Source organism: Pedobacter jamesrossensis, assembly GCF_042650905.1.
GTDB classification, from domain to species: Bacteria; Bacteroidota; Bacteroidia; order Sphingobacteriales; family Sphingobacteriaceae; genus Pedobacter; species Pedobacter jamesrossensis.
In genome coordinates, this window is record NZ_JBHSBY010000016.1 from 57,672 (window position 1) to 103,725 (window position 46,054).

Here is a 46,054-nt window from a genome sequence, read left to right on the forward strand (position 1 = left end):
CACTGACCACAGCTATCTTTTCCCACTTACTAAAATTCTGAAAACCTGCTTTTGCATCCTGAACCCAAGCTCCAGCGGTAAAATTTTTAACATCGGTATCCAAAACAAGTAAGTATCTAATTTCTCCAAATCTATCAGCGGTTCTTTTTAAACCAGGCAATAAAACGTTTTTCAAATCTTCGCTATGTACTTCTCCTGTAGCTCTAACGCCAAATATGTTTTCGGGTAAACCCACTATTTCTGTTAACATAAATTTTAATTTTTTAGTAGAACAATAGAATTGTTCAAGATGTTTGACAGTTGAACAAATTCTATAAAGATGTAAAAGAGATAAAACACTTATCTACCTGATAATGTTGTACTTTTAATAAAAAACAAAAACACGCTATGAAAAATAATTTACGAGTTTTTTTAATCCCCTTATTTGCTTTAGCCATTATTGTTTCTGCTTGCAACAGCAATACCGAGTCTTCTACAATTAAAGACTCTTCATTTGTAGATTCTACTTCAACATTTTCATTAAAACCTGCCGGCCCACCACCAGAATGGGGCAAAACAATAAGGCCAGAAATGCAAGCGGTAATTGAAAAATTAATGAGTTATGAAGATAAGCCTATAGAATCGCTTAATGCTATAGATGCTCGTAGAAATCATACGCCTTATGATGCAGTAACAGACTTAGTTAAACTTAATAACATTAAAATCCCAGTTGTAAAGGTTGATACAGCTGGTAAAGATATAGATGCTAATGGAGCTAAAATTCACTTAAGAATTTATACGCCAAAATCTGGCAGTGGTCCTTTTCCTCTCATAGTTTATTATCATGGAGGAGGTTTTGTTATTGCAGCAAATTTAGATGCTTATAATGCTTCTGCACAAGCCCTTTCAGAACAAGTGGGTGCAATTGTTGTTTCTGTCGCATATCGCTTAGCGCCAGAAAATAAATTTCCTACGGCACATAATGATGCTTTTGTAGCATATGAGTGGGCTATTAAAAATGCGGTAAGTTTAAAAGCCGACCCTGCAAAAATTGCGGTAGTTGGTGAAAGTGCTGGCGGAAATTTAGCTGCAAATGTTTCCATTATGGCCAGAGATAAACATATAATGATTCCTGTACATCAGGTTTTAATTTATCCAATTACACAAGCTAATATGGAGACCCAATCTTATAAATTATATGCAGATGCTAAACCACTAAACAAGGCTATGATGAATTGGTTTATGGAGAAATACCTAACCACCATGATTGAAGGACAGAATTCTAAAATATCATTAGTTAACGCAAATTTGAAGGATTTACCACCAACAACAATTATTACCGCAGAAATTGATCCATTGCATGATGATGGGATAATCTTTGCCAACAAACTATCTGACGCTGGAGTTAAAGTAAATAGCAGAAACTACGAAGGTGTTACACACGAATTTTTCGGAATGGCAATTATAGTTCCTGAAGCTCAGGCTGCTCAAGTTTATGTGGCAAATCAGTTAAAGGCAGCTTTTAAATAGAATAATTCTATTAAATACTTGATAAAAAACAATTTATTATAATGTTTAAATCTTCAAACCATTAATAAATCAAACTATTTAACTCGCCGAATGTTGTTTAAGTACTAATTTATTCAAAAAAAATATGAAAATTGCATATATATCAACTTATCCTCCTCGAGAATGTGGATTAGCTACATTTAATCAAAATTTAGTTAGTGCATTAAGTTTAAACTCAGCATACGAGGAAGGTAAAAGTTACATTGTTGCAATGAATGAATCCGACAATTTAGACGAACATAACTATCCACACGAAGTTAAGTTTGTAGTTCGTCAGCAAAATCAGCAAGATTATTTAGAGGCAGCAGATTTTATAAATAACAGCGATGTAGATACTTGTGTTATAGAACATGAATTTGGCATATACGGAGGTAACAGCGGTGTCTTTCTACTTTCTCTAATAAATAGATTAAAAAAACCTTTTATTACCATACTTCACACGGTGTTAAAAGAACCAAACTTTATGCAGCAAACGATAATTAAAGAAATTGCGGCAAAGTCTTCTAAAGTTGTGGTAATGAGCAAGAAAGCTGTTCTGTTTTTAACAAGTATATATCAAATTCGTTCAAACCAGATTCAGTTAATAGAACATGGTGTACCAGATTTAGAACCAGTAGAGCATAATACGATATCCGCTAGTGCTTTATTTAAAGAAAAAAAGGTTTTATTCACCTTTGGCCTTATTAGCAGAAACAAAGGTTTGGAAACGGTTATAAATGCATTACCAGCTATTGTGAGTAAACATCCTGATGTTTTATATGTCGTTTTGGGGAATACACATCCTGGAGTAGTTAAGCATAATGGAGAAGAATACCGCGATAGTTTAAAAGCATTAGCTAAAAAACTTGGTGTAGAAAACAACCTTGTATTTGTAAATAAGTTTGTTTCAGAAGAAGAACTTCATCAATATTTAACCGCATGTTACTTATATATAACTCCGTATTTAAATGAAGCTCAAATTACCAGCGGAACTTTATCATATGCCGTTGGTGCTGGTGCAGCTGTGGTTTCTACACCTTACTGGCATGCTCAAGAATTACTTGCAGATAACAGGGGTAAATTATTTGATTTTAAGAATGATATAAAACTTGCTGAGATTGTAAATGAACTGTTAAGTGATGATGAAAAATATTTTGAACTAAAAAATAATGCTTACAATTATGGATTAAATATAAGGTGGCCAAAAATTGGAAATGCTTATATGAGCCTATTAGAGGCCGCTATTTCTAAAGGGCAAAAACCTACACGGGTTGTTCCCCCTATTATTGACATAGATAAAATGCCCGCTTTAAATTTGAGCCATATTGAATTACTTACTGATGATACGGGTATCATTCAACATGCAAAATTTGGAATTCCTAATTTAAAAGAAGGTTACTGCATTGATGATAACGCTAGGGCTTTAATTCTTTCAATTCTTGCTTACGATCAGGATAAAAATCAGAAAGCTTTAAAACTAATGCCTATTTATTTAAGCTTTATCCAATACATGCAGCGTGAGGATGGCAATTTTAGAAATTTTTTAAGCTTTAACAGAAATTATTTAGACGAAGTTGGCTCAGAAGATTCATTTGGTAGAACGATTTGGTCACTGGGATATCTGATATGTAAAGGTCCAAATAACTCTTATCGAGAATTTGGTAAGGAACTTTTCTCTAACTCTATACCTCACTTTAAAGATTTAAAATATTTGCGTGCAATAGCAAATACGGTAATCGGGATTTCTTATTACTTGGGTGCGCACAGTGGAGATGAGGTTTTAGTAAAAGAAATCAATCAACTAGCAACAGTTTTAACAAATGCCTACAATAAAAATAAAGACGAGAATTGGCATTGGTACGAAGATATTTTAACTTATGATAATGCAATTCTACCGTTAGCATTATTAACTCACTATGAGGTTACAGGTAATATAGAATCTTATAAAATTGCAATAGAAAGCATTGATTTTTTGAATAGTTTTTCTTTCAAAAATGGTTATTTAAATCCTGTAGGAAATGATGGCTGGATGAAAAAGAACGAAGAAAATCCAATTTACGACCAGCAAGCTTTAGAAACTATGGCGATGGTTTTATTATATTCTAAAGCATTTTCGATAACTAAAGATGATAAATATCTTGATATGATGCACATTAGTTACGAATGGTTTCTAGGTAAAAATAGTTTACACATTCCCTTATATGATTATGAAACACATGGTTGTGCAGATGGACTTCAGTACAATAGTGTAAATAGAAACCAAGGAGCAGAAAGCACCTTAGCTTACTTTATTTCGCATTTAACAGTTTTAAAAGCCGCTGAGTTGGAGTTTGAAACCTTATCATCGCCCTTACTCGAAACAAATAAAGTACGCTAATTAAACATTTATAAACAAAAAAAGCACGATTTTATTTAGAAATCGTGCTTTTTTTATGCTCCTTAATTCTCTTATTCAGCATTATTTTCAAGTAATTTATTAAGTAGTAATTCTAAATTAACGGTAGCAAACGATGAGCTGTAATCTGATAAGCCGTAAGGAATAATTAATTCGCCATTACTAATTATAGAACCACAAGAGTAAACAACATTTGGTACGTACCCTTCACGTTCATCATTATTCGGAATAATCAAAGGCTCTTGTAAATGCCCAATTTCTTTGCAGGGATCATTCAAATCAAGTAAACTAACACCAATACAATATCTTCTCATCGGACCAACACCGTGAGTTATCACAATCCAACCTTTATCTGTTTCAATTGGAGAGCCACAATTCCCAATTTGAACCAATTCCCAATCGTAGCGAGGCTGTTTAAGTAAAATAGGGTTCTCCCAAACATTAATCTTATCCGAAAACATAAGGTAATTGTTCCATCCGTCTATTCGGCTCATCATTACATATTTACCATTTATTTTTCTTGGGAATAATGCGAGATTTTTATTTTGAGCTCCATCACCATACAATGGGATAACTTTAAATTCATAAAAATCATCCGTTTGAACCAATTTTGGAATAATTAAAGAGCCATCAAATGCAGTATAAGTTGCATAATAAACAATTTTACCATCTTCTTTGATAAACTTCACAAAGCGGGCATCTTCAATACCTTTCCGTTCAAATTCAGAAATAGGAAAAATAACTCTATCTGAAATATCAGTATCTTTTGAAAAACTGATGGTATGATAAGTATCAGAAAGCCAAAGAACTTTATCATATTCAATTAGGCGCTGAGGATTTTCTTTATTTAAACTTTTAGAATCTTTAATGATGTTGCTTAAGCTGGTATATTCAAATTTATCATCAAGTTTCGATTCTATTTCTTCTAAAACAGAAGGGTCAATTTGCGCATAAGCTGCTTTTTTTAAAAACATTTTCTTTACATAAATCGCATTACGAATTACTTCAGCTTCATCAACATAATTACCTACAGGTAAAACCTGTATGTTATTTTTAGCATCAATTAAAGCCCGACGAAATACGATAGATGAAATATGCCCTTCGCCCACTGCCCTGAAACTAATAATCACCCTTTTATCACCCTCCACTAAATCAGTTTGGTCAGGATCTTCAATAATACTTGGATTAAAGAAAGCAGCCGATTCAATAGAATATTCATGCGTAAAATAAGCCCCAATTAATAATTTAGTATATGAATCTATATCATCAAAATCTACATTAAGCTCGCTAAATTGTTTTTTCAGTTTCTTGGCATGTCTGTTCAAAATCTTGGTAATGTTCCTGTGCCGTTTGGAATATTCTTGAAGGATAGGAGAAATTAACGAGAAAACCTTCTCATCAGAAAATTTTAAAACTTTGCTTATTACTTCAAGTGCTCGCTCATCTCCATTAAAAAAAAATCGGGCAATAACTCTTTTGGTGTCAGGATTTACTTTGACAGGCTTTCGTTCTATATATAATCTCATTGTTTAATGTTTTTGAGTTCTTTTATTATTTTACGCCAATTTAATTACAATACTATTAACTAAATTGTATTAACAATTGTTTCATTATATATCTTTTATGATAATTAGAAATCAAGTAATAATATTATTAAAAAGAACGTTAAATTCTTCAAAATTATTTATCAATTAAATCTTCAAGTTTCATTTCTTCTAAAACATATCTTTCAGGTTCAGTGGTGGTTTGATATGACCACTTAACTAATCTTATTAAACCGTTTTCGATTTCAACTCCAGTAATATCACCATCGTTAAAGCAACAACAGCCAGAATTAAAATATGCTGATTTGTACTTATTTAACTTGGGCTGCTCATCTCCTTTTGCAACACGCTTATTTAACTCTCTTGTTATTAAATCTATTTCATCCTGGTTATGCTCTACATTGGCTTTAGCTAATTTTGCATATAATCTTTCGAGATGCGTAAGCGAAGCGAAAACCGGCTGATGAGTATGACCAGTTATTAATGCAATATTCTTTTGCTCAGCAACCCAGCTATACATCAATAAATTATGAGCTGTTTTCAATTGATTATCATAGGCCGGTGTATTAGGATTAATCTTTAGATAAGATTGCAGTGGCGCCCAAATAGTGCTTACAAACCACTTGCTAAACCAATTACCATCGCTCTGCAAATCGCCCTGGTGGCCGTGAGTTAAAAATATATCTAATAGCTTCTCGTTCGATCTAAATCTTAAAATTGCTCCTTCGTAAATCCTAATTACTTTTCCATAAATCCGATTCAAATTAAATTGAGAAAGCGGGTCGTTATCCCAATACAAATCATGATTACCGAAAATTTTAGTAAAAGCGTTACGTTCAATAAATTGCTTTTCAGCTTCAAAAGTCTTTTTATTATGTTTAATAACCGATTCGAGCAGGTTTTCCCAAAGCTCTTCACTATCACCTAAATTAATATAACTAAAATTCAACTTGTTGTAATAATCTAAAGCTTGCAAATAGTTTTTTTCTGCTAGTGAAAAATCGTCAGCAAAATCTCTGGCACCTTTATGCTGATCAGAAAAAATTATAAACTTACTATTTGAGTTGATCTCAAATATCTCTCCTCTTTTACCCGGAGAAGTAATTAAATTTTCATAGAGTTTACTTAAGGCTTCATGTATATGTTCGTTATCTGGTCTTGATCCGAATCTATTAGACATACGAATAATCCAGGCACTAAGTAATTTCTGTAAAAATTTTCTCATTCTTGAATTGCCTGATTTATATCAAACTTAACAAAAAAGTAAGATTTAAGAAAAGTTTAAAAATGATTTAAAGATTTTATAAAGGTGCGTGGGGACACGCACCATGGAACGTGTCTCCACGTTCTATGAAGTAATTGGAGTCGAAATTTAAACAATTTCTAAGTTTAATTGATTTTTTCGAAAATAAACGTTCAGCTTTTCATTGCTTCTCTACTCCCGTTTTCCGTTTAAGTCCCGATTTTAATTAAAATCGAGCGCTATCACTTCAAACGAGTTCAGACACAAAGACATCTACACAAACTGCTACAGTTCAGTGAAAAACAAAAACCAATAACAAAAAATGGTTGCAACTTTAAGCTGCAACCATCTTCTGAATTATTTAATTTTAAATTTTATTTATGCATATGCAACTGCGTCTCTCGATGCTAATTTAGTTGTTCCCATTAAATATTCGTCTACTTTACGAGCTGCTTCTCTCCCTTCAGAGATTGCCCAAACCACTAAAGATTGACCACGGCGAACATCACCGGCAGCAAAAATCTTTGCAATATTGGTTTGATAAGTATGTTCAGAAGCTTTTACATTACCTCTATTATCCAATTCTACGCCTAATTTTTCAATTAAACCTTCTTTTTGAGGATGTAAGAAACCCATTGCCAAAAACACCAATTCGCATGGTATATCTCTTTCAGAACCTGCAATTTCTTTAAAAGTAACTGGTCTGCCAACAGCATCAATTTCCCATTCTACGTCAACAATTTTTAAAGCTTTCAAATTGCCATTTTCATCAGCAATAAAGTTTTTAGTATTTACCGACCAAGCTCTTTCTGCACCCTCTTCGTGCGAAGAAGTATTTTTCAAAAGCATTGGATAAGTAGGCCAAGGCATATTTTCGGTTCGTAACTGAGGCGGCATTGGCATAATCTCAAATTGAGTTATTGATTTAGCACCATGACGATTTGAAGTTCCTATACAATCTGATCCGGTATCTCCACCACCAATAACGATTACATTTTTACCTGTTGCTAAAATCTCTTCTACAGCAATTTCTCTACTGGCAACACGTTTATTTTGTTGTTTTAAGAAATCCATTGCAAAATGAACACCTTTTGCAGAACGTCCTTCAATTGGCAAATCTCTAGGAATGGTAGAACCACCCGCTAAAACAATTGCATTAAAATCTCGCAATAGAGTACTAATTTCTACATTCTCGCCAACGTTAGCATTACATTTAAAAATAATACCTTCTTCTTTCATTAAATCAATGCGTCGGTCGATAACATTTTTTTGAAGTTTGAAATCAGGAATACCATATCTCAATAAACCACCAGGAGCATCATCACGTTCGAAAACAGTAACTTCATGCCCAACTTTATTTAATTGAGCGGCAGCCGCTAAACCAGCAGGACCTGAACCAATAACAGCAACTTTTTTACCAGTTCTTAATAATGGCGCTTTAGCTTTGATAAAGCCTTTCTCAAAAGCAATTTCGATAATATGTTTTTCAATCTCCTCGATAGAAACTGGCGGACGATTAATACCTAACACACAAGCAGATTCGCATGGTGCGGGGCAAATTCTTCCTGTAAATTCGGGGAAATTATTTGTACTTAATAAAATGTTAGCAGCAAGCTCCCATTTACCTTGATAAACAGCATCGTTAAATTCTGGTATCACATTACCTAACGGGCATCCTGACTGGCAAAATGGAACGCCGCAATCCATACAACGGGCAGCTTGGTTATTTAATTCTTGAGCGGGTAATTCATTTAAAAATTCTCCGTAATGTTTTACTCGAGTTTTAGCCTCTTCTCTTGTGGGCGCAACTCTGTCGTATTCTTGAAATCCTGTTACTTTTCCCATGACTAGTGTGTTTTTACTTGTTGATTACGTTTAGCTAAAACTGCTTTGTATTCTTTAGGGAATACTTTTACAAAATGATTAGATTGACTTTTCCAATCGCTTAAGATAAACTCTGCTACTTTACTGTCAGTTAATCGAATATGACTTTTTAATAAAGCTAAAATTCTTTCTTCATCTTCGGCTTGTAAAGGATCTAAATCTACCATTTCTTTATTGCACTTGCGGGCAAAAGTTCCTTTTGCATCGTAAATCCAAGCTACACCTCCACTCATACCAGCAGCAAAATTGCTACCTGTATCACCAAGGATTAAAACTTCACCACCAGTCATATATTCACAGCCATGGTCTCCCACGCCCTCTACAACCGCAGTGGCTCCAGAGTTACGAACAGCAAAACGTTCTCCAGCTTTTCCACGAGCAAATAACTCACCAGATGTTGCACCATAAAGTGCTACATTACCAATAATTATATTTTGTTCAGGAATGAAAGTTGAATTAGCAAATGGATAAATAACTAAACGTGCTCCAGATAAACCCTTACCTACATAATCATTTGCTTCGCCTTCTAAAGATAAAGTTACGCCTCTTGCATTAAATGCACCAAAACTTTGTCCGGCAGAACCTACAAATTTAAAATTAATAGTATCTGGTGGTAAACCTGCACCCAAATGAACTTTTGAAATTTCATTAGATAACATGGTACCCAACGAACGATCTGTATTTTTTATGTTAAAACTTGCAAAAACAGGTTCATTATTGGTTATTGCAGGTTGTGCAGCAGCAATTAATTGATGGTCTAATACATTTTCCAAACCGTGGTTTTGCTTTTCTGTATTAAATAATGGCAAGCCATTATCTTCAGCTTTAAAAAGGATGGCAGATAAATCTAGATGTTTTAATTTCCAATCTTCTGAAGGCAATTCACGCACTTTTAAAATATCAGCCTGCCCAATCATTTCATGAATAGTTCTGAAACCAAGTTCTGCCATAATTTCACGTAATTCTTCGGCAAGGAAATAGAATAAATTCACAACGTGGTCTGCATCTCCGCTAAACAATTTTCTCAATTCAGGGTCTTGCGTAGCTACACCAACAGGGCACGTATTTAAGTGGCATTTACGCATCATAATACAACCTGCAGTTACTAATGCCGCAGTTGCAACACCCCATTCTTCAGCACCTAATAAAGCTGCAATTGCAATATCTCGACCAGTTTTTAGCTGGCCATCGGTTTGTAAAACAATGCGATTACGTAATTTATTTTTAACTAATGTTTGGTGTGCTTCTGCTAAACCAAGTTCCCAAGGTAAGCCAGCATGTTGAATTGATGTTAATGGCGATGCACCCGTTCCACCATCAAAACCTGAAACCAAAATCACATCGGCATGTGCTTTAGCAACACCCGCTGCAATTGTACCAACACCAGCCTTAGAAACTAACTTAACGTTAATTCTTGCCGCACGGTTGGCATTTTTTAAATCGTAAATCAACTGAGCTAAATCCTCAATCGAATAAATATCGTGATGTGGTGGTGGAGAAATTAAACCTACACCAGGCGTAGAGTGACGAACTTTTGCAATCCAGTCATCCACTTTGTGGCCAGGTAGTTGTCCGCCCTCTCCAGGTTTTGCACCTTGAGCCATTTTAATCTGTAACTCATCAGCATTGGTTAAATAATAACTGGTAACACCGAAACGAGCAGAAGCTACTTGCTTAATTGCAGAACGCATACTGTCGCCATTCGCCATTTTGGTATAACGCATTTCATCTTCGCCACCCTCACCAGTATTACTTTTGCCACCAATGCGGTTCATCGCAATAGCTAAAGTTGAGTGTGCCTCATGAGAAATTGAACCAAATGACATGGCACCTGTTGCAAATCTTTTCAGAATTGCTTCCGTAGATTCTACTTCATTTAACGGAACCGACGGGCGGCTATAATTAAATTCAAACAATCCGCGAATGGTGTAAGCTTGTTGTGTTTGCTCATTTACCAGCTTAGAGTATTGTTTAAAGATATTGTAATCATTTTTACGAGTTGCGTTCTGTAGCAGGTGAATGGTTTGCGGATTAAATAAATGCGCTTCTCCCCTGCGACGGAATTTATAAGTTCCACCTGCTGGTAATAAGTTTTCTGTTTGTGTTGTCGGACCGAAACTACGATGATGTTTAATCAAAGTTTCTTTAGCAATTTCATCTAAACCTAATCCGCCAATACGAGAAACCGCACCAGTGAAATAAGTATTTACAACTTGTTTATTTAAACCTAAAATTTCGAAAATCTGCGCACCCTGATAAGATTGCAAGGTAGAGATGCCCATTTTAGAGAAGATTTTTAATAACCCACTGTTAACTGCGTAGATATAGTTTTTGGTTAACTGCTCTGCTGATAAGCCCGATTCCTCTTGAAAACCGTTGATGGTTTCTAAAGCTAAATAAGGATTAATTGCCGTAACACCAAAGCCTAATAAAGTAGCGAAATGATGTACTTCCCAAATATCTCCGGCTTCGACAACAATACCAACTGCACCACGATACCCCTTGCGGATTAAATGGTGATGAACAGCAGAAACCGCCAGCAAAGATGGCATAGCGGCATGCTCAGAATCAATTGCTCTATCTGTTAAAACAATTACTTGAAAACCATCTTCAACAGCATCTACAGCATAACGGCATAAACGATCTAGAGCTTTCGCCATAGCACCAGGCTTGCCATCAGCACGGAAATAAGTTTGTAAAGTTTTCGCTTGGAAAACTCCTGTATCTATACTTCTTAATTTTTCTAACTCTTGATTGGTTAAAATTGGATGTTTAATTGCAACACAATGTGCCTGTTTCGGATTTTCATCCAGCAAGTTGCCATTACTCCCCATAAAACTAGCCAAGCTCATCACCACTTTTTCACGAATCGGGTCGATTGGTGGATTGGTAACCTGAGCAAACAGCTGTTTAAAATAATTTGATAAATGTTGTGGACGTTTTGATAAAATGGCAAGTGGCGTATCGGTACCCATCGAACCGATTGGTTCTTTAGCTTCAATAGCCATTGGTTTAAGCAACAAATCAATATCCTCTCTGCTATAACCAAAAACTTGTTGATATTTAAAAATAGATTCTTCAGAAAGGCCGGTAAACATTACACGCGGATCTGGCAATTCCTCCAAACGGATTTGGTATTGATTAATCCAATCTGCATATGGACTCTTTCCACAAACCTGAGTTTTAATTTCTTCATCACTAATGATTCTACCCTGTTCCATGTCTACAACGAACATTTTACCAGGTGTTAAGCGACCTTTTTCGATAATTGTACTTTGGTCGATTGCTAAAGCACCTGCTTCCGAACCCATAATTACGCGATCATCAGAAGTTAAGGCGTAACGCGACGGACGAAGACCGTTACGATCTAACGCTGCACCAATTAACTTTCCATCGGTAAAGGCAATTGCAGCTGGTCCATCCCAAGGTTCCATCAAAGTAGCATGAAATTCATAGAAAGCTCGTTTTACCGGATCCATATCTTCATTACCATCCCACGCTTCCGGAACCAACATCATTAAAACATGAGGTAATGTTCTGCCAGCATGAAGCAATAATTCAATAACATTATCTAAGCAACCTGAATCAGAATTAGTTTCATCGATAACTGGCAACAACATATCCAGTTCTTCAGAAGTAAAATAAGCAGATGCAAATGATTTAACACCAGCTCTAAACCAATTTAAATTCCCCTGTAAAGTATTAATTTCACCATTATGAGCTATAAAACGGAAAGGCTGCGCCAATCTCCACGATGGGAAGGTATTAGTAGCAAAACGCGAATGAACCAAACCTAAACCAGAAACAACTCTTTTATCGCTTAAATCTTTAAAATAAGTACGAACCTGTAGTGAGGTTAACTGTCCTTTATATATTATGGTCTGTGCCGAAAGTGAAACGATATAAAAATCTTTACCCCCATTAACGGTATTTATGATTAACTTAATCAGGTAGTTTTTGAAAAGATAAAGTTTACGTTCGAAATCTGCACCAGTATTTACTGCAAAAGGACGAGCAATAAAAACCTGCTCAATTTCCGGTTCAACGGAAAGAGCCATGTTACCGATATCTGTGGTATCAACTTCAACTTTTCTAAAACCTAAAATTTCAAGCCCCAGCTTCTCAGCTGCACGGTAAATAAGTTCTCTACATTCTTCTCTCGAACGGATATCTTTTGGCATAAAAAGCATACCAACACCATAATTATTGGTTTCAGGTAGACTAAAGCCGGCTTTTAAACATTCGTCGTAAAAAAATTCGTGAGGAATCTGAATCATTATACCTGCGCCATCGCCTGTATTTGGTTCTGCTCCACTTGCCCCTCTATGATCTAGATTCTCTAAAATAGTAAGTGCATCGGAGATGATTTGATGCGATTTTCGCCCTTTCACATGTGCAACGAACCCAATACCGCAGGCATCGTGTTCAAATTGCGCATCGTACAATCCACTGTTTGGTTTCATTCTTTGCTCGTTAGTTGTTAGTGTATAGGAAACACTAAGATACAAAAAACGATTGTTAAATTACAGAGTTACTATGATTTTTAGAATAATTTTAGTTATTAAGTAAATTTTAAATCTTAAATTAAAAATTCAACAACAATAAGCTTAAATATTTGCAATATTAACAATGACAAGATTATACAATAATATGCTTTTTTAACGCATTTTAGAAGATAAATCGATTTATTAAAACATTCATAAATAAATTATATATTCATTAATAAATAAATAGTTTGCTTTTATTTTAGTCCTAAAAAAATAGAAAAAGTGTTTTATTAAATTTTATTAAATTACTAATCAGCCATATAGCTTTAATGACTAAAAAATAAGAAAAATCCATTTTGCAAAACAACTTCTTTTTCTACCTTTGTGCCGGGCAAGTCTTTTACGACCAGCTCCCTTTGAACTCCCCCAGGGCGGGAACGAAGCAAGGGTAGAAGGTTGTAGCGGTGCGATAGAAGGTGCTTGCCCTTTTTTTCTTTTCCCTTAATCCCCTGAAGGGGGAATTAAATTCTTCAGGGTTCAATCATTGAAACTCAAATATTAGAATTTATAACCATGAAATTTTTTATCGACACAGCAAATCTTGATCAAATCAAAGAAGCGCATGATCTTGGCATTTTAGATGGAGTAACAACCAACCCTAGCTTAATGGCTAAAGAAGGTATTACTGGCAACGAAAATGTAATTAAACATTATAAAGCAATCTGCGATATCGTTGAAGATAACGTAAGTGCAGAAGTTATTGCAACAACCTATGATGAAATCATCAAAGAAGGTGAAGCTTTGGCTGCTTTAAATCCTAAAATAGTTGTTAAAGTTCCGATGATTAAAGATGGTGTTAAAGCCATTAAATATTTTTCATCAAAAGGAATTAAGACGAACTGTACTTTGATTTTCTCTGCCGGACAAGCATTGCTTGCCGCTAAAGCTGGTGCAACTTATGTTTCTCCATTTTTAGGCCGTTTAGATGATATTTCTAGCGATGGCTTAGTTTTAATTGAAGATATTAGAACTATTTTTGATAACTACGGTTATGAAACTCAAATTCTAGCTGCTTCTATTCGTGGCCCATTGCATATTGTAAACTGCGCAAAATTAGGTGCTGATGTTATTACAGCTCCATTAGCAGCAATTGTTGGTTTATTAAAACACCCTTTAACAGATAGTGGCTTAGCAACATTCTTAGCTGATCACGCTAAAGCGGCAGGTAAATAAGCTTTAAGTTACAGCGTAAATATAAAAAGTCCTAAGTTTTGAATAGATTTTATTCAAAACTTAGGACTTTCTTTTTAACCAGCTTTTTATTTTAGAACAATCAATTGCTTATCATCTATTAGAAGAGCAAACTCAGTGCTTTTCGGTTAAAGCAGTCCTGCTTTCCATTTTAGCCCGATAGAAAAATCGGGGCTACCATTTCAATCAGGTCTAATTAAAACAATGCTGAAACTCTTTTTAACAAGCAAAATGGCAAGAAATTATAATTAATTTCCAAAAAAGCTGTCAATTTATACTAAAGACTCGCGACTCAAAACTTCCTTTATTTTCTCATAACTAATTTGCTCATCAGGCTCTATCAAAATCCCCTTCACCCCCGCACCGTTAGCAGCTTCAACATCACGCGGTTTATCACCAATCATAACAGATAAAGAAGGGTCTATTTCAAACATATCAATTGCATCTAATAACATACCAGATTTTGGCTTACGGCATTTACATTCTCCTCCTACCGTTGGATGGTGTGGACAATAATAAAAACCTGCAATATCTGCACCTTTTGCTACAAATGCATTTCTCAACATTTGATGCATAATGGCTAATTCCTGTTCTGTATATCTTTTAAGCGCAATACCGCCCTGATTAGTGATAACAATTAACAAGTACCCTTCATCGTAAAGTTTCTTCAAAACGGGTATCTGATAATCCAAAATTTTAAAATCTTCAACACGGGTAATGTAATCGTATATTTCGTGATTAAGAACACCATCACGGTCAAGAAAAATAGCTTTCTTCATTATAAAATTGGAAATGTAAAATGTATTGACTTAAAAACATCAATAATTAATTATGCCAAAATAAGCAAAAATAACTCGCATAAGAAAGCCTAATCTGATTAGGATTAAGCCTAAACATAATCTATTTGGTTTTCTATTTTAAATTTAACCCTACCTTATGGCCTTTAATCGCAAAGTATAGTATGAAAATATAACAAGGCATAACAGTAACAAAATATGCCAGTTGGAAATCTAGATGCAAATGATCCTTTATGAAAGCATATAGCAAAGGCCATATTGCACCACCAGCTATACCCATAATCATTATCGCTGAACCTGTTTTAGTAAATTTACCTAAATGGCTTATGCCCAAAGGAAATATTGCAGGCCACATTAAAGAATTAGCCAAACCCAATAAGGCGATAAAAATTACAGATGTGTAGCCAGAAGTTAAGTAAGCTGCAATGGTAAAAACTAAACCCAGTATAGCACAAATTCGTAATGCAAATTGTTGTGTAATATATTTTGGAATTGTAATTATACCAATAATATATCCTACAAGCATACTTCCTAAAGTTAATGAGGTAAAATATTTACTAATATCAGCACTAATTCCTAAAGCTTTCCCATAAACACCAATAATATCACCAGCCATTACTTCTGCAGCTACATATACGAAAATACATAATGCACCCAGAAAGAGATGCGGAAATTGAAAAATACTTTTATGTTTAACAACCTCCCCTTTCTCCTCTTCTACAACATCCTCTTCTACGTTAACTTCAGGCAAATCGGTAAATTTTATAACAAGAGCAAAAAGACTAAAAACAATAGCTAAAACAACATAAGGCATATTAACACGTCCTAAAACATCATTCAACAATTGCTCTTTAGCTATTCCTGTGGCAACTTCTATTTTTTTCTCTATTTCTGAAGCATTTTTTAGAAAAATAGTACCCATTATAAAAGGAACAATAATACCTGCAAATTTATTGCAAATACCAGCAATGCTAATTCTTTTTGCAGCACTTTCTATCGGGCCAATAATTGTTAAATATGGATTAGAGGCTGTTTGAAGTAATGATAATGCTGCTCCCTGTACAAAAATCCCTGTTAAAAATAAACCGAATGTTCTGGTTTGTGCTGCAGGAATAAATAATAGAGAACCAACGCCAAGAACAACTAAACCTAAAATAATACCGTTTTTAAACCCTATTTTCTTTAATATCCAAGATGATGGTAAAGAAAGAAAAAAGTAAGCCATATATGATGCAAAAGTTACTAGAAAAGCCTGAATATCGGACAAACCGAAAGACAATTTAAAAAAAGGAATTAAGGTTCCGTTCGCCCAAGTAACAAATCCGAAGATAAAAAATAGAGCGCAGATAATAACGAGCGGCTTCGGGCCTTTTGGTGAGTCCAAATTATTGACTTTCGACATAAAAACTGGTTTAGTTTAAGTTTACAAAGCCAAACTAAACAAATATTTCATGTTTTATATCATCAAACGTTTGCGCAATTTAACTTTATAAGTTTTTTATTCAAAAAAAGTAAATAATTACAGAATAATAAACATAATTAGCTAGTACTTCAGCTCTATCGACTTAAATTTAAAGCCGTATAAATACAATCAACACCCAAAAAAATTAAATACTATTAGTAATTAAGAATTTCTCATTCTTTTTAGCAAAGAACTTGACAACTCTTTTTACATTGGAAGCCGGAATTATTATTTTATTATTACTATCCGCAATATTTAAATTTTGTGGTAAATAAACATAACAATCGCCACTTATTTTTTTGTTAGTTACAACTGCTCTATTTATTGCCCCGTCTTTCCAACTCATATCTATTTCAAAACCACCTCTGGCACACACACCATTCAAACTACCATTTTGCCAATCTTTATCATCGGGTAATGCTGGCAAAAGCCTAATTACGTTATTCTTTCCGTGGCTCTGAATCAACATTTCTGCAATACCAGATGTTCCTCCAAAATTACCGTCAATTTGAAAGGGAGGATGTGCACAAAAAAGATTGGGATAAGTTCCGCCACCGTTTTGCATATTTATGCCCGTACCGTTTACAGGTTTTAAAAGTTCTTTAAACAACCTCAAAGCGTGATTTCCATCTGCAAGCCTTGCCCAGAAGTTAATTTTCCAAGCCTTACTCCAACCGGTTCCACCATCTCCTCTTTGGTTTAAAGTTTCTTTTGCGGCTTCAGAAAGTTTATGATTATCCCAGGGTGTTATTTCATCATAAGGATATAAACCAAATAAATGAGAAACATGGCGATGTTTAGGCTCAGCATCAACCCAATCCTCAAGCCACTCATTAATGTCGCCATTCTGCCCAATCTGGTTTGGTGCAAGCTTCGGGATAATATCAGTCAAAATTTTTCTAAGCTCTAAATCTGTTTCTAAAATTTTTGAAGCCTCAACTGTAGCATTAAATATCGAACGACATATCTGCATATCCATCGTAGGTCCCATGGCTGTTTGCCCTTTAAAACCATCATCGGTTATGTAGGTGTTTTCAGGAGAGTTTGAAGGAGAAATCACTAACCAATTATTTTTAGCCTCTTTTACTAATACAGATTTTAAGAATAAAGATGCACCTTTCAAAATCGGATAATATTTTATTAGGAAATTAATATCTTTTGTATATAGATAATGTTCCCAGATGTGTGTACTAAGCCATGCACCTCCAGTTAAAGTAGAGCCCCATTCTGCCCCCTCACCTGGCGAAGTGTACAACCACGGATTGCTAATAACATGAGCTACCCAGCCTTCGGCATTATAATAAGCTTTAGCCGTTTTCGCTCCATTCGGAACCAAATTATTGGTAAACTGAAATAATGGTTGGGTAAGAGCAGATAAATTAGTGACTTCAGCCGGCCAATAATTCATTTGCAAATTAATATTTAAGTGATAATCGCCATTCCATGGAGTTTGATATTCGGTGGCCCAAAGACCTTGTAAATTTGCAGGTAACAAACCCGGTCTCGAAGATGATATTAATAGATAGCGGCCAAAATTAAAATATAGCGCTGGTAAATTCGGATCACTTCTACCAGCATAATAGAGCGCCAAACGTTTACTGGTACTTAAATTTTCTATTTTATTTTCTGCATAAAAATTTAATCTACACCTATTAAAAAAAGATTGATATTCAAGTTTATGAGCATTAAAACACACAATTTCCGACTTTATAAATGCTTTATTTATCTTATCCTTACAAATAGCAACAATATCAGCAGAAGTTAAATCAGCACTTACCGGATTATAATTTGTCTCCGTGTTTAATATTAAATCACACTCTGTCGCATTTTCTACAATAAGTTGATTGCCTTCTATTTTTAATATTCCGCCTTTTAATTTAGGTTTAACAATTGTAATGAACTTCATGCCCATATCTTTGCCTGCAGGAAGTTGCCCTTTCATTAAGATCGAATTCCCACTTATAGAAATCACTGTGTGTTCTTTTCTGAAAAGTGAAATTTTAAAATTAAGGCTAGCATTCTTGCTTGCAAAAAACTTAATGCGGGTAACGTCATTCTTAAAATCAGTATAAACTTTTTCTGTGTAAGAAACACCAGTCTTAGTAAAGCTAGTTTCCACTACGGCTCTTTCCAAATCCAGTGTTCTGCTATATTTTGAAACCTTACTTAAGGTATCTTTCCATTGTATAAATAAATCACCTACAGTTTGATAGCATCCATAAAGTGCATTTGCGGCATTGCCATTATGCGAACCATCATCTTTCGAAACGAAATTTTTCTGTAAAAGTGATTGCGCCTCTTTATTCTTCCCTTCGAGCAGCAGGTTTTGAATAGGTTTTAAATATAAATGGGCATCTTGCCGATTTGCCTCTTGCACTCCTCCAGACCATAGGGTTATTTCATTTAGGGCTATCCTTTCTCTTTTTGTATTCCCATAAACCAGAGCACCTAAACGACCATTACCTAACGGCAAAGACTCTTCAAAGGATGAGGCAGGATGATTAAATTTTACATGTGTATCGGTTTTCTGAGCCCATAGTGTACTAATGGAATGTAGGCAAAGCAATGTAAAGAAATGCAGTTTACGCATAGAATATTGAATATTGGGAACATAAAATTATCATTTTCAATTAGAAAAGAGAAGCCCGCAAATTAATTAGCCTATAAATCAATATAGTAGCGCATTTTATCAACTTTTATTTGCAGGAAATACTCCGGAACCCTATATTTGCACCACTTTAAAGGAAACGATTAAATGTTTCAATTAAATTGATTCCGTAGCTCAGCTGGTAGAGCATTACACTTTTAATGTAGTGGTCCTGGGTTCGAATCCCAGCGGGATCACACCAAAGACTATCAAAATGTATAAAACCCTGCAATCGCACGATTAGCAGGGTTTTTGCTTTTAGGGAATTGCCAAAATTCGCATGTTTTCACAAAACTTTGGTGAGTGATTCGGTGAGTAAGGCAAAATGGTAAAAATTGACTCACCGAATGGTACATAATCAATTATTGTACAGGCTGTTATAAACTGTACATCTTGTATCTTTTTAGCAACAAAGCTATGTTTGTTTAACTAAAATCGTGAGATTATGAAAACCAATTTTAGCCTACTTTTCTACCTGAAAAGACAAAAGAATTATGTGAACGGAAATGTTCCGATCTACATGCGCATTACCGTTGAGGGAAACCGTGCAGAAATTGCCACCAATCGGGAGTGCGATCCAAAACGATGGAACGCCAAAGGTGGACGAGCAATCGGCTCCAAAGAAGAAGTCAAGATATTAAACACCCATCTAGACCAATTGCAGAACGCGGTATATTATGCACATCAATGTGTTTTCGATGCGGGATTACCGATTACAGCAGAGCTGATCAAATCCAGTTATCTAGGAACACTATCAAATTCTCATACACTTCTTGAAGCTGTGGCAGATCACAATGCCAAAATGGAACAGCTAGTCGGCAAAGATTATGTTCGTGGCACATTAAACCGTTATAAGGTTCTGGAAACACACCTCAAAGTTTTTATCGGATTAAAATATGGCGTGGCCGATATGGACATCAAAACCATAGATCAAGCTTTTCTCAACGGATTTGACCATTACCTTCGGTCGGATAAAAGCTGTGCGAACAACTACGTGGTAAAGAACATCAAGAACCTAGGAAAGATCCTTCGCATCTGCATGGAAAACGAATGGATAGACAAATCGCCATTTACAGCCTATAAGGGCAAGACTAAGAATGTCGACCGTTTTTACCTGAACAAAGAAGAATTAGCACATATCGCAGGAAAAGAGTTCCTATCGGACAGATTAAAACAGGTTAGGGACGTTTTCATCTTCTGCTGTTTTACTGGCTTGGCCTATGTGGATGTTTTTAAACTAAAACAGGAGAATATCAGAAAGGGAATTGATGGCGATCGTTGGATATTCACCAATAGACAGAAAACGAAAACAAGGTCTTCTGTTCCGTTATTGCCAACAGCAACCAAAATCATTGATAGATACGCGACTAACAAAATCTGTCTGAACAAGGGGTTACTCCTCCCCGTCCCAAGCAACCAAAAGATGAATGAGTACCTAAAAGAGATTGCCGACCTGTGTGGAATTGAAAAGAGATTGACCTCACATATTGCCCGCCATACCTTTGCCACTACCGTTACATTGTTGAACGGGGTGCCGATTGAAAGTGTTTCCAAAATGCTTGGACACACGAACATCAGGACTACCCAGCATTACGCGAAGATTTTGGATTTAAAAGTGAGCGAGGATATGGCATTGTTGAAAAAGAGATTAGCAATTATTTAATATTGGACATAAATTTAAGCCAGTCATCCACAAGAATATTGAGCTTATTATTTATAAAAAATCAAAGTATATGAGTGGAGAAACTAATGGGTTATTAGTCCCTGACGAGATTATAATGAACCAGATTTATTACATACGTGGGCATAAAGTAATGTTGGATGCAGACTTAGCTACACTTTATGAAGTTGAAACCAAGCAGCTTAAAAGACAGGTGAAAAGAAATATAGATCGTTTTCCAGAAGATTTTATGTTTGAGCTTACCTCAGAGGAATATATTGTTTCAAGGAGCCAAAATGGCACCTTGAAACAAGGAAGTAATATAAAATACGCTCCTATGGTCTTTACCGAACAAGGTGTTGCGATGCTATCTAGTGTATTGAATAGCAAAAGAGCGATAAAAGTAAACATCCAAATCATCCGCATATTTACTCGTATACGTCAGATGTTTGTGGATAACACTGAAATACGCTTGGAGATTGAAAAAATAAAGAACAAGTTGGATAATCATGACAAAAATATGGAAATCGTATTTCGTTATCTTGATGAGCTATTAGAAAAACAGGAACAACCTAATCCTCCAAGGAAACGGATTGGTTTTAAGACTGATGATTTTTAGAGGGTCAGGCATTCTATCTCTACGCTAGGGTCTATTTAATATTTTCGCTTTTCGACATCAGAAATGCTTTTCCTGGTTCCGTTACACTAACCCATGGCCATGTATCATTATAAAAATCGCCGATCGTCAAAATACGTTTAACAATTAAATCCCATAGAACTTGACGGACAATACATTCATCCTTTCTTTGTAAGGGAAAGTAAATAGCTTGATGGCCAATTGGATTAGGGTTTTCAACAAGACCATCTCTGACCGCCGTAGCGCCTACATTGTTGCAAAAATTCTTAAATTCAAACGACTGACCATGTTGTTTTATACAATTTATTACTAGTTCTGTGATTTCATTGTAAGAAAGCGAAAGTGATGGTATTTGGTTCATAATATGTATCTTACCTTATTAACTTATCACATCTTTATGTGATAATTGAATCGAAAATTAGTTATAAATTGCAATATGACCAAAAGTAGAAAAGTAAGATCTGATATTCAGGTTGGTAATTTGGAGAAAAAACTGGGGCTTGAACCTGGCGCGATCAGAAATCCTGATGGTTCCGATGCTCGAAGTAATAAGAAGCTTGCTACTTTGCGAAAAGAATATAGCCAAGCTAAAAGTGCGAAGATCAAAACAAATCCTTCCATATCTTCGAAATCCATTGCTAAAGCAGCAAAGGCAGTCAGCGCACTTTCTAATATAAGTGGTAAAATTGTTAAAAAGACCTCACCCACTAAAATAAAAGTTCCTTCGGCATCTACAACTAAAACCCCGAGAATTTCAACTAAGCCTGTCACCAAGAAAGGTGCTGATGTGAAGAAATCAACAGTGAAAAAAAGTCAAGGAAAGGCAAAGATTAAAAAAGCTACTTCTAAGAAATAATGAAGACAAAGGATTACGACCGCAACGTTTTTATTAATTGTGCATTTGATGGAACATTTCTAAATATTTTTAGAGCAATTGTTTATACTATCCATGATTGCGGCTTTATTGCAAGATGCGCCTTGGAAACTGGAAATGGCGAGGGAGTGAGAATTGACAAGATTGTTAAAATAATTCAGGATTGTCGTTATGGAATCCATGATTTATCTTGCGTAGAAATCACTGATGATAGCCCATTACCACGATATAATATGCCTTATGAGTTAGGTATATTTATGGGGTGCAAATATTATGGTGAATCACATCACAAGAAAAAAAACTTCTTGGTATTGGATAGCGAGCCACATCGCTACAAGAGAATGATTTCCGATCTAGCAGGATATGACTTTCCTGCGCACATGAATGATGTATTAATTACCGTAGGCTTAGTACGCGACTGGTTATCAGAAGCAGCCTCAAAAAAACTTCCTGGCACAATTTATTATATAGAACGATATCAAAGATTTATGGAAGTTCTTCCCTTACTATGTCAGAGTATGAAGGCAGATGTAAATACACTAGGTTTTAAAGATTACTATGCTCTAGTGTCGGTCTGGATACAGAACGAGAATTCAAAAATGCTAGATGAAGATTGATTCGTAATAATGTATTGTCCTCTGTCACTCTGGAAAAAGTCATCCATCGTCACCCCAGAACTTCTGCAATCTGTTTTAAATAAACAATCTAGAGAGTAATTGGAAAATTTTTTCAGCTATTTATTACCTGCGCTTGCTCAATTTCATTCAAAGATTTTCCATTTTCGTCTTTCCATACACTTCTACCATTCACGGAATAACCTAGTGTAACTGCAGCAGCAGCTGATGGACTTTCAAAAAGATAATTCTTTGCATAATAAAAATTACCCTGTGTATTGGGGACTATTACTCGATCTTGAATTAGTTTTTCTCTTAGTGTGCTATAGCCAAAAGGTTTTGTCTTGCCAGAAACTTGGGACTGTTCCAAGACAACCAACCCCTCATCCGTTTGAACTGCACTCGCAAATATTCCTTTTACCTTGAGCTCCAGTTTTAAGCCTCCAGACGAACTAATGACTACCGAACTATCTATAGTAGCTGTCAGCGGAACATCTATAATCTTGGTTTCGTTAATTTTAATTGGGTTTTCAAGAAATTTGTGGCCAAGTGTACCATTTAACAGCTTCACATTTAAGAGGAAATCTTCCATTGAATCTTGATCTGGTAACGGTAATGAACTAAGATTTGGAGAATTTGAATTTGCAACTTTGTAACGGTCAGCGTTTAGGGCAATGCTTATCAATCTACTTTCTAAGTATTTAACATGAGATTTAGTCAAGTTTTCATCTTTGCTTGAGAACAATATTACCTCACTCCAAAAATCCTTCTTGGTATCATGATTCTTTAATCTTTCCCAGACATTTTCCGCCTCGCCGATATAAACCTGACTTTGATTACTATCATCTTCTCCAATCAGAAAGTAAACCCCTGGTCGATTTATCTCCTTAATAAAGAATTTATTTAGGTCGGAAATTTTATTTCTTGGACATGAAAGAGCTTGTATCGTATGGTTTACTACTTCTCCCAATTTTATTCCAGAAACATTTCCTTCTTTTAGATAAATTCTGACCGATTTTCCTAGTGCCATTTAATTTGCTCAATTATTTTGATTGTTCGATTTTATCATAGTCGTCATTAAAAAATTCGCTTAAGCTCATGCTAAAACAATTCAAAATGTTGATCAATGTACCAATGGTGATATTGGTGTTGCCTGCCTCGTATTTACCATACTGAGAACGGTTCAGATTGTTCTCATAGGAAAACTTATCTGGACTTGTGAAGCCTTTGGACTTACGGAGGCTTTTAAGCCTCAAGCCAATTTTCTTTAATTCCTTTTCGCTTATTAGGATATTACTTTTTGCCATGAAATAAAGTAAAGCAAATACTCCATTTTAACACACTCCATAAAAAGAGTATTTTTATTTGGAGTATTAAAAATAACTGATTAACTTAGGGTATTGGATAATCGAAATATATTTGATTAGACAACGAAAAATATTAATAGTCTTGCGGTTGCATTTCTGAAGCCGTAGCGCAAGACAGCAGAATACCCAGCCTATTTATTAATATGCTATATTTGCGTATTCCTAAAATAGGTGCGGGACTGCTGTACACTCGTGTTACGTAAGGCTTCAGAAACTTTTATGCAACCACGAGATGCAGTTCCGCACCTATTTCTGCATCTCCAAGACTCATTTAACTGCTACTAACTAAATGAGATCAATATGGAATCAAAATTATCACCAGAAGCCAACCACACTGTCCATTTCAGGGAGTTTGTTCTACGGCTTGCCCAGAAGTTCGAACCGCTACAGGTCTTCAGCTTTTCGCAGAACACCTGCACGCAAAACACGCAAGGTTGCTTTAAAGAAAATCAAATCTCAATAAAATGTGATTATTGCCTATTGGTGATTACTGAGAGTGCAACCCGAATAGATTACGAAATGCAGGATTTCGCCAACGTCAATTATCTGAACGGCACAATTACCGTTATTTGCCACGGTAGGCAATCCGTTGCGGATGCATTACATCAAAACAGCCATTTTTTTATATCGGTGCTCACCAGTGGAAAACTGCTCTACAGTAAGGATGGCCTGTTGAATGGCGATCCAGTACCGCCGTTCATCCCTACTAAGAGTGCAATAAAGGCCCTTAAACATTACGACCACCGTATGCCTTTGGCCGATGGGTTTTTGATGTGCGCATCCGAATGTCTCCAAAAAGAACAGTTTGGCATATGTGCTTTTATGCTCCATCAGGCCGTTGAACAGGCCTGTATCTGTTTGGTCAGGGTTCACATTGCCTACCGTTCGGAGTTCCACAACCTGCACCGCCTGCTCCGTCTGTGCCTATGCTTTTCTGAACGCCCTTTTCAACTGTTCTTTCCACTCCCCAAGATGAAAGGCTATTCGATATGATGGCAAAAAGCTACTCTGGATCACGCTACAAAGATGATTTTTCGGTTTGTGGACGCGATGCGGAAAGTCTATATCAACGGGTAGCATCTTTTCTTATGTTGGCAAAAGAGATGTGCAACGAAAAAATAGAACTCCTCGATCAGGAAGCGGCACTTCATGCAGTCCTAAAAAACGCAGAAGCTGTACAAATTGTGACAACTGAACAAATTGAGAATTGAAACATGGAAAAGCATTTAAAGAAACCATCGAAAAATAGGATCATTCATCTTGATAATGATGAAATGGCAAATCCAATTAAAGTGGTAAACGATTTTTTTAGTGCCTCGTGGCTGCCAGAACAATTGAAGATGCTGAAGCAATGGCGCAACGATGCTGCTTTTGAAACCGAGGAAGCCAGAAACTACAGTCCAGCCAGCCTGCTCTTCGATCACAAACTGACCATAAAACTGTTAGAGGCTGCTTGGCTTTTAAAGGATAAAAAACTCGGCAGGATCAAGATCGATGTCGAAACGGAAGACAACATTGCCAAATGGTACATCAAAACGGAAAGGAAAAAACTCCGTGACTATCCTAAACACCTGACCGTTCTGGAGATCATAAAGCCATCATCGGTAATAAAGAAAATGTTCAGGATCCATAAACTGGACGGTTACAGAAGGATACTGAACATATGGCTCTATGATGCGCTGAGTACTGGCTTCATGGAAGAAAGCCTCTCCAAGTCCGAGGTCATTACCGTGTATGAACAACTGGTGAAACTTTTCGAGGCCATGTGGCTGATTAGTCAGTGCATTAAGACAAAGGATTAAATCTCATTTAATGGAATCTAAACCTTAGAATTTCAGCTCAGGCGCTAAGTAGGGTATGGCAATTTATATTGGTGAATTTTTATATCGTGTTCTGTGAACGCTATTGCAAGGAAGGTTGCTCAACTAGAATAGTTGATAATAGATATAAACGAGTATATTAGTTTAACCTAGAAGACTTTCCTAATTCACATAAACTTGTGTAGATTTATCGTATAAATAAATCAAATGGGAAAACCTTTTTATATTCTACTATTTTCTTTCCTGCCATTCATTTCATTTGGCCAAAATCTCTATCCGGAAAAATTTGAGAACTGTAAACTATCTAATTTCTGTCTTGATTGTGGGGATTTGAAGGCGCAACCTCCCCAAAGCTTTCTGAACGAGGTAACCAATAATCTTGGTGGCAACATGAAGTCTCTAAAAGGGATAATGGAAATTCAGATTTTGATAGACTCTGTTGGCAAACCGTGTCTTTTAAGTGCAAAAAACGAAACTAATGTTAGTTCGAAAGAGCTGAAACTACCTCACTCGATAAACAATACATCTAAATGGAAAGCTGCTATAGTAAATGAAAAACATACAAATACATCTGTTTCTGTAATACTAGTTTTTGAAAACGGAACTGTTACTGCCAAAAGGAGAACGTTTGACTTTTCAAATAGTTCAAATATGAAGGCCGTTGGCACGCCTGAAGTAGCAGGAACCGAAAGAAGCAAACTGTCTGAGACCTGGACTGTATTTACGCAAGATAACTCTGCCCTTCCTTGGGACATGAGCAGAGCGGTTGTTACTGACAAAAATAATTTGATTTGGATTGGAACGGACAATGGAATAGCTAAAGTGGAAAAGGGCAAATGGGAAGTATTCAATAATCAAAATTCAAATATCAAAGCTGTAGGACGTAATAAAAATCAAATGCCAGCAATACGCGACATTGCAGTTGACAACAATAACAACAAGTGGTTTATTGCAGGTTACGATGTTTACAAGTATGACAATAAAAGCTGGACAGTGTATGATTCAATTAATTCACCAATAAATTGGGCTAGGAAGATTTATGTGGACAAAAGCAATAACATCTGGTTCACTTCTTGGGAAGGTGTGGCGAAGTTTAATGGAAGCGCTTGGACTGTTTTTAACAAAAAGAATTCACAGCTTCCTTCGGACAAAACATTAGGTGTTTTTATGGACAGTAAAAATCGCGTATGGATCGGTACTTTTGAAGGAAATGTAATGATTGAAAACAAAAGGACAATCAGATTTTTAGACAAAAATTCGCCATTATCAAAAGCTTATATCTCCCAAATGTATGAGGATAAAGCAGGAAATCTGTGGTTTTCTCTTTATAACGAAAAAGGATCAGATGCAGGGATTTACATTTCAAAAACAGATGGAAGTTGGGAAAGGATTATGGGAGATAAGCCAAATTTTTTCAGTAAAAACAGTATCAATTATTTTCTTCTTGATGAAGACAAGGATATGCTATGGATCACGCAAAATAATGTCGGAATAATAAAATACGATTTAAAACGGAAGAGCTATGAAATTTACACGAATGAAAATTCAAACGTTCCAAGTGTAAATGTCGAGCAACTTACTAAAGATAAAGATGGTGCAATTTGGGCAGCAACCTATGCGGGAGTTGTAAAGCTAAATATACTGTAAGCTAGTCAAATCAACACCTTGGCAGAATTGCGGAAAATTCTTCCACCACCCTTGGAATTTTTGATCGAAAGTGAAAAACAGGCAACCGCCAAATTCTTTCCGTAGACACCAGAGCAAAAACAGCGCAGCTGCGTGGGTTGGGCGTTTTTGCAGGCCGCAAATGTGGGGGGCTAACCCTAAATCATCGCCCGAGGCCTTTGCCTTGCCGCATCTGCTTTTTACGCCTTTTCCGTTCTGCAAGCTCAACTGGATTTACGTCTGGTTCGATCGACTGCGCTGGTGTCATCAACACCTCGATAAAATCACCTATCGACCGCCCTGTATCTTTGACCATATCCGCAACCGTCGGGAAACGCCCATCTGCTATGTCCCTTGCCAGTGTATTAACACGCCCTGTATTTTGGTACCCCGCAGTCGCCAGTTCAAGGATATCCATCTGCTCTTTCTGAACCAGATTTCCGTTTTGCTGGATATTGGCATGGGCAAAAGTTTCCTTCAGACCCCTGTGGAATCCAAATAGCCTGTCGAATATTATTTCTCCAGAATGCTTGAAGGCTACACGGTTGAACTGTCCAAGCTTTTTGGAATGCGCCTCGTTCTTTCCCTTTGAATTGTTCATCGGACTCAGCTTGATCTTGTTTGTTGCATCCTTTCGACTGACAATGATCTGGATATGCATCTGGTTGCCCTCTTTTTTTTCTCCACGCTTTTTGGTGCCGTTCTTCACCTCTTTGTCATTATGGGTGTAATAGCGATGATTTTCAATCTTTCCGAACCACAGCAGGTCTTTTGCGGAACTGATACCCTCACGTTTAAAGTTCCTCGCATATTCGTCCATTACCTTTTCTGCATAGATTTTCAGTCTTTCTTTTATTTCCGATTTCCCATAGCTGTTTTCAAGATGTCTTAATTCCTTTTGGCTCGGACTTAAGTTGACAAGGAAGAACTTTGCATCTGTTTTGCAGAGTTTGGCAATGTTTTTATCGATGGCGTGTCTTACCTCATAAGGCTCTATATTATTGGCGATATGGTTGAACCAATATTCGGGCTCAAATTTATCATCGAGCCTGTTCTCCTTTTCTAGATATTTGACCAGTCCGCCACTACTCCCCTTGTTATCTGCCGTCGCGCTATCGGTAATATTGATATACATATCAGAGCAGGTCTATACGTTTGCGGGTCTGGTCGGCAAGATTGTCCTTTTCTTTTTGGCCTGTCATCATGTTGAAGCTGTCCCTTTCCCTGATGTAGCTGTTGAGTATCAGCATGAAGCTCATTTTCAACCGTTCCTCGGTCTTCAACTTCATATTGATGTTGCCCACCGCGTTATTCAGTTTCGATAATATCCCTGTCTGCCCATCTTGGTTGTCCAGTATTTTCCGATTATGCTTCGCCACCTGATCGTTGAAGAAATCCACTATCTTCTTCATTGCTTCCAGCATCCTAGCCGAATCACGTTTGATGGGAATGAGCAGTTCGGTCTCCTGTGTTTTGATAAAGCCGATGTATTCCTTTTGTCCTTTAAGAATGGTATTCTTCAACAGTTCATCGTTCAGGTCGGTAGGATCTTTTTTGCTCCGATAGAAATAATCCAGCATCTGGGAAAATACCAAACGCTTTGACCTGCCGAGCTTGAGGGCGATCTTTTCGAACTTAACATCGTCCTGCACCGAATATTTTACCGTTCTCAATGTTTCCTGCATATCCATATATCTTTATAACCAGTTATATCGCACCCTTAAGGGGGTTCCAATTTTTACTTCTATGCCACTTTAACAGTGGACGAGAACCCCTGGAGGGTTCTCGAAACCCCCACCGCGTAGCGTGAGGCAAGCAAAGTAGGGCTCTGCCCAACTTCCGCTTGCTCCATTTTTTTTTGAAAAATGGACTTTCAGCAATATGCCTATCCCTCACGGTTCTCTATCTCGGTTTAGCAATGTAATGTGACTGGCAAGGGTCGGATGGTACGACGGTTCGTATTCGACTAAGCCATTCGCTATCAGTTCGCCCATACATTTGTGGTAGGTCGCATAGGAACGGATGGCCGAATGTTTCATCAGTTCACGCCTAGAAACCCGAAATGGGTTTTGCCCAAATGCTTTGTCATGATACATCAGTATTGCGGAATATAGGCTAAGATGCGATTGACGGAAACTTCTGTTACCGCTGGCGAGTTTTAAGAAACTGGCCAATTTTTCTGCCGTTCCCATCACGAATTTCCAATTTCGCCCAACAATTGCACGATGTCCGCATGTGCATAATAGAATATCCCACCGATTTTTTCGTATGGAAGAATGCCTTTGATGCGCAGGTTCTGCAATGTACCAGATGAAATTTTCAGCAGGTTTCTTACTTCTGAGCTCCGAAGAAATTGTTTATTGGTTACCGTTTCATCTTTTCTGATGGCCTGTTTGATTTCTTCTATAAGTTCTGACTTCAGATTTAGAAGTTCTTCTTTGGTTAGGATCTCAATCTGCATATTTACCTCCGTTTTTAAGTTTACGGAAGCAAAATTGTAGGGAAATTTGGAGGTAACAATGACCATAAGTTTGGTATGGTCATATACAACAGTTGAACTGCCTGCTATTTTTCGTTCGGGCTGACAGGCACTATTCTAAAAAGTTTATGTTCAGCTTTAATTTCAGTTCCCTTTGAGGTTACATCTCCATTTTTGCCAACATAATAATTGCGTAGCGTTTCAACTGATAAATCATCGCCACCATCAGAAAAGTATTTGCCGATAAGCCTTGGATAAACAATCTTGTGATCACTCAGAATCAATTTTCTACCTGATGGCAGTTCAAGCTTCTCGATTTGCTTTAGCAGGTCTATAAAAGTTGGAACGTAACCTTCCTCAATCCTAATCTTCTGGCTCACTTCGAAAACCTTAAGCTCATCAAGGCGAGTTTGGAGTTCTTCGATGATTTCCTTTTGCTTTTGAATTATATTTTCCTTTTCTTCAATTACCAAATAAGATGGTCTAGCATCCCATATATCAATGCTTTTAAGATATTTTTCGAACTGTTGTAACCTTTTCAAGCTCTCCTTATGAATACCATGATTGTTTGAAAAAGGATTTTGTATTTCGAAATGCTTAATCCTTATTTGAACAATCTGCCAAACATGACGGAAAAATTCTTCTTTATTAACGAGATTGTTTTCCAGAGCATAATTAAGGTGGTAATTATAATAATCTGCAAATTCTTTTTCTTCTATTCTGTATATCTTTAGCAGAAAGTGGTTGTCGTCATGACTGTGCCATAAGCCTATAAAAGTCCCTAAATCATATGGATGTGGCTGAAATGAAAAGCGTTTGCGGGGTTTGAAGTAGCTATGGTTCATGTTTAGCATTCTTTAATAAATCAAAGTAGGAATTAAAGCAAAAAAAACGACGGTTTCTCTAAATTTAGAACAATTTAGCAATGCTTACTTTGATGAAATCTTTTATCAAAATATCTATTTGTTAATGTTATGAAATATCGATCACGTTCATTTCGCCAAACCACTCTTTCGCTTTATCTATTACTTGTGCTTCAGGATTATGATAGAATACCGCTAAATTTTCTTTAGCCCTTGTACAACAAACATAAAATATCTTTTGGGTTCTATCTAACACAGTTGATGAACCCGTTTCCAAGAATAGGTTTCCGAAATTGTAATTGTTCCAACCTCCATTATCAAGAATAACTAATACATTATCAAATTCCGCCCCCTTAGTTTTATGCTGGGTTGAAAATGGTGTTTTACCCTCCAAATATTCATACAATTTTTGAAATTCACTAAATTTCACATTCTTTACTCGATTATAGAGATACTCTTTTTCTTCTTTAAAATCAATAAGTTTATCATCAATTAGAGAAATGCCTTTTTCGTCGGCATCTATAATTACCTCATCTATTGTTTTATCGCCAACATGTATAAGATTATCAATATTTTCTTTTAAAGTCCTCTTATTCGCAATACTCGTGATTTTATATCGATAGTCTGTAGCTCTTAGAAACTCATTATATCTTTTATTTGTATACAAAGAAATATTTGTTTGAATTTTAAAAAGATGCTTTATAAGATTATCTCTTTTTGAACCCTTTTTATTGTCATCTTTTTCATCTTTCTTTTTGTCATCAAGTAATTGGTCTTTATCTACATATATTTTAGAAAACTCAGAATAGTTTAAAGATTTTGAATATTCATACAATTCCGCGTTAATATCAATAAAAGCTTGCATTGTGTTAGTAGCACTAACAGCACTTAACTCTCGATCGATTTTACCTGCTTGCAATATTTGAATTACTTCACCAAATGTGTTTTCTGAAAAATCATTAGTAATAGAATTTTCTTTTATAAACTTTTTAATTCTATCTCTAAAGCTTATAATATGGTCTTTATCATAAATGTCCATTAATGTTCTAAACCCTGCTTTACCTGCTATTAAATTATGAGTGAGGTTTAATTCCTTAGTCTCTTTCGAATTATCAAAATCCCAATCATAATTTTCTTTTAAGTATCTTTCTACGTTACTAATACTTCCATCATTAGAATGCAGAAACAGCACATTTCCTTGCTTCACAATACCTTCAAGCATATTAGGTGCATTTGGGTCGTTAGATGGTTCTTGTATAATACCATCTTTACGCAGTTTATTGGCTAAATTAATTACGAGTTGAGGGTTTCTTCGGTTCTGTTTCTTTGGAATTTCATTTACAGTATCAGCTTCATCTCCTTTGTACTCATCTAAGTTTCCAATCCCAGTTTCGTAAATTGATTGCATAGCATCGCCAAAAAAGCCCATAACATTTTTCCTTTCGCTTTTCTTGAAATGAGTTAGAAATATATCTACGACCTCTTTACTTGTATCTTGGTACTCGTCAATAAAAATGAACTTGTATTTATCCTTTACAATACTGCTAAGTTTGGGGTATTTCTCAAAAAGATAGTTGGCAACAATAAGCAATTCGTCGTGAGAAATTATTCCTTCACGTAACCTCACAAATTCTTTATACTGTATGCCTTCTGGTAATATGTCAAAGAAGCTATAAGGAATTGTGTTTATATCATCAATTGAAATTTTGCTGATTTCTTCATTATTTGCTAATGAAATAATTGTTTCTTTAAGCTCTTTCTGAAAGTGCTTTATATTATCCCATAAGAAGTCGTGAATTGTAGATACATTTAGGTTCTTATGATTTACTCTTTCTTCAATTTCTTTTACTGCCGAATTAGTGTATGTCATACAGGCGACTTTTGATGTTGGATTTTCAGCCAGCACTTGACGAATTACACTAACTAGCGAATATGTTTTACCACTTCCTGCACCACCACTTAAAAGGAAGTTTCTCCCTTCATCAATTGATTGGAAGATTTCTTGAACTTCGGATTCTAAACTTAATCTTCCTTCAACCATAATAAACCATTTTTGATGTATGCTGGAATATTCCAATTACTAAATTCCTTGTCACTATGATATAAAATATCTAATGCGAAATGAGTTTTCTTTTTTATGCACGAACTTGCTAATACATAAGCATTACTTACACCATCATCAAATAATTTTCTATTTTGTAATCCTTGAAATTCGTCTTTTTTAGCTTTTACAAATTCGTGATTAATATGGATAAATGCATCCTCAAAACTCCTTGCATGATAGGTCTCTTCTTCCTGCTGAAAGCATATACAAACTGCAGAGCCTCCCACAATAATAGTTCTGTTGCCCATAGATAATGCTTTCAAGTCATTCCAAGAGACTTCGTTTAAAAAATGATTGATTGCTGAATTACTCGTTTTTTTTCCTTCATCTACAGGACAGGCATTCCCATCATCATCCACAGCATCAATATCAGTTAGGATGAGAGATTTAACGCCCAAAAACTCCATAAACTTTTCGAAGATCTGAGAATAAGCTCCAACTTCTATTATAGATATATTTTTTGATAGCAAAGGAAGAAAAGTATCTTCTTCATTTTCAGCTTTTAAACGAATTATTTCTTCTAAATCAACTTTCCTCATAAAGGTTGGTATCAATATTCTTTCTGTATCTCCCTCAATAAGCACCGCTTTATCGGCAAAAAATATTTCAGCTCTACTAATGGTTAGATATTGCTTTAGAAATTGATATTGCTTAGGATCCGTATCATATTGCTTTTTTAAATCTGAAAGGTTTTTTGCAACAACGTTATTTTTATTTTCCGTTTTTAAATATTTGATATCATCAAAATCACTATCAGCTACAATGTGGGATGAATGTGTTGTAATTATATATTGAAGTGGTCGATTTATCCCATCCCCTTTTTTTATGCCTTCCGCAAGTAATTTCTTTATGTTTTTTATAAAAATATACTGCATTTGTGGATGAGTGTGTGCCTCTGGTTCTTCTATAATGAGTAAGTTTATATCCGCAGGCTTTTTATCTTTATCTCGTTTGAAATCTTGTACAAGAATTTCAATTTCAAAAATCATACTTATTAGGTTCATATACCCTAAGCCATTGTAATGTTCTGGTAGCTTATGGTCATCGTGCGTATATACTACCGTTGTATTACCTTCAAGTAATTCTCTATGTTGTAATGTTGAAATGATTGCTATATCTGTATCATTCAGTTTTATCCCACCAAAATCTTGTACTTTCTTAATTACATCACTGAATAGGTCTCTATATATATTGCTTAATGTACTATCGGTTTCTGAAAGTTGGTCTTTAAAATTTTCGGTAGCTAAATTTTTTTCGGCATTATCTTCTTGTTTTTTGTAAAGGCTGGATGTGTGTTTAGATAATGTATTTTCCTTTTCTTTATTAGTAACATCTCGTCTTGCACTAATATATTTGAAGCCTATAATATCTTTAATGCTAATTCCCTCATTTTCAAGGTCAATATAATTGGCATCATTGGCTTTTTCGTTAGCCATATCATATTCAATCGACAATTTATGAGTAGAGAAATAATTACCTAATTCTTTCTTCAAAAATTCATTTAAATCATCAGGCTTACTTTTCTTTTTTTCATCAACCTTAATTTTCTCTTTTGCTCTAAATATTGAAAAGTCAGCTCCCAATTGTAGAAAATCAGTATAGCCTAATGTGTATTCAAAACCTAACACAATTTTATTGTTATTAGGGTCTAAATCCATCAATACTCTGCTGACGTTCGATAAATCATCTTTTTCGTTGTATTCAATAAAAATTTTTAACTTGATGCCTATAGGGTCAAAATGTTCTTGAACAACCTCTGACTTAATAAGGCTTTCTAGTTCGTTTCTAAAATCTATATTCAAATCATCATAAGAGAATTTACTTTTCTCGTTTAAAAATTTATCTAGAACAGAAAGAATTGATGTTTTTCCAGTATTATTTTTCCCAATGACAAGTGAAAGTTCTTCCTCTAAATCAATAGAGAAATCCTTTAACAGTCTAAAATTGGTAATTGCGAGTTGCGTTATTTTCATACTAATTTAGATTTAAACTGGTCTTATTGGATTTATTAGATACATTTATGAGCGTTAAGGTCTACTTTATTAAAGGATTATATTGTCAATTTAGCTGTTTTCAACAATAAGTATTTCATCATCAGTTAAATCGTAAAGCTTATAAACCAGAGCATCGATTACTTTTTCTTCCTTTTCAATTTTAAGTTTTAAATTATTCGCTTTAGTTTTATTCTCAGAAAATAAATCTATCCATTCAAATTCTTCTTTTTTAGTAAATGGTAACGTGGAGAATGTTTTGGATGCTTTGTTTAACTCTGCAATGAAATCGGCAAAAGATAATTCATTCCAGTTTCTAATTTTTAATACATCTAAATTTGGAAAGTAGCCTTTCACGTATTCGTAAAATTTATCGATTATCGAATTTAAGCTTACTGAGTATTCAATTAAATTCCTACAATAATTAATTATGTTATCATAGTTTCCTAATGCTCCTATAGCTTCAAAACTGGGGATATAAAGAGGCAAATCTGCTATTTTAGACGTGCTTAATTGATTAAACTGACCGTTTTGAATATGAAACTGTATGAGCCTGCTATTTAAGATAGCATTTACATACATCGTAAATTCTTTAATTTTATCATTGTCGCTCTTTAATGTTTTTTTCTTGAATTCTTCTTTTAGATAAATGAAATTTTGCCCCCCAGCTCCACCCCCTGACGAATATAATGGCAGATCTGAAAAAGTAAAAACATTCATGTTCTTAGTATTTACAACAATTTTAGAATTATCAAAAGGTACATTTACACGTTCATATAAAGGCAAATACCATTTCTTTTGCCTCATTATTTTTTGAACTGCTCCGGCCGAACTATAATTTAATTTAATCTCATCGATAGAAAAGTTCTCAAATTCGTTTAGAGTAATTATTTTATTTTCATTAGTAGTTGACCTATTCAATAAAACTTTATCAAATTGCAATAAATATTTCTTTATATTTTCAGTTAAGTAATTATTTCCAACATACAAAACAAATGTTGAGGTACAAGCCACAAACCATTTTTGCAAATGCTCAGGTTTGTAGTAGGGTTTAATAAATGATTTATCTAAATCATCTAATGCTATCCATTCATCATTTATTTTAAGTGAAAAATTATTGTTATCAATAACTAAATCTCTCCCTAAAGTCAAAATAAAAATTCCCCTACCAACAAATTTTTCTTCTATTAAAAATGATGCAACATGTTTATTTGTAATTTTATCAGCACCAGTTACTAAGCCTTGAGCAATATCAAAGACACCACCTAAAGGGATTACGTTGTCGGAAAAATTTATTTCAAAAGTGTTGAAGCTCCAAGGTTTATAGTCATCAGAAATTAATTTATTAACGCTCCTAGTTGAATACAATTTGTCAAAAAGATTATTTTCAATGTAATTATTCTGGTTTAAATTTTTAAATCTAAAACTGTAATCAAATTGTTTTTGTTTCTGTTGAGTTAAAATCAAACTTGTAGTCCCTGCATCTTCAAATACTTTCAAATTGTTAAAATCAACAATTTCGATTATTTTAGAATTTTCTATAATGTCTTGACGAACTTTATTTGACCAATCAGCATTTGTAAATTCTCTAGGTATTATTAGACTTTGAAAACCATTTTCTTTTAAAAGGTCTATCCCATGTTTAATGAAAAAATAATAGGTATTTGAACGTCTTCTATAAAATTCGTTCCACTTTGGCACTTTTTTCAAATTTTCAAAAATTTCAGAGTGTCCCTTTTCTCCTACATACGGTGGATTTCCAATTATAATATCAAAACCACCATTTTCAAATATTTTGGCAAAGGATACATGCCAATCAAATGCTTTTTCTCCCGCAATTTTGACATCATCTATTAATGAATTTCCGCATTTAATATTATTGTTTAAATCATTCAGTTTACGATTAGGTCGGGCGGTACGTAACCATAAAGATAGTTTGGCAATTTCAACACTTTCCTCATTTAAATCGACACCGAACAAATTATTTTCTAATATGCTTTTTTCAACATCGCTTAGTACCAAAGCCTCTCCTAAAAGTTTAGCTTGAAGTTCGTCGATGTATTGATGTTCTTTAATTAAAAAATCTAAGGCTTGGTTTAGAAAAGCACCACTACCACAGGCGGGGTCACAAATTGTAATTTGCAATAGCCATTTACGGTAGGTAGTTAATTTCTCTACTAATGGTCTTTTTGTTTTTATGTTTCTCTTTTTGTCGGTAAAGTAATCCTCTTCAACTATTTTATATTCCTCTTTTTTATTAGCACATAGTTTACCGACTGTGTTATCTACAATGTATTTTGTGATGTATTTTGGTGTATAAAAAACACCGTCTTTTTTTCGTTTAGTATTAGCCTTATCAATAGCCCCACCATCTAATTGAGCTTTTACTTCATCTAGCTCATTTAATGAATTTTCAAAAATGTGTCCGAGTATATTAACATCTACTTCACTTACAAAATCATACTCAGAAAGTTTTAAAGTATGCTTATAAAGTAGTTCATCATCTATTATTATATTATCTAAGATTTCATCAGGTTTAAACAATCCACCATTATAAGCAAACACATCATGTTGTTTTCCTTTGAAACCAGTATTTAGATAGCCAAAATATTTTTTAAAACGTGCATATAATGGCACATATTCATCTAATTCTTTCAATTTTTCCCATTGCTTCAAAATTAAGCGAACTGAGTTTGGCGGTAGAAGTTGGCGGTCTTCAGCAAAAAATAGGAACAAAAATCTATCTAATAATTTTTGTGACTTTTGGAATAATTCTAAAGCATCGTAATTCGAGTTTTGTCTTACCAAATTTTGATGCAATTCCCTTTTAAACTGAGAATAATCCCTATATAAATCTTTTGTAATATCTTTTTCTTTACTTATCGATTGTTCCTTTAACTTCTGTGGAATATCATTAGCTATATTATCATAAGCTAAACACAGATAAAGTAATTCAAATTCCTTTTCTGTAAGTTGAAATAAATTAAACTCTAGAAATTCTGTTGCATTGTCGATGTAAAACCTTAACTTTTCGAAGTTCGAAGTTATTACATATACGCAGTCTGGTTGATTGTTTTTATACCCGAATGCTTGTACCTCTATCTTACCTAAATCAGTTGTATTTGTTCCTTTTAATTCAATTACTGCTTTAACTTTGGTATCCACAAGAATAGCTCCATCAGCTTTTTTGCTGTCCTTAACATTTTTGTATTCGGTCATTAACGTAAAGTTTGGTGTGGGATTTTTAACATACCCTAAAACATTCACGAACAAATCTATTAAAAACTCTCCTTGATATTGCTCTTCTTTACTGCTACGAATATTATCTTGAATTAGTTTATTGTGAAAGTGGTTCTTAAATATGTTCCATTGCAAAACCAGTTTAGGTTTATCTTGACTTTGTAGTTGTTTGGTAATTACTGATTTTTGAAATAATGACATAAAAAGCGTTGCTCAGGAATATTTAGTTTTAATGTTTCCTAAAATAGAAAGATTAATATAAATACAATAAGAATAATGATATTTACTTTAATGTTACTTATGCTAAGTAACACTCGATTTTTTTAAAAACCCCACCTTTTAATGTCCCAATACCTTGCACATCTATTACTTTGCTTTCGTTCAGACTTTTGGTGAAAATAGAATTAGATAGATCAGCACCATCTTTATGAATGTACAATTTTATTCTAAAAAACTCCTCTGTATCATTTGGATATAATCTTGCTCGCCCATTTCCAGTTTCAGTATTTATATCATATACTAAAATCCTATAAGGTTTAGGATATTCATCAGATGTAATATTTTCAACATACAGTATTTCCTCCGAGCGGATTATTTTAAATTCTACAGCCTCTTTATAATCTTCAAGGAGATATCCCGTAGATATTAATTCACCATTATTATCCTTTTGACCAATTAAAATTGAATCAAAACTATTGTTGTTTTTTAAATATTCGGTGACTTCTGAGAGTCTTTCTGCTGAACTACTTATATTTTCAATTAGAATATCAGATGTTGTTGAAATTGGAAGTAAGTTAGAACTTGAAAATATCTCCTCAAAACTACCTTTAAGCTTTAAAAAATTCTTTGAATTTTCAGGATTAGTATCTAAAAAATCATCGTTTTCCTCTGGAAGCGCATAAGATATGTAATTCAGATAGTTTTGTATGAAATCTGTAACTTTGTCCTTGTCAATAGGGAACATACTCATTTGTTGTTCTTCTTCGAACTCTATATCAAAATTAAGCCGATAACTAGCGGCTTGCGAGGGTTGTGAGTATATGGTTGGATTGAGATGAAAAATATTTAAAGTTTCTAAACTATTATCAAGGTAATTATATATTCGTTCGTTCACGTTATTAACATCATTAACCTTAGCTTTATGAAGGTCTGCTAATTTACCTTTCAAACTAAAAGAGAAATTTAACTTGCCGTTCGCTTTTTTTTGCTGAGGAATGAAAGCTGTTGTATGAGGTAAATAATCTATTGGTATCATTTCCAAGGGAACATGATATGTATTTATGATAACCTCATTTATATCTTTATCGAGAACAAATATCGATTTATTACTAAGAATTAAATCTCTATAGGATATTTTACCATTATTAAAGTCTATAAATTGTTTATCATCAATTATGACTGCAAAATATCTGAACAAATCAGTTTCCTCATCTTCATATGAAAACGAACCAATAAGTTTGTTTCCATATTTGTTCGTTCCAGAAAAAAGTATCGGGAATTCATCATAATGCAGAATTTTATAATTGTCAGCTACAACTGGCAATAACGTTTCCATTCTATATTTAAAATCTAATTCAAACATCATTATATAGATAAAGAAATCATTTCAATTAGTTCCAGATTCTCAATTGTAAACGAATCCTCCTTATAGAAATCATGATGAAACTCATTATACTCAATTTGATTTGGTGTATGCTTGATTAAACCACTGTTAGGTTTAAAGTTTATAACGCTAAGATTTTTTTTAGATTGCGGACTTATGGCTACTGTAGTCAAATATTTTTTCATAAGTAATTCAGAACTTTCCGAATTCCATATTTCGAAAGATAATCCATGCAGTCCGCAAATTTCCTCGCAATTATTTGCATTTTCTGCTATTTTACCTCTTTCTATATGACTTTTAAAATCACGTTCTTTTAAACTTGGAGATTTGGAAACTTTTCTAACGAACTTATCAGTATTGTTTTCATCACTTCCTGTAAAACAATCACATGTGTGATTATCTTTAATTTTAGTAAACTGCATAGTAAGGGCGCATTGATTGTAGTCTGCTATTTAATAAATATTTAGGAAATTAAAGAACAATAAGAATTTTATTTTCTAGGAAGCGGTACTTTCATTAGAGCATCAAGTAATTTATCGAAATGTTTGCTCTATTTTTCTTCCTCAATAATCCTTGTTAATGTAAATAAATACGTATATTTATCTTATAGCAATTGCAATTAAAAAATACAGACAAAAAGGTGAGCGATTCGGTGAGTCGCTTTTCAAAAACCTTCCAGATAGCCTTTAAACGCTGAAAATTGGACGAAGTTCACGTCCCAGCGGGATCACAGAAATTCAAAAACCATCTTTATTTAATTTAAAGATGGTTTTCTGTTTTTGCGGTATTTTGCTATCGTCCATATAATTCAATGAATGCAGTTTTTGTGTTCGATAACCATAAGGGCAACCTTATGGGATATTTAATAAATTGAAAAATCACATAGTATGTTAATATCAACTGAAATAATATATCTGGTCCGCAAACCAATTTGAGCTTTATTTTTTCTGTTTAACGATATACAATCCCGCATTTTTTATAATTGGGTCTACGCCATCTTCACTTTCGTCAGCAAAGCCTCCTAAATCAAGAGCATAATGTAAAAATGCAATTTTTGATTTTGATTTTAAATGATTTGGTAGTTCGTATAGATATAAATCATCTTTAGATTTTGAATCTGAAAAATATTTAACTGCTTTCTCTTTGAAAAATATATTTTCGTTACGGTATGAAAGTTTAAAATAGGCATTATTGATAAAAGATGGAGCTATCCAATCCGGTAAATCTAAATAACCACCAGTAAAATAGTATTTCTCTTTTTTATAAGCAATTAGTTTTACTTCATCAGTTGTTTGATAGTCTAACTTTTGCTCTTTTAAAATTTGCGTATAGTACATTTTTAAATAATCATCATCAATTTTCTCCCCTACCTGCTTTGTAGAATAAATGCCTCTTTTTTGATCCTTTAATACCATTAGTCTTTTATTTGCAAATTTTGCCGGGAAATCCTTAAAATCTATTTGTCCAATAGTATCAGCCTCCATCTCGTTACTGCCTGTATGCGAAAACCTTGTTTCATTTTTCTGCGCAAATAATAAAACCCACTTGTCATTTATTCTAAAATACATTGGTTCGGTTTCTTTATGACTTTCAATGTTTCTATCAGAATCATACATGACCAAATCTGCTGTTTGATAATATTTTTCAAATATATTTTTAAAATCTTGGTCAGTAATTTCATTTTTAGCATTTAATACCTCAGAGAATTTATGGTAAATGAGTTTATTGCCAGAAAAGTCATAGACACCATGTTCTGCAAATACAAAAGGAGTGAAATTAGCAAAGAAAAAAACAGAAGTATACTTCTCATGAGCCAAATCATCAGCAAACATCAAATTTCCTAAATGGTCATATTTAGCTAGTCCTTGCTTATTACTAACATAAAATTCGTTCTTAAGACTATCATATAATACTGGGAAATCTCCAAACAGGGGAACTATTTCATAGTGCTTTGATTGAGGTTTAGCCATCAAACTTAAAGTGTCATTTAGTGATTTTTGTCTAAATATATCTGCAGTGGTTAAATTTAAAGTTGTGCACTTATCCATAAATAATAAAATAGCTATTACGGTAATAATCATGGCAACTAATAGTTTTTTCATTCCTTTATATGGCATAGGTAGTTCTTTCATAAGTAGGGGTCAATTATATATCCAGTATTTCTAAATTCAATATCTTGTTCAACTGATAATTCGTAAATCTATTATGATTTTGTGAAATGGCAGTATTTTTGAACAATATCAGAATCTAAAGTGAATCAAAATGGCAAAACCAATTGCATTGCTTATAATTATGCTGTCAGTATTATCAGTTTCTGCACAAGAAAACATCAAAAATGACACGTTAAAATTAGACTTAGATTTTGACAATAAAATCGACACGGTAGTTTTTGATCGCACAAAAGTTATCATTATCTGTAAATTATCCACTCAAAATTTTAAAAACATACAAAGTAAAGAGCTAGCCTTCGAAGAACCTCAATCAAATATTCGAGAGACTGGAAATGGCTTTACTTATAGCGTACCATGGATGCGAGCAGGATATCACATGGATTTTGCCTACAATAAAACCGCTAAAAAAGTTCAGTTGGTGGCAATGGATCGTTATGAATTTGGCCCTGCTAATAATGATGGTAGTGGAGAATCTAATATCAATTTAATTACCAACGAATACCTAGGAGACTGGAATTACTACGATTTAAAGCGTGAGGAACTTATTAAAATTCCTACGATAAAAAGAAAGATGATTTTTCCAAAAACATATCTGGATAACTTTGACGATAAAATTGCTTACGAATATGCTGAGAAATGTGCAACTATATTTAATGCAGAAAAAACTAGGTTAATTAACAGTAGTACGAAAAAAAAACACAATTATGTTTGGAGCAATTATTATCCTTTTACCAATAAAAATTTCATTGTCTCCATAAAAAAAACTGAAGAAATTGCAGAGAGTGAAATCTACTATTTGGAAAAAAAAGGTAGCTCTACAAAGCTCATCTCGAAAGAAAAGATAATCATTAACCAGCCCAAAAGCAGTGTAGCTTATCAGGATTTTAATGGTGATGGCATAAAAGATTTCCTGGTTTTTTCAACAACGGGTGCTCGTGGAAACAACGAATTTTATTATTTGTATTTAGTTAACCCTAAAATGAATTCACTAACCAAGATTAATGATTTTGAAAAAATCGTTAACCCGATGTATAACGAAAAATATAAGGTAATTATAGCCTACGGTTATTCAGGAACTAACAATTATAGCATCTACAAAATTTTAACAAATAACAAAGCAGTTCAAATAGGGCAAAGTTTTGAAGATGATTTTGATGGGGATTCATTGAAATTAAATCAAAAAATAGAAGCGATTTTAAAGAAAACATCTCTGAAATAAAAAATAAAACCATATTTGGAAGGCTTGAATAGCATCAAGTATATTGATCAACTTACAGCATTTAAAAATAACAATGATGCGAAAAAAATACACCTTGAAAAAAACTAAAATGAGAATAACCAGCTTAATCATCACTTTAACAACTATGAGTTTATCCTCCTGCTTTCAGCCTGATTCCGCAAATGGACAGAAATTAACAAATGCTCTCATCAAATCAGAGAAAATCATATATTACAACATCGGTATATTGAAAAATGAAAGAAGTTATGGTTTTGGAAGAGATGTATTTAACGAGTATGATCGTAACGGTAATATGCTCAAGGAATCAATCATTTTAGTGGAAGAAGATAATAAAAAAGAAACCATCAATTTATCCAGTGTATCTAATTACAAAGATGGAAAGCTTAGCAAAGTTGTAAATTTTAGTGTGATAAAAGGGGGTGTTAAAAAAGAAGAACTCATTTTTAGCTATCAAAAAGATGGTAGGCTTGAAAAAGAGGAATGTAAAGCATTTGAAGATGGTAAGGAAGTGTTGAACAAAAAATGTAATTACACAACTTACACTTATGCAAAGAATGAAACTGCAAATATTTTCGTTTTTGATGAACCTACTAAAACATTTAAACTTTTTTCCCGCACCATAAAGGAATTTGACAATCGTAAAAATTTAATTAAATCCACAGATTACGATGAAAAAAATGAGCCTTACCTTTTTGAAATAAAAACTTACAATGTCAAAAATCTATTGGTAACAGATAAAAGGAAATCTGAATTTATGGATTTGTATGTTACTTATCTCTACAATGAAAATGGAGATGTTATTAAATCAACAAGTAAAACTGCTGAAGTTAATTATTCCTACAAATACGATGATTATGGTAACTGGATTGAGAAAACAGAGAAGACAACAATGAAAGATGGAGAGATTGATAACAATTACCTAATCAAAAGAACTATTGAATATTATAGCCTATAACCAGCATATTAGGTGCTTTGGTATTGGAAAGATTTAAAATTAAGGTTACTGAAAATAGCTCCTGCTTGTATAAATAAAATGGTAAAAATGAAGCTCAAACACTGCTGTTCAATAATATTTTTTACTGTATGCCTCGTAAATGCAAATGCTCAAAATGCTGATAAAACCAGTGTTGGCTATTTAGGTAATTATGAAAATTTACCAAAAATTAAGTTTGTGCAAAGCAACGAAGCGGAATACAATCAGTACAAAACAGTTAGTGAACCAATTACCCTTAAAATTAAGGAAAACAAATTCAATTTCACGCTCCCAACAAAAGCCAAAAAAGTTAAGTTTAAGAAAACCAATCAGGAACAAAATGATTTTGAGGGTTACGATTACTTAGGATATTATCCAAAGCTAAAAATGTTTGCTGTTACAGAAAATTCTAGTTCAGAAAATTTAACATTTTCCTCTTTTGGTTTGGTAGATAGCTTAACTGGACATTATTATAGCGTCATTTCTATTGGAGATGGTGCCATAGAACCGCCCATCCCCTCTTTAAACAGTAAATATTTAGTTTATTATTACAACTTGGCTTATAAAGCGAACAGTTGTTTTATAGGTTTGTTGAAAGTAAACATTGATGATAAACCTGTGGATCACTTTAAAGAAACAATGAGTTTTGAGACTGATCGTTTAGCTGTTGAAGATATTAAATGGATAGATGATAAAAATTTTATTGTAAAAACTTATATTAAAGAAATGAAGAACGATAGTATGGTAAAAATATTCAGCTACTTTAAATCTACTATCGAATGAAAAACCTCATTTTATTATTGTTGATATCCGTCAATCTATGTGCTCAAAATAAAATGAATGCTTTTGATCATTTGGTTACAGAAATAAGTGGTAATTTAAACAAAGATGGTTATAAGGATATCTGGTTAGGGTAACACAAGATACCGTTTCAGACACCCGTCCCTACCGTCTACAGGTATTTTTTTTGCGACCAAATGGCAAACAGGAATTAGTTGTCACCACAGATCAAATGATTGGAGCTGAATATCCGAATGGCAAAAACGGATTGCGTTCGGAGGCTAGTTTTGATACCATCACCATTAAAAATAAGGTAATCGCCATTCGCATTCAATTAACAAGAGGAATGTTTATCCATAAATTTAGGTATCAAAATGGCAACTTTGAATTAATCGGTTTTACCAGCGTAAATTCTGACGGTTTAGGAACTATGTCTGAAGATGATTTTAACCTATCTACCGGCATCAAATATGTTAAGGCTGAACATTACGCTACCGAAAAGGTACTATTTAATAGAAAAGAGAAAAAACTCATTCGTCCGCTACCTAAACTGCAAGAGTTTGTTCCTTTTGAAAAAGATTTATAATAAACCCAATCAAATGGTCGAAAGCAAAAAAATGCTGTTATATTGAAATCATTGTTGTCCGATAAAAATAAACGGGATAGCCTAAGCCACCCCGTTTTTTATACCTTTAAGTTACGACACCAAAAAGTATGCTTAAAGGTACAACATTTT

Annotated in this window: 36 protein-coding genes, 1 tRNA gene and 1 other RNA gene (1 of these 38 running past the window's edge); 17 read left to right on the top strand and 21 right to left on the bottom strand. The window is 34.3% G+C overall.

Features of this window, described 5'->3' with window-relative positions; all coding sequences use genetic code 11:
* Nucleotides 1-250: the 5' portion of a SpoIIAA family protein gene (locus ACFOUY_RS02535; RefSeq protein WP_378958876.1), read on the bottom strand. The gene continues 116 nt to the left of window position 1, outside the view; 250 of the gene's 366 nt are visible here — the first part of the coding sequence; its start codon is at nucleotides 248-250; its stop codon lies off the left edge, out of view.
* Between the two features lie 137 nt (nucleotides 251-387).
* On the opposite strand from ACFOUY_RS02535, the gene ACFOUY_RS02540 reads away from it, so the two are divergent.
* Nucleotides 388-1,509, top strand: coding sequence for an alpha/beta hydrolase (locus ACFOUY_RS02540; protein ID WP_378958877.1), 1,122 nt, complete (start codon nucleotides 388-390; stop codon nucleotides 1,507-1,509).
* A 124-nt stretch (nucleotides 1,510-1,633) separates the two neighbouring features.
* Nucleotides 1,634-3,904 (top strand): glycosyltransferase, encoded by a 2,271-nt coding sequence (locus tag ACFOUY_RS02545; RefSeq protein ID WP_378958878.1) that lies wholly within the window; start codon nucleotides 1,634-1,636, stop codon nucleotides 3,902-3,904.
* A 71-nt stretch (nucleotides 3,905-3,975) separates the two neighbouring features.
* On the opposite strand, the gene ACFOUY_RS02550 is transcribed toward ACFOUY_RS02545, so the two are convergent.
* From ACFOUY_RS02550 to gltB, 4 genes are all read right to left on the bottom strand, one after another.
* The gene (locus tag ACFOUY_RS02550) at nucleotides 3,976-5,448 is read right to left on the bottom strand and encodes a glycoside hydrolase family 130 protein (RefSeq protein WP_378958879.1); all 1,473 of its coding nucleotides are present in this window, start codon (nucleotides 5,446-5,448) and stop codon (nucleotides 3,976-3,978) included.
* A gap of 154 nt (nucleotides 5,449-5,602) precedes the next feature.
* Nucleotides 5,603-6,691, bottom strand: coding sequence for a metallophosphoesterase (locus ACFOUY_RS02555; protein WP_378958880.1), 1,089 nt, complete (start codon nucleotides 6,689-6,691; stop codon nucleotides 5,603-5,605).
* A gap of 396 nt (nucleotides 6,692-7,087) precedes the next feature.
* Complete coding sequence (locus ACFOUY_RS02560) at nucleotides 7,088-8,554, bottom strand: glutamate synthase subunit beta (protein WP_378958881.1); 1,467 nt, start codon at nucleotides 8,552-8,554, stop codon at nucleotides 7,088-7,090.
* A 2-nt stretch (nucleotides 8,555-8,556) separates the two neighbouring features.
* Nucleotides 8,557-13,056, bottom strand: coding sequence for a glutamate synthase large subunit (gene gltB / locus ACFOUY_RS02565; RefSeq protein ID WP_378958882.1), 4,500 nt, complete (start codon nucleotides 13,054-13,056; stop codon nucleotides 8,557-8,559).
* Nucleotides 13,057-13,469: 413 nt separating this feature from the next.
* Between gltB and ffs the strand changes: the two genes are divergently transcribed.
* Together ffs and fsa are read left to right on the top strand one after the other, a co-directional pair.
* Nucleotides 13,470-13,569: signal recognition particle sRNA small type (gene ffs / locus ACFOUY_RS02570), an RNA gene on the top strand.
* 84 nt (nucleotides 13,570-13,653) lie between these two features.
* On the top strand, nucleotides 13,654-14,313 hold the full coding sequence (gene fsa / locus ACFOUY_RS02575; RefSeq protein ID WP_378958883.1) for a fructose-6-phosphate aldolase: 660 nt from the start codon (nucleotides 13,654-13,656) through the stop codon (nucleotides 14,311-14,313).
* 290 nt (nucleotides 14,314-14,603) lie between these two features.
* On the opposite strand, the gene ACFOUY_RS02580 is transcribed toward fsa, so the two are convergent.
* The 3 genes from ACFOUY_RS02580 to ACFOUY_RS02590 form a co-directional block, all read right to left on the bottom strand.
* Nucleotides 14,604-15,110, bottom strand: coding sequence for a D-glycero-alpha-D-manno-heptose-1,7-bisphosphate 7-phosphatase (locus tag ACFOUY_RS02580; RefSeq protein ID WP_378958884.1), 507 nt, complete (start codon nucleotides 15,108-15,110; stop codon nucleotides 14,604-14,606).
* 133 nt (nucleotides 15,111-15,243) lie between these two features.
* Nucleotides 15,244-16,530 (bottom strand): sugar MFS transporter, encoded by a 1,287-nt coding sequence (locus ACFOUY_RS02585; protein WP_378958885.1) that lies wholly within the window; start codon nucleotides 16,528-16,530, stop codon nucleotides 15,244-15,246.
* A 205-nt stretch (nucleotides 16,531-16,735) separates the two neighbouring features.
* Entirely contained in the window at nucleotides 16,736-19,180 is a 2,445-nt protein-coding gene (locus tag ACFOUY_RS02590; RefSeq protein WP_378958886.1) for a glycoside hydrolase family 95 protein, read from the bottom strand.
* Between the two features lie 181 nt (nucleotides 19,181-19,361).
* On the opposite strand from ACFOUY_RS02590, the gene ACFOUY_RS02595 reads away from it, so the two are divergent.
* The 3 genes from ACFOUY_RS02595 (at nucleotide 19,362) to ACFOUY_RS02605 (ending at nucleotide 21,516) form a co-directional block, all read left to right on the top strand.
* Nucleotides 19,362-19,434 (top strand) — tRNA-Lys (locus tag ACFOUY_RS02595).
* Between the two features lie 248 nt (nucleotides 19,435-19,682).
* Nucleotides 19,683-20,900 (top strand): site-specific integrase, encoded by a 1,218-nt coding sequence (locus ACFOUY_RS02600; protein WP_378958887.1) that lies wholly within the window; start codon nucleotides 19,683-19,685, stop codon nucleotides 20,898-20,900.
* A 70-nt stretch (nucleotides 20,901-20,970) separates the two neighbouring features.
* Nucleotides 20,971-21,516, top strand: coding sequence for an ORF6N domain-containing protein (locus ACFOUY_RS02605; protein WP_378958889.1), 546 nt, complete (start codon nucleotides 20,971-20,973; stop codon nucleotides 21,514-21,516).
* 31 nt (nucleotides 21,517-21,547) lie between these two features.
* Here ACFOUY_RS02605 and ACFOUY_RS02610 read toward each other — a convergent pair whose 3' ends face one another.
* Nucleotides 21,548-21,895, bottom strand: a complete 348-nt coding sequence (locus ACFOUY_RS02610; protein WP_378958890.1) for a hypothetical protein — start codon at nucleotides 21,893-21,895, stop codon at nucleotides 21,548-21,550.
* Between the two features lie 75 nt (nucleotides 21,896-21,970).
* Here ACFOUY_RS02610 and ACFOUY_RS02615 point away from each other — a divergent pair, with 75 nt between their 5' ends.
* On the top strand, nucleotides 21,971-22,390 hold the full coding sequence (locus ACFOUY_RS02615; RefSeq protein WP_378958891.1) for a hypothetical protein: 420 nt from the start codon (nucleotides 21,971-21,973) through the stop codon (nucleotides 22,388-22,390).
* The gene (locus ACFOUY_RS02620) at nucleotides 22,390-23,025 is read left to right on the top strand and encodes a hypothetical protein (protein ID WP_378958892.1); all 636 of its coding nucleotides are present in this window, start codon (nucleotides 22,390-22,392) and stop codon (nucleotides 23,023-23,025) included. Before ACFOUY_RS02615 ends, ACFOUY_RS02620 begins: the two co-directional genes overlap by 1 nt.
* A 112-nt stretch (nucleotides 23,026-23,137) precedes the next feature.
* Here the strand turns inward: ACFOUY_RS02620 and ACFOUY_RS02625 are convergent, their stop codons facing one another.
* Nucleotides 23,138-24,052, bottom strand: a complete 915-nt coding sequence (locus tag ACFOUY_RS02625; protein ID WP_378958893.1) for a GIY-YIG nuclease family protein — start codon at nucleotides 24,050-24,052, stop codon at nucleotides 23,138-23,140.
* Nucleotides 24,053-24,065: 13 nt separating this feature from the next.
* Nucleotides 24,066-24,329 (bottom strand): helix-turn-helix domain-containing protein, encoded by a 264-nt coding sequence (locus ACFOUY_RS02630; protein WP_378958894.1) that lies wholly within the window; start codon nucleotides 24,327-24,329, stop codon nucleotides 24,066-24,068.
* 360 nt (nucleotides 24,330-24,689) lie between these two features.
* Here ACFOUY_RS02630 and ACFOUY_RS02635 point away from each other — a divergent pair, with 360 nt between their 5' ends.
* From ACFOUY_RS02635 to ACFOUY_RS02650, 4 genes are all read left to right on the top strand, one after another.
* On the top strand, nucleotides 24,690-25,382 hold the full coding sequence (locus tag ACFOUY_RS02635) for a hypothetical protein (RefSeq protein WP_378958896.1): 693 nt from the start codon (nucleotides 24,690-24,692) through the stop codon (nucleotides 25,380-25,382).
* On the top strand, nucleotides 25,379-25,600 hold the full coding sequence (locus tag ACFOUY_RS02640; RefSeq protein WP_378958897.1) for a hypothetical protein: 222 nt from the start codon (nucleotides 25,379-25,381) through the stop codon (nucleotides 25,598-25,600). The genes ACFOUY_RS02635 and ACFOUY_RS02640 overlap by 4 nt, the downstream gene beginning before the upstream one ends.
* Before the next feature lie 3 nt (nucleotides 25,601-25,603).
* The gene (locus ACFOUY_RS02645) at nucleotides 25,604-26,191 is read left to right on the top strand and encodes a hypothetical protein (RefSeq protein WP_378958898.1); all 588 of its coding nucleotides are present in this window, start codon (nucleotides 25,604-25,606) and stop codon (nucleotides 26,189-26,191) included.
* A gap of 225 nt (nucleotides 26,192-26,416) precedes the next feature.
* On the top strand, nucleotides 26,417-27,856 hold the full coding sequence (locus tag ACFOUY_RS02650; RefSeq protein WP_378958899.1) for a ligand-binding sensor domain-containing protein: 1,440 nt from the start codon (nucleotides 26,417-26,419) through the stop codon (nucleotides 27,854-27,856).
* Nucleotides 27,857-28,037: 181 nt separating this feature from the next.
* Here the strand turns inward: ACFOUY_RS02650 and ACFOUY_RS02655 are convergent, their stop codons facing one another.
* The 10 genes from ACFOUY_RS02655 to ACFOUY_RS02700 all read right to left on the bottom strand — a co-directional run bounded on the left by ACFOUY_RS02655 (nucleotide 28,038) and on the right by ACFOUY_RS02700 (nucleotide 42,286).
* Nucleotides 28,038-29,009 (bottom strand): DUF5712 family protein, encoded by a 972-nt coding sequence (locus tag ACFOUY_RS02655; protein ID WP_378958900.1) that lies wholly within the window; start codon nucleotides 29,007-29,009, stop codon nucleotides 28,038-28,040.
* Between the two features lies 1 nt (nucleotide 29,010).
* Nucleotides 29,011-29,565 carry a BfmA/BtgA family mobilization protein gene (locus tag ACFOUY_RS02660; protein WP_378958901.1) on the bottom strand — a complete coding sequence of 185 codons (555 nt, stop codon included), beginning with the start codon at nucleotides 29,563-29,565 and terminating at the stop codon, nucleotides 29,011-29,013.
* 500 nt (nucleotides 29,566-30,065) lie between these two features.
* Entirely contained in the window at nucleotides 30,066-30,335 is a 270-nt protein-coding gene (locus ACFOUY_RS02665) for a helix-turn-helix domain-containing protein (protein ID WP_378958902.1), read from the bottom strand.
* A gap of 104 nt (nucleotides 30,336-30,439) precedes the next feature.
* A complete protein-coding gene (locus tag ACFOUY_RS02670) occupies nucleotides 30,440-31,198 on the bottom strand; it encodes a hypothetical protein (RefSeq protein ID WP_378958903.1) in 759 nt (252 codons plus the stop codon).
* Nucleotides 31,199-31,325: 127 nt separating this feature from the next.
* The gene (locus ACFOUY_RS02675) at nucleotides 31,326-33,257 is read right to left on the bottom strand and encodes a UvrD-helicase domain-containing protein (RefSeq protein ID WP_378958904.1); all 1,932 of its coding nucleotides are present in this window, start codon (nucleotides 33,255-33,257) and stop codon (nucleotides 31,326-31,328) included.
* Nucleotides 33,239-35,293: an ATP-dependent endonuclease gene (locus tag ACFOUY_RS02680; RefSeq protein ID WP_378958905.1), complete on the bottom strand. Its 2,055-nt coding sequence runs from the start codon at nucleotides 35,291-35,293 to the stop codon at nucleotides 33,239-33,241. Before ACFOUY_RS02680 ends, ACFOUY_RS02675 begins: the two co-directional genes overlap by 19 nt.
* Nucleotides 35,294-35,383: 90 nt before the next feature.
* A complete protein-coding gene (locus ACFOUY_RS02685; RefSeq protein ID WP_378958906.1) occupies nucleotides 35,384-38,752 on the bottom strand; it encodes an HsdM family class I SAM-dependent methyltransferase in 3,369 nt (1,122 codons plus the stop codon).
* Nucleotides 38,753-38,849: 97 nt separating this feature from the next.
* Nucleotides 38,850-40,106: a hypothetical protein gene (locus tag ACFOUY_RS02690; protein ID WP_378958907.1), complete on the bottom strand. Its 1,257-nt coding sequence runs from the start codon at nucleotides 40,104-40,106 to the stop codon at nucleotides 38,850-38,852.
* Between the two features lie 29 nt (nucleotides 40,107-40,135).
* A complete protein-coding gene (locus ACFOUY_RS02695) occupies nucleotides 40,136-40,576 on the bottom strand; it encodes a hypothetical protein (RefSeq protein ID WP_378958908.1) in 441 nt (146 codons plus the stop codon).
* 516 nt (nucleotides 40,577-41,092) lie between these two features.
* Nucleotides 41,093-42,286 (bottom strand): hypothetical protein, encoded by a 1,194-nt coding sequence (locus tag ACFOUY_RS02700; RefSeq protein ID WP_378958910.1) that lies wholly within the window; start codon nucleotides 42,284-42,286, stop codon nucleotides 41,093-41,095.
* 130 nt (nucleotides 42,287-42,416) lie between these two features.
* Here ACFOUY_RS02700 and ACFOUY_RS02705 point away from each other — a divergent pair, with 130 nt between their 5' ends.
* The 4 genes from ACFOUY_RS02705 (at nucleotide 42,417) to ACFOUY_RS02720 (ending at nucleotide 45,904) form a co-directional block, all read left to right on the top strand.
* A complete protein-coding gene (locus tag ACFOUY_RS02705) occupies nucleotides 42,417-43,544 on the top strand; it encodes an XAC2610-related protein (RefSeq protein WP_378958911.1) in 1,128 nt (375 codons plus the stop codon).
* 94 nt (nucleotides 43,545-43,638) lie between these two features.
* Nucleotides 43,639-44,520 (top strand): hypothetical protein, encoded by an 882-nt coding sequence (locus ACFOUY_RS02710; protein ID WP_378958912.1) that lies wholly within the window; start codon nucleotides 43,639-43,641, stop codon nucleotides 44,518-44,520.
* 87 nt (nucleotides 44,521-44,607) lie between these two features.
* Complete coding sequence (locus ACFOUY_RS02715) at nucleotides 44,608-45,321, top strand: hypothetical protein (protein WP_378958913.1); 714 nt, start codon at nucleotides 44,608-44,610, stop codon at nucleotides 45,319-45,321.
* Nucleotides 45,322-45,550: 229 nt separating this feature from the next.
* On the top strand, nucleotides 45,551-45,904 hold the full coding sequence (locus tag ACFOUY_RS02720; protein ID WP_378958914.1) for a hypothetical protein: 354 nt from the start codon (nucleotides 45,551-45,553) through the stop codon (nucleotides 45,902-45,904).
* The last annotated feature ends 150 nt before the right edge of the window (nucleotides 45,905-46,054 follow it).

Excerpts from the sequence above, each read along its gene's own strand:
- ACFOUY_RS02540 (WP_378958877.1), top strand. The coding sequence starts at position 388 with ATGAAAAATAATTTACGAGTTTTTTTAATCCCCTTATTTGCTTTAGCC.
- ACFOUY_RS02545 (WP_378958878.1), top strand. The coding sequence starts at position 1,634 with ATGAAAATTGCATATATATCAACTTATCCTCCTCGAGAATGTGGATTA.
- ACFOUY_RS02550 (WP_378958879.1), bottom strand. The coding sequence starts at position 5,448 with ATGAGATTATATATAGAACGAAAGCCTGTCAAAGTAAATCCTGACACC.
- ACFOUY_RS02555 (WP_378958880.1), bottom strand. The coding sequence starts at position 6,691 with ATGAGAAAATTTTTACAGAAATTACTTAGTGCCTGGATTATTCGTATG.
- ACFOUY_RS02560 (WP_378958881.1), bottom strand. The coding sequence starts at position 8,554 with ATGGGAAAAGTAACAGGATTTCAAGAATACGACAGAGTTGCGCCCACA.
- gltB (WP_378958882.1), bottom strand. The coding sequence starts at position 13,056 with ATGAAACCAAACAGTGGATTGTACGATGCGCAATTTGAACACGATGCC.
- fsa (WP_378958883.1), top strand. The coding sequence starts at position 13,654 with ATGAAATTTTTTATCGACACAGCAAATCTTGATCAAATCAAAGAAGCG.
- ACFOUY_RS02580 (WP_378958884.1), bottom strand. The coding sequence starts at position 15,110 with ATGAAGAAAGCTATTTTTCTTGACCGTGATGGTGTTCTTAATCACGAA.
- ACFOUY_RS02585 (WP_378958885.1), bottom strand. The coding sequence starts at position 16,530 with ATGTCGAAAGTCAATAATTTGGACTCACCAAAAGGCCCGAAGCCGCTC.
- ACFOUY_RS02590 (WP_378958886.1), bottom strand. The coding sequence starts at position 19,180 with ATGCGTAAACTGCATTTCTTTACATTGCTTTGCCTACATTCCATTAGT.
- ACFOUY_RS02600 (WP_378958887.1), top strand. The coding sequence starts at position 19,683 with ATGAAAACCAATTTTAGCCTACTTTTCTACCTGAAAAGACAAAAGAAT.
- ACFOUY_RS02605 (WP_378958889.1), top strand. The coding sequence starts at position 20,971 with ATGAGTGGAGAAACTAATGGGTTATTAGTCCCTGACGAGATTATAATG.
- ACFOUY_RS02610 (WP_378958890.1), bottom strand. The coding sequence starts at position 21,895 with ATGAACCAAATACCATCACTTTCGCTTTCTTACAATGAAATCACAGAA.
- ACFOUY_RS02615 (WP_378958891.1), top strand. The coding sequence starts at position 21,971 with ATGACCAAAAGTAGAAAAGTAAGATCTGATATTCAGGTTGGTAATTTG.
- ACFOUY_RS02620 (WP_378958892.1), top strand. The coding sequence starts at position 22,390 with ATGAAGACAAAGGATTACGACCGCAACGTTTTTATTAATTGTGCATTT.
- ACFOUY_RS02625 (WP_378958893.1), bottom strand. The coding sequence starts at position 24,052 with ATGGCACTAGGAAAATCGGTCAGAATTTATCTAAAAGAAGGAAATGTT.
- ACFOUY_RS02630 (WP_378958894.1), bottom strand. The coding sequence starts at position 24,329 with ATGGCAAAAAGTAATATCCTAATAAGCGAAAAGGAATTAAAGAAAATT.
- ACFOUY_RS02635 (WP_378958896.1), top strand. The coding sequence starts at position 24,690 with ATGGAATCAAAATTATCACCAGAAGCCAACCACACTGTCCATTTCAGG.
- ACFOUY_RS02640 (WP_378958897.1), top strand. The coding sequence starts at position 25,379 with ATGATGGCAAAAAGCTACTCTGGATCACGCTACAAAGATGATTTTTCG.
- ACFOUY_RS02645 (WP_378958898.1), top strand. The coding sequence starts at position 25,604 with ATGGAAAAGCATTTAAAGAAACCATCGAAAAATAGGATCATTCATCTT.
- ACFOUY_RS02650 (WP_378958899.1), top strand. The coding sequence starts at position 26,417 with ATGGGAAAACCTTTTTATATTCTACTATTTTCTTTCCTGCCATTCATT.
- ACFOUY_RS02655 (WP_378958900.1), bottom strand. The coding sequence starts at position 29,009 with ATGTATATCAATATTACCGATAGCGCGACGGCAGATAACAAGGGGAGT.
- ACFOUY_RS02660 (WP_378958901.1), bottom strand. The coding sequence starts at position 29,565 with ATGGATATGCAGGAAACATTGAGAACGGTAAAATATTCGGTGCAGGAC.
- ACFOUY_RS02665 (WP_378958902.1), bottom strand. The coding sequence starts at position 30,335 with ATGCAGATTGAGATCCTAACCAAAGAAGAACTTCTAAATCTGAAGTCA.
- ACFOUY_RS02670 (WP_378958903.1), bottom strand. The coding sequence starts at position 31,198 with ATGAACCATAGCTACTTCAAACCCCGCAAACGCTTTTCATTTCAGCCA.
- ACFOUY_RS02675 (WP_378958904.1), bottom strand. The coding sequence starts at position 33,257 with ATGGTTGAAGGAAGATTAAGTTTAGAATCCGAAGTTCAAGAAATCTTC.
- ACFOUY_RS02680 (WP_378958905.1), bottom strand. The coding sequence starts at position 35,293 with ATGAAAATAACGCAACTCGCAATTACCAATTTTAGACTGTTAAAGGAT.
- ACFOUY_RS02685 (WP_378958906.1), bottom strand. The coding sequence starts at position 38,752 with ATGTCATTATTTCAAAAATCAGTAATTACCAAACAACTACAAAGTCAA.
- ACFOUY_RS02690 (WP_378958907.1), bottom strand. The coding sequence starts at position 40,106 with ATGGAAACGTTATTGCCAGTTGTAGCTGACAATTATAAAATTCTGCAT.
- ACFOUY_RS02695 (WP_378958908.1), bottom strand. The coding sequence starts at position 40,576 with ATGCAGTTTACTAAAATTAAAGATAATCACACATGTGATTGTTTTACA.
- ACFOUY_RS02700 (WP_378958910.1), bottom strand. The coding sequence starts at position 42,286 with ATGAAAGAACTACCTATGCCATATAAAGGAATGAAAAAACTATTAGTT.
- ACFOUY_RS02705 (WP_378958911.1), top strand. The coding sequence starts at position 42,417 with ATGGCAAAACCAATTGCATTGCTTATAATTATGCTGTCAGTATTATCA.
- ACFOUY_RS02715 (WP_378958913.1), top strand. The coding sequence starts at position 44,608 with ATGAAGCTCAAACACTGCTGTTCAATAATATTTTTTACTGTATGCCTC.
- ACFOUY_RS02720 (WP_378958914.1), top strand. The coding sequence starts at position 45,551 with ATGATTGGAGCTGAATATCCGAATGGCAAAAACGGATTGCGTTCGGAG.